This is a genomic window from Kitasatospora sp. NPDC001683 (assembly GCF_053596495.1).
Genome location: NZ_JBSFGK010000020.1, coordinates 1 through 53115, shown reverse-complemented (window position 1 = coordinate 53115; position 53115 = coordinate 1). Strand labels below are relative to the sequence as shown.

At 73.6% G+C, this 53115-nt stretch carries 60 protein-coding genes (1 of these 60 only partly in view); 25 read left to right on the top strand and 35 right to left on the bottom strand.

What is annotated here, in order from left to right:
- Both ACWCYO_RS13675 and ACWCYO_RS13670 read left to right on the top strand, forming a co-directional pair.
- Nucleotides 1-472 carry the end of a serine hydrolase domain-containing protein gene (locus tag ACWCYO_RS13675; protein ID WP_449784338.1) on the top strand. The gene continues 863 nt to the left of window position 1, outside the view, so the window shows 472 of its 1335 coding nt (coding positions 864-1335); its start codon lies beyond the left edge, outside the window; its stop codon occupies nucleotides 470-472.
- Nucleotides 473-528: 56 nt separating this feature from the next.
- Nucleotides 529-1047, top strand: a complete 519-nt coding sequence (locus ACWCYO_RS13670; RefSeq protein WP_449784337.1) for a gamma carbonic anhydrase family protein — start codon at nucleotides 529-531, stop codon at nucleotides 1045-1047.
- Nucleotides 1048-1073: 26 nt separating this feature from the next.
- Here ACWCYO_RS13670 and ACWCYO_RS13665 read toward each other — a convergent pair whose 3' ends face one another.
- Both ACWCYO_RS13665 and ACWCYO_RS13660 read right to left on the bottom strand, forming a co-directional pair.
- Nucleotides 1074-1289, bottom strand: a complete 216-nt coding sequence (locus tag ACWCYO_RS13665) for a hypothetical protein (RefSeq protein ID WP_449784372.1) — start codon at nucleotides 1287-1289, stop codon at nucleotides 1074-1076.
- Between the two features lie 77 nt (nucleotides 1290-1366).
- Nucleotides 1367-2593, bottom strand: coding sequence for an MFS transporter (locus ACWCYO_RS13660; protein WP_449784336.1), 1227 nt, complete (start codon nucleotides 2591-2593; stop codon nucleotides 1367-1369).
- Nucleotides 2594-2785: 192 nt separating this feature from the next.
- On the opposite strand from ACWCYO_RS13660, the gene ACWCYO_RS13655 reads away from it, so the two are divergent.
- From ACWCYO_RS13655 to ACWCYO_RS13645, 3 genes are all read left to right on the top strand, one after another.
- Nucleotides 2786-3022 (top strand): DUF2277 domain-containing protein, encoded by a 237-nt coding sequence (locus ACWCYO_RS13655; RefSeq protein ID WP_270149564.1) that lies wholly within the window; start codon nucleotides 2786-2788, stop codon nucleotides 3020-3022.
- A 90-nt stretch (nucleotides 3023-3112) separates the two neighbouring features.
- Nucleotides 3113-3349, top strand: a complete 237-nt coding sequence (locus ACWCYO_RS13650) for a DUF6296 family protein (RefSeq protein ID WP_270149565.1) — start codon at nucleotides 3113-3115, stop codon at nucleotides 3347-3349.
- 53 nt (nucleotides 3350-3402) lie between these two features.
- Nucleotides 3403-3687, top strand: a complete 285-nt coding sequence (locus ACWCYO_RS13645) for a DUF427 domain-containing protein (protein ID WP_270149566.1) — start codon at nucleotides 3403-3405, stop codon at nucleotides 3685-3687.
- Nucleotides 3688-3779: 92 nt separating this feature from the next.
- On the opposite strand, the gene ACWCYO_RS13640 is transcribed toward ACWCYO_RS13645, so the two are convergent.
- The 5 genes from ACWCYO_RS13640 to ACWCYO_RS13620 form a co-directional block, all read right to left on the bottom strand.
- The gene (locus tag ACWCYO_RS13640) at nucleotides 3780-4118 is read right to left on the bottom strand and encodes a hypothetical protein (protein WP_270149568.1); all 339 of its coding nucleotides are present in this window, start codon (nucleotides 4116-4118) and stop codon (nucleotides 3780-3782) included.
- 103 nt (nucleotides 4119-4221) lie between these two features.
- Nucleotides 4222-4386: a hypothetical protein gene (locus tag ACWCYO_RS13635; RefSeq protein WP_449784335.1), complete on the bottom strand. Its 165-nt coding sequence runs from the start codon at nucleotides 4384-4386 to the stop codon at nucleotides 4222-4224.
- A 177-nt stretch (nucleotides 4387-4563) separates the two neighbouring features.
- Complete coding sequence (locus tag ACWCYO_RS13630) at nucleotides 4564-5781, bottom strand: cytochrome P450 (RefSeq protein WP_449784334.1); 1218 nt, start codon at nucleotides 5779-5781, stop codon at nucleotides 4564-4566.
- Between the two features lie 109 nt (nucleotides 5782-5890).
- Complete coding sequence (locus ACWCYO_RS13625; RefSeq protein WP_270149575.1) at nucleotides 5891-6103, bottom strand: ferredoxin; 213 nt, start codon at nucleotides 6101-6103, stop codon at nucleotides 5891-5893.
- A 195-nt stretch (nucleotides 6104-6298) separates the two neighbouring features.
- Nucleotides 6299-7840: an ATP-dependent DNA ligase gene (locus ACWCYO_RS13620; protein WP_449784371.1), complete on the bottom strand. Its 1542-nt coding sequence runs from the start codon at nucleotides 7838-7840 to the stop codon at nucleotides 6299-6301.
- A gap of 149 nt (nucleotides 7841-7989) precedes the next feature.
- Here ACWCYO_RS13620 and ACWCYO_RS13615 point away from each other — a divergent pair, with 149 nt between their 5' ends.
- The gene (locus ACWCYO_RS13615) at nucleotides 7990-9264 is read left to right on the top strand and encodes a trypsin-like serine protease (protein ID WP_449784333.1); all 1275 of its coding nucleotides are present in this window, start codon (nucleotides 7990-7992) and stop codon (nucleotides 9262-9264) included.
- A 170-nt stretch (nucleotides 9265-9434) separates the two neighbouring features.
- Here ACWCYO_RS13615 and ACWCYO_RS13610 read toward each other — a convergent pair whose 3' ends face one another.
- A complete protein-coding gene (locus ACWCYO_RS13610; protein ID WP_270149581.1) occupies nucleotides 9435-10040 on the bottom strand; it encodes an SGNH/GDSL hydrolase family protein in 606 nt (201 codons plus the stop codon).
- 56 nt (nucleotides 10041-10096) lie between these two features.
- On the opposite strand from ACWCYO_RS13610, the gene ACWCYO_RS13605 reads away from it, so the two are divergent.
- The 3 genes from ACWCYO_RS13605 (at nucleotide 10097) to ACWCYO_RS13595 (ending at nucleotide 12562) form a co-directional block, all read left to right on the top strand.
- Nucleotides 10097-10279, top strand: a complete 183-nt coding sequence (locus ACWCYO_RS13605; protein WP_270149584.1) for a hypothetical protein — start codon at nucleotides 10097-10099, stop codon at nucleotides 10277-10279.
- Nucleotides 10280-10368: 89 nt separating this feature from the next.
- A complete protein-coding gene (locus tag ACWCYO_RS13600; RefSeq protein ID WP_270149585.1) occupies nucleotides 10369-11163 on the top strand; it encodes a glycerophosphodiester phosphodiesterase in 795 nt (264 codons plus the stop codon).
- A gap of 7 nt (nucleotides 11164-11170) precedes the next feature.
- Nucleotides 11171-12562 carry an MFS transporter gene (locus tag ACWCYO_RS13595; RefSeq protein WP_405000757.1) on the top strand — a complete coding sequence of 464 codons (1392 nt, stop codon included), beginning with the start codon at nucleotides 11171-11173 and terminating at the stop codon, nucleotides 12560-12562.
- A 65-nt stretch (nucleotides 12563-12627) separates the two neighbouring features.
- Here ACWCYO_RS13595 and ACWCYO_RS13590 read toward each other — a convergent pair whose 3' ends face one another.
- A complete protein-coding gene (locus ACWCYO_RS13590; RefSeq protein ID WP_449784332.1) occupies nucleotides 12628-13377 on the bottom strand; it encodes a hypothetical protein in 750 nt (249 codons plus the stop codon).
- 218 nt (nucleotides 13378-13595) lie between these two features.
- Between ACWCYO_RS13590 and ACWCYO_RS13585 the strand changes: the two genes are divergently transcribed.
- The 3 genes from ACWCYO_RS13585 to ACWCYO_RS13575 all read left to right on the top strand — a co-directional run bounded on the left by ACWCYO_RS13585 (nucleotide 13596) and on the right by ACWCYO_RS13575 (nucleotide 16977).
- Entirely contained in the window at nucleotides 13596-14075 is a 480-nt protein-coding gene (locus ACWCYO_RS13585; protein WP_270149589.1) for a GNAT family N-acetyltransferase, read from the top strand.
- Nucleotides 14076-14213: 138 nt separating this feature from the next.
- Nucleotides 14214-15212: a CAP domain-containing protein gene (locus tag ACWCYO_RS13580; RefSeq protein WP_449784331.1), complete on the top strand. Its 999-nt coding sequence runs from the start codon at nucleotides 14214-14216 to the stop codon at nucleotides 15210-15212.
- A gap of 145 nt (nucleotides 15213-15357) precedes the next feature.
- Nucleotides 15358-16977, top strand: coding sequence for a sigma-70 family RNA polymerase sigma factor (locus ACWCYO_RS13575; protein WP_449784330.1), 1620 nt, complete (start codon nucleotides 15358-15360; stop codon nucleotides 16975-16977).
- A gap of 276 nt (nucleotides 16978-17253) precedes the next feature.
- Here the strand turns inward: ACWCYO_RS13575 and ACWCYO_RS13570 are convergent, their stop codons facing one another.
- The 5 genes from ACWCYO_RS13570 to ACWCYO_RS13550 form a co-directional block, all read right to left on the bottom strand.
- Nucleotides 17254-17490: a hypothetical protein gene (locus tag ACWCYO_RS13570; RefSeq protein ID WP_449784329.1), complete on the bottom strand. Its 237-nt coding sequence runs from the start codon at nucleotides 17488-17490 to the stop codon at nucleotides 17254-17256.
- 57 nt (nucleotides 17491-17547) lie between these two features.
- Nucleotides 17548-18309, bottom strand: coding sequence for a L,D-transpeptidase family protein (locus ACWCYO_RS13565; protein ID WP_449784328.1), 762 nt, complete (start codon nucleotides 18307-18309; stop codon nucleotides 17548-17550).
- Between the two features lie 52 nt (nucleotides 18310-18361).
- A complete protein-coding gene (locus ACWCYO_RS13560) occupies nucleotides 18362-19120 on the bottom strand; it encodes a hypothetical protein (protein WP_449784327.1) in 759 nt (252 codons plus the stop codon).
- Nucleotides 19107-19631: a SigE family RNA polymerase sigma factor gene (locus ACWCYO_RS13555; RefSeq protein ID WP_449784326.1), complete on the bottom strand. Its 525-nt coding sequence runs from the start codon at nucleotides 19629-19631 to the stop codon at nucleotides 19107-19109. Before ACWCYO_RS13555 ends, ACWCYO_RS13560 begins: the two co-directional genes overlap by 14 nt.
- A gap of 358 nt (nucleotides 19632-19989) precedes the next feature.
- The gene (locus ACWCYO_RS13550) at nucleotides 19990-21510 is read right to left on the bottom strand and encodes a M1 family metallopeptidase (protein ID WP_449784325.1); all 1521 of its coding nucleotides are present in this window, start codon (nucleotides 21508-21510) and stop codon (nucleotides 19990-19992) included.
- A 341-nt stretch (nucleotides 21511-21851) separates the two neighbouring features.
- Here ACWCYO_RS13550 and ACWCYO_RS13545 point away from each other — a divergent pair, with 341 nt between their 5' ends.
- A complete protein-coding gene (locus ACWCYO_RS13545; RefSeq protein ID WP_270149602.1) occupies nucleotides 21852-22757 on the top strand; it encodes a carbohydrate kinase family protein in 906 nt (301 codons plus the stop codon).
- On the opposite strand, the gene ACWCYO_RS13540 is transcribed toward ACWCYO_RS13545, so the two are convergent.
- Both ACWCYO_RS13540 and ACWCYO_RS13535 read right to left on the bottom strand, forming a co-directional pair.
- Nucleotides 22733-22948, bottom strand: coding sequence for a hypothetical protein (locus tag ACWCYO_RS13540; RefSeq protein WP_449784324.1), 216 nt, complete (start codon nucleotides 22946-22948; stop codon nucleotides 22733-22735). The genes ACWCYO_RS13545 and ACWCYO_RS13540 overlap by 25 nt on opposite strands.
- Nucleotides 22935-23468 (bottom strand): GNAT family N-acetyltransferase, encoded by a 534-nt coding sequence (locus tag ACWCYO_RS13535; RefSeq protein ID WP_270149604.1) that lies wholly within the window; start codon nucleotides 23466-23468, stop codon nucleotides 22935-22937. The genes ACWCYO_RS13540 and ACWCYO_RS13535 overlap by 14 nt, the downstream gene beginning before the upstream one ends.
- A 233-nt stretch (nucleotides 23469-23701) precedes the next feature.
- On the opposite strand from ACWCYO_RS13535, the gene ACWCYO_RS13530 reads away from it, so the two are divergent.
- Nucleotides 23702-24706 (top strand): polysaccharide deacetylase family protein, encoded by a 1005-nt coding sequence (locus ACWCYO_RS13530; RefSeq protein WP_449784323.1) that lies wholly within the window; start codon nucleotides 23702-23704, stop codon nucleotides 24704-24706.
- 21 nt (nucleotides 24707-24727) lie between these two features.
- On the opposite strand, the gene ACWCYO_RS13525 is transcribed toward ACWCYO_RS13530, so the two are convergent.
- The 5 genes from ACWCYO_RS13525 to ACWCYO_RS13505 all read right to left on the bottom strand — a co-directional run bounded on the left by ACWCYO_RS13525 (nucleotide 24728) and on the right by ACWCYO_RS13505 (nucleotide 28692).
- A complete protein-coding gene (locus ACWCYO_RS13525; RefSeq protein WP_270149606.1) occupies nucleotides 24728-25159 on the bottom strand; it encodes a YchJ family protein in 432 nt (143 codons plus the stop codon).
- Nucleotides 25160-25237: 78 nt separating this feature from the next.
- Nucleotides 25238-25894, bottom strand: a complete 657-nt coding sequence (locus ACWCYO_RS13520; RefSeq protein ID WP_270149607.1) for an NADPH-dependent F420 reductase — start codon at nucleotides 25892-25894, stop codon at nucleotides 25238-25240.
- A 91-nt stretch (nucleotides 25895-25985) separates the two neighbouring features.
- Nucleotides 25986-26336, bottom strand: a complete 351-nt coding sequence (locus ACWCYO_RS13515) for a hypothetical protein (RefSeq protein WP_270149608.1) — start codon at nucleotides 26334-26336, stop codon at nucleotides 25986-25988.
- Between the two features lie 72 nt (nucleotides 26337-26408).
- Nucleotides 26409-28058, bottom strand: coding sequence for an FAD-dependent monooxygenase (locus ACWCYO_RS13510; protein WP_449784322.1), 1650 nt, complete (start codon nucleotides 28056-28058; stop codon nucleotides 26409-26411).
- A 1-nt stretch (nucleotide 28059) separates the two neighbouring features.
- A complete protein-coding gene (locus ACWCYO_RS13505) occupies nucleotides 28060-28692 on the bottom strand; it encodes an acyl-CoA-like ligand-binding transcription factor (protein ID WP_449784321.1) in 633 nt (210 codons plus the stop codon).
- A 198-nt stretch (nucleotides 28693-28890) separates the two neighbouring features.
- Between ACWCYO_RS13505 and ACWCYO_RS13500 the strand changes: the two genes are divergently transcribed.
- Nucleotides 28891-29289, top strand: a complete 399-nt coding sequence (locus tag ACWCYO_RS13500; RefSeq protein ID WP_270149611.1) for a hypothetical protein — start codon at nucleotides 28891-28893, stop codon at nucleotides 29287-29289.
- Nucleotides 29290-29355: 66 nt separating this feature from the next.
- On the opposite strand, the gene qcrB is transcribed toward ACWCYO_RS13500, so the two are convergent.
- The gene (gene qcrB, locus ACWCYO_RS13495; protein ID WP_270151434.1) at nucleotides 29356-30981 is read right to left on the bottom strand and encodes a cytochrome bc1 complex cytochrome b subunit; all 1626 of its coding nucleotides are present in this window, start codon (nucleotides 30979-30981) and stop codon (nucleotides 29356-29358) included.
- A gap of 407 nt (nucleotides 30982-31388) precedes the next feature.
- Here qcrB and ACWCYO_RS13490 point away from each other — a divergent pair, with 407 nt between their 5' ends.
- The 3 genes from ACWCYO_RS13490 (at nucleotide 31389) to efeB (ending at nucleotide 35360) form a co-directional block, all read left to right on the top strand.
- Complete coding sequence (locus ACWCYO_RS13490; RefSeq protein ID WP_449784320.1) at nucleotides 31389-31715, top strand: hypothetical protein; 327 nt, start codon at nucleotides 31389-31391, stop codon at nucleotides 31713-31715.
- A 238-nt stretch (nucleotides 31716-31953) separates the two neighbouring features.
- Nucleotides 31954-33996, top strand: a complete 2043-nt coding sequence (gene efeU, locus ACWCYO_RS13485; RefSeq protein ID WP_449784319.1) for an iron uptake transporter permease EfeU — start codon at nucleotides 31954-31956, stop codon at nucleotides 33994-33996.
- Nucleotides 33996-35360, top strand: a complete 1365-nt coding sequence (gene efeB, locus ACWCYO_RS13480; protein WP_449784318.1) for an iron uptake transporter deferrochelatase/peroxidase subunit — start codon at nucleotides 33996-33998, stop codon at nucleotides 35358-35360. The genes efeU and efeB overlap by 1 nt, the downstream gene beginning before the upstream one ends.
- Before the next feature lie 107 nt (nucleotides 35361-35467).
- On the opposite strand, the gene ACWCYO_RS13475 is transcribed toward efeB, so the two are convergent.
- Together ACWCYO_RS13475 and ACWCYO_RS13470 are read right to left on the bottom strand one after the other, a co-directional pair.
- Nucleotides 35468-36853: a HAMP domain-containing sensor histidine kinase gene (locus ACWCYO_RS13475; protein WP_449784317.1), complete on the bottom strand. Its 1386-nt coding sequence runs from the start codon at nucleotides 36851-36853 to the stop codon at nucleotides 35468-35470.
- On the bottom strand, nucleotides 36850-37533 hold the full coding sequence (locus tag ACWCYO_RS13470) for a response regulator transcription factor (RefSeq protein ID WP_449784316.1): 684 nt from the start codon (nucleotides 37531-37533) through the stop codon (nucleotides 36850-36852). Before ACWCYO_RS13470 ends, ACWCYO_RS13475 begins: the two co-directional genes overlap by 4 nt.
- A 162-nt stretch (nucleotides 37534-37695) precedes the next feature.
- Here ACWCYO_RS13470 and ACWCYO_RS13465 point away from each other — a divergent pair, with 162 nt between their 5' ends.
- Nucleotides 37696-39249 (top strand): glutamate synthase subunit beta, encoded by a 1554-nt coding sequence (locus ACWCYO_RS13465; protein WP_449784315.1) that lies wholly within the window; start codon nucleotides 37696-37698, stop codon nucleotides 39247-39249.
- Nucleotides 39250-39373: 124 nt separating this feature from the next.
- Here ACWCYO_RS13465 and ACWCYO_RS13460 read toward each other — a convergent pair whose 3' ends face one another.
- Nucleotides 39374-39943: a hypothetical protein gene (locus tag ACWCYO_RS13460; RefSeq protein WP_449784314.1), complete on the bottom strand. Its 570-nt coding sequence runs from the start codon at nucleotides 39941-39943 to the stop codon at nucleotides 39374-39376.
- Nucleotides 39944-40224: 281 nt separating this feature from the next.
- Nucleotides 40225-40554, bottom strand: coding sequence for a hypothetical protein (locus ACWCYO_RS13455; RefSeq protein WP_449784313.1), 330 nt, complete (start codon nucleotides 40552-40554; stop codon nucleotides 40225-40227).
- Between the two features lie 121 nt (nucleotides 40555-40675).
- Here ACWCYO_RS13455 and ACWCYO_RS13450 point away from each other — a divergent pair, with 121 nt between their 5' ends.
- A complete protein-coding gene (locus tag ACWCYO_RS13450) occupies nucleotides 40676-41179 on the top strand; it encodes a hypothetical protein (RefSeq protein WP_449784312.1) in 504 nt (167 codons plus the stop codon).
- Nucleotides 41180-41197: 18 nt separating this feature from the next.
- Here ACWCYO_RS13450 and ACWCYO_RS13445 read toward each other — a convergent pair whose 3' ends face one another.
- The gene (locus ACWCYO_RS13445) at nucleotides 41198-42490 is read right to left on the bottom strand and encodes an MFS transporter (protein WP_449784311.1); all 1293 of its coding nucleotides are present in this window, start codon (nucleotides 42488-42490) and stop codon (nucleotides 41198-41200) included.
- Between the two features lie 102 nt (nucleotides 42491-42592).
- Between ACWCYO_RS13445 and ACWCYO_RS13440 the strand changes: the two genes are divergently transcribed.
- On the top strand, nucleotides 42593-43246 hold the full coding sequence (locus ACWCYO_RS13440) for a TetR/AcrR family transcriptional regulator C-terminal domain-containing protein (protein ID WP_449784310.1): 654 nt from the start codon (nucleotides 42593-42595) through the stop codon (nucleotides 43244-43246).
- Between the two features lie 25 nt (nucleotides 43247-43271).
- Nucleotides 43272-43784 carry an isochorismatase family protein gene (locus ACWCYO_RS13435; RefSeq protein ID WP_449784309.1) on the top strand — a complete coding sequence of 171 codons (513 nt, stop codon included), beginning with the start codon at nucleotides 43272-43274 and terminating at the stop codon, nucleotides 43782-43784.
- 25 nt (nucleotides 43785-43809) lie between these two features.
- On the opposite strand, the gene murQ is transcribed toward ACWCYO_RS13435, so the two are convergent.
- From murQ to ACWCYO_RS13395, 8 genes are all read right to left on the bottom strand, one after another.
- Complete coding sequence (gene murQ, locus ACWCYO_RS13430; RefSeq protein ID WP_449784308.1) at nucleotides 43810-44715, bottom strand: N-acetylmuramic acid 6-phosphate etherase; 906 nt, start codon at nucleotides 44713-44715, stop codon at nucleotides 43810-43812.
- Between the two features lie 111 nt (nucleotides 44716-44826).
- The gene (locus tag ACWCYO_RS13425; RefSeq protein WP_270149629.1) at nucleotides 44827-45507 is read right to left on the bottom strand and encodes a DUF6445 family protein; all 681 of its coding nucleotides are present in this window, start codon (nucleotides 45505-45507) and stop codon (nucleotides 44827-44829) included.
- A 91-nt stretch (nucleotides 45508-45598) separates the two neighbouring features.
- Complete coding sequence (locus ACWCYO_RS13420; protein WP_270149630.1) at nucleotides 45599-46603, bottom strand: ABC transporter permease; 1005 nt, start codon at nucleotides 46601-46603, stop codon at nucleotides 45599-45601.
- Nucleotides 46600-47583, bottom strand: a complete 984-nt coding sequence (locus tag ACWCYO_RS13415) for an ABC transporter ATP-binding protein (protein ID WP_270149632.1) — start codon at nucleotides 47581-47583, stop codon at nucleotides 46600-46602. The genes ACWCYO_RS13420 and ACWCYO_RS13415 overlap by 4 nt, the downstream gene beginning before the upstream one ends.
- A 123-nt stretch (nucleotides 47584-47706) precedes the next feature.
- Nucleotides 47707-48114, bottom strand: coding sequence for a GntR family transcriptional regulator (locus ACWCYO_RS13410; protein ID WP_270149634.1), 408 nt, complete (start codon nucleotides 48112-48114; stop codon nucleotides 47707-47709).
- Nucleotides 48115-48291: 177 nt separating this feature from the next.
- Nucleotides 48292-48522: a hypothetical protein gene (locus ACWCYO_RS13405; protein WP_270149636.1), complete on the bottom strand. Its 231-nt coding sequence runs from the start codon at nucleotides 48520-48522 to the stop codon at nucleotides 48292-48294.
- Between the two features lie 83 nt (nucleotides 48523-48605).
- On the bottom strand, nucleotides 48606-48956 hold the full coding sequence (locus ACWCYO_RS13400; RefSeq protein ID WP_449784370.1) for a DUF2079 domain-containing protein: 351 nt from the start codon (nucleotides 48954-48956) through the stop codon (nucleotides 48606-48608).
- A gap of 219 nt (nucleotides 48957-49175) precedes the next feature.
- Nucleotides 49176-49838 carry a TetR/AcrR family transcriptional regulator gene (locus ACWCYO_RS13395; RefSeq protein WP_449784307.1) on the bottom strand — a complete coding sequence of 221 codons (663 nt, stop codon included), beginning with the start codon at nucleotides 49836-49838 and terminating at the stop codon, nucleotides 49176-49178.
- Nucleotides 49839-49971: 133 nt separating this feature from the next.
- On the opposite strand from ACWCYO_RS13395, the gene ACWCYO_RS13390 reads away from it, so the two are divergent.
- The 3 genes from ACWCYO_RS13390 (at nucleotide 49972) to ACWCYO_RS13380 (ending at nucleotide 52983) form a co-directional block, all read left to right on the top strand.
- Entirely contained in the window at nucleotides 49972-51414 is a 1443-nt protein-coding gene (locus ACWCYO_RS13390) for an MDR family MFS transporter (RefSeq protein WP_449784306.1), read from the top strand.
- A 104-nt stretch (nucleotides 51415-51518) separates the two neighbouring features.
- Nucleotides 51519-52391, top strand: a complete 873-nt coding sequence (gene mca / locus ACWCYO_RS13385; protein WP_449784369.1) for a mycothiol conjugate amidase Mca — start codon at nucleotides 51519-51521, stop codon at nucleotides 52389-52391.
- 43 nt (nucleotides 52392-52434) lie between these two features.
- Entirely contained in the window at nucleotides 52435-52983 is a 549-nt protein-coding gene (locus tag ACWCYO_RS13380; RefSeq protein ID WP_449784305.1) for a PaaI family thioesterase, read from the top strand.
- The last annotated feature ends 132 nt before the right edge of the window (nucleotides 52984-53115 follow it).

The following is a 53115-nucleotide window of genomic DNA, read 5'->3' as shown; positions in this document are numbered from 1 at the left end:
CGCCGGCCCGGCGGACGTCACCCTGCTCGACCCCTCGATGGCCGGCTCCGCCGGCGCCGGCATCTCCACCACCGCCGGCATCTCCACCACCGCCGACCTCACCACCTTCGTCGGCGCCCTGCTCGGTGGCCGCCTGCTGCCCCCGGCCGAACTCGCCGAGATGCAGCGGACCAGCCCGAACGGCGGGGGCCGGAGCTACGGCCTCGGCCTCCAGAGGGTGGACACCCCGTGCGGCACCTTCTGGGGCCACGCCGGCGGCATCCCCGGCTACAGCACCCTGATGCTCGGCTCGGCGGACGGCAAGCGCCAGTTCGCCGCCTCCCTCACCGTCTACGACGTCGGGGACGGGACCGCCGCCAACGCCGCCTGGAACAGGCTGACCGCCACCGCCCTGTGCGGCACCCAGGCTCCGGCGCTCGACCCCTCCGCCGTACCCGGGCCGGTACCCGACCTCGCCCGCCCCGGGTCCTGACCGGCCCCCTACGCTGACCGGCGACAGACCGTCGACCGTCACCAGGAGGACGAGCCATGGCCGAACCGCTGATCGCCACCGTCGGGGGCAGGGCGCCCGCCGTCGACCCGGGCGCCTTCCTCGCACCCAACGCCGTCGTCGTGGGTGACGTCACCGTCGCCGCCGGCGCGAGCATCTGGTACGGGGCGGTGCTGCGCGGCGACGCCGAGTCGATCACCGTCGGCGCGGGCAGCAACATCCAGGACAACTGCACCCTGCACGCCGACCCCGGCTTCCCGCTGGTGGTCGGCGAGCGCATCTCGGTCGGCCACAACGCGGTGCTGCACGGCTGCACCGTCGAGGACGACGCCCTGGTGGGCATGAACGCGACCGTCCTCAACGGCGCCCGGATCGGCGCCGGCTCCCTGGTCGCCGCGGGCGCGGTGGTGACCCAGGGCACGGACGTCCCGCCCGGCTCCCTGGTCGCGGGCGTCCCCGCGAAGGTCCGCCGCCCGCTGACGGAGGAGGAGAAGGCCGGCATCAAGGCCAACGGCGAGGGCTACCTGCTCCTCGCCGAGGCCCACCGGCAGATCTAGCACGGCATTTCGAACCCCCGCCGCCGCTACAGCCGGTGGTAGACGGCGGACAGCCGGTGCAGCACCTCGGCGGCCCGGTCGAGGGCGTCCTCGTCGCAGTCGGCGAGGTCGCCGTGCAGGGCCTCGGCCAGGGCCTGCCGGCGCTGCCGGTGGCGAGCGCGACCGGCGTCGGTGAGGCCGACCAGGACGGACCGCTTGTCCTCGGGCGGGCGGGTGCGGGTGACGTAGCCCGCGTTGACCAGGCCGTTGACCAGCTGGGTGGGGGGCGGCGCCGGTGGTCTCGGTGCCGGCGGCGGACTCCGCCGGGGCTAGCCAGGCCTTACGGCACTGGCGCCGAGGTCATGGCCGCGCCCGCCGGGTCCGCCGCCGGCTCCGTAGCCGGTTCCACCGGCGTGGGGGCGGGCGGGCGCCGGTCGGCGGCCCAGGCCAGCACCGCGACGACGGCGCCGGAGGCGGCCAGGACCGCGCCGACCAGGGTCGGCGAGGTCCAGCCGAAGCCGGCGTCCAGCGCCAGCCCGCCGAAGTACGCCCCCTGGGCGTTGGCCAGGTTGAAGGCGCCCTGCACCGTCGCCGAGGCCAGGGTGGGCGCGCTGCGCGCCTTCCGCATGACCAGGGTCTGCACCGCCGGGACGATCGCGAAGCCGAACAGCCCGATCAGCACCACCGTGACGGCCGCCGACCAGCGGGTGTGGGCGGTCACCGCGAACAACGCCAGGGTGGCCGAGAGCAGCCCGAAGGCCGCGCAGACGGTCGGGCGCAGCGCGCGGTCGGCGGCGAAGCCGCCGAGCACGTTGCCGATCGTCATCCCCACCCCGAACAGCGCCAGCACCAGGGTCACCGAACCGGCCGCGTAGCCGGAGACCTCGGTGAGCAGCGGCGCGATGTAGCTGTAGCAGGCGAACAGCCCGCCGCAGCCGAGCACCACGGTGGCCAGCGCCAGCCAGAGCTGCCCGCTGCGGAAGGCCCGCAGCTCGTGCCGGAGCCCGGACTGGGCGGGGGAGGGGAGGGTCGGCACCAGCCGGGCGATGGCGAGTGTCCCGGCGGCGGCGATCAGCACCACCACCAGCATGGTCGTCCGCCAGCCCAGGTGCTGGCCGAGCAAGGTGGCGGCCGGGACGCCGACGATGTTGGCGACGGTCAGCCCGGAGAACATCACCGCGACCGCCCGGGCCCGTCGGTCCGGCGTCACCAGCTCGGCGGCGGCCACCGCCCCGGCCCCGAAGAAGGCGCCGTGCGGCAGCCCGGTGATCAGCCGGGCGGCGGCCAGCGTCCAGAAGTCGGGCGCCAGCGCGCACAGCAGGTTGCCGGTCGCGAACAGCCCGGCGAGCGCCACCAGCACCGCCTTGCGGGGCCTGCCGGCGGCCAGCGCGGTGAGCAGCGGCGCGCCGACCACCACCCCCAGCGCGTACGCGGAGATCAGCCAGCCCGCCTGCGGGATGGAGACGTGCAGACCGTCGGCGACCTGGGGGAGCAGCCCCATGGCGGCGAACTCGGTGGTGCCGATGGCGAAAGCGGTGACGGCCAGCGCGAACAGCGCGAGAGGCAAGGGGGTGACTCCGGGGTGAGCCCGCGTCCGGAACGGTGCGCGGCGGGTGATTCGTTCACCGGGCATCCTAATCCGGCCGGATGACGCCCTCGTGAGGCCAGGGTGACGACCACGGGGCGGGGGACCGAAAGGGCCGGGGGTGCGCGGCCGGAGGAGGTCGCCGACGCGGCCGCGGCGCGGGAGACTGGGGGCATGTGCCGCAACATCAAGACGCTGCGACCGCCGGTGACGCCCGACGCCGGGGATGAGGACTTCCGCGCCGCCGCGCTGCAGTACGTCCGCAAGGTCTCCGGCTTCCGCGCCCCGGCCGCGCACAACCGCGAGGCCTTCGACCGGGCCGTGGACGCGGTCGCCGAGGCCACCGCCCGGCTGCTCACCGAGCTGGAGGTCCGCGGCTCGCACCCCCGGGCCGTCGAGGCCACCGCCTAGCGATCGGCCCGGCGCGTACGGGCCGCCAAGGCCACCGCCCAGCGACCGGCCCGATGCGCCCGGGACGCCGACAAGGAGCAGGAGCCCGTGATGAACCCCGCCGACCGTTACGCCCTCACCTTCCCCGGCACGCCCGGTACCCAGGCCCCGCAGGACGTGGTCGTGGTCACCCGGACCAGCGCCAACGGCCCGGGCGGGCACCCCGTGTACGAGGACGCCAGCGGGATCATCCGGGCCGAGATCAGCGACGCGGGCGAGGTCCGGATGCTCGCCAGTGGCGGCCACCAGACCCCGCACCTGCCGGTGCACGCCCATCCGCTGCCATAGGGCCCGTCGTCGAACTCCCGCCCGCGGGCCCGTCCGTCGGGCACAATCGCCGTATGACCACAGCGCGTTGGCAGGGGACCGTCGTCGCCGAGAGCGAGGACACCGTCGTCGTCGAGGGCAACCACTACTTTCCGGTCGAGTCGGTCCGGGTCGAGTTCCTACGGCCCTCCGACACGACCACGGTGTGCGGCTGGAAGGGCACCGCCAACTACTACTCGCTGGACGTGGCCGGGCACACCAACCCGGACGCCGTCTGGTACTACGCCGACCCGAAGCCCGAGGCCGAGCAGGTCCGGGGCCGGGTGGCGTTCTGGCACGGCGTGGAGATCACCGAGTAGCCCCCGCGCAGCGCGCCGGCTCGTGCCAGTCCGCGGCGGCCGACGGGTCCGCCGCGGACGGGTTCACCACCGGGAGCCGAGGACGGGCGGGGTCACGCGGCCGGGGGCGGCGGGGCGACCGCTCCGTGTCCGGCCTTGACGCCGTTCACCATCGCCTGGTGGACGGCCCGCGCGGTGATCTCGTCCGCCGCCGGCACCGGGCTGCCGGAGACCGTGTACCAGTCCAGCGCGCCGGTGTACTGGACGGTCAGCCGCGCCTCGCCGTCCACCCACGTGGTGTGCACTGTGAGGTCGCCGGAGATCGGTCCGACCTCGGCGGTGGTGACCCCGCCGGGGCCGCTGATGATCGACTGGGTGGTCCAGGTCGCCCACGAGGTGCGCGGGTCCGCGGGCGGTCGGGCCTGCCGGCCGCTTTGATCGTGTTCAGTCATGCGCCTATCCTCCCCCGCCGGTGAGCCGCCGTCCGGGCAGCGACACCTGCGGTCGCAGGGACCGCCCGGTTCCGCCGGGCGGTCGGATCGGTGTGGCGGACGGTCAGCTGTTCGCGCCGGGTTCGTCCAGCATGGGGGCGCCCTCCGCCTGGGAGGTGTCCTGCGCGTGCAGGTTCTGCATCGAGGTGATGCCCTCCTCGGGATCGGCGGCTCGGACGTCATCCTCGCGGTCGATGCTCACCTCGGAGCGTTCGCTCATGTCGGTCATCGCGGGCTCCGTCTTCTCGGCCGGTCCCGGCACGCCCGGGCCGGAGGCGTGGCTGGGCCGGGTCTGTCTGTCGCCCCTCCAGCCTGCCTCCGCCCCGGCGCCGGGGCCAGCCGGGTGAGCCGCCCCGCCGCGCGCCCGCCCGGCTCCCGGTGCCCTCCGGTCGGCGGACGGCCGCACTCACCACGTCACGGGCAGCGACCGCATCCCGTAGACGAACGACTGCGTACGGAACTCCCGCTCGCCCTCCGCGATGGCCAGCCGCAGGGCGGGCAGTCGTCGGAACAGCGTCTCCAGGGCGATCTGCAGTTCCGCGCGGGCCAGCGGCTGGCCCAGGCACTGGTGCACGCCGAAGCCGAACGCCATGTGCCGGCGGGCGTCCCGTTCCAGGTCCAGCTCGTCCGTCGGCCGCCGGCCGGCACCGCCGAACACCTCCTCGTCCCGGTTGGCGGTGGAGAGCATCGCGATCACGCCCTCCCCGGCCCGGACCGTGACGCCGCCCAGCTCCACGTCCTCCAGCGCCACCCGGGGCAGCCCGGTGTGCACGATGGTCAGCAGGCGCAGCAGTTCCTCCACCGCGCCGGGCAACGTGGCCGGGTCGGCGAGCTTGGCGATCTGCTCGGGGTGCTCCAGCAGCAGGGCGGTCGACAGCGAGATCATGTTCGCCGTCGTCTCGTGTCCGGCGATCAGCAGCAGGACCCCGGTGTTGGCGGCGTCGTCCACGGTCAGGTCGTCCCGTACGGCGAGCCGGCTGAGGATGTCGTCCTCCGGCTGCTCGCGCCTGCGGGCCGCCAGAGCACGCAGGTACTCCAGCACCCCGTGCTGGGCCGCCTTGAACTGCTCGACGGTGGCCTCCTGGCTGAGCAGGGTGCGGCTCAGCTCCTGGAAGTGATCGCGGTCCTGGTACGGCACGCCGAGCAGCAGGCAGATCACCAGCGACGGCACCGGGAGCGCGAAGTCGGCGACCAGGTCGGCCTCGGTGCGGCCCTCGGTCATCCGGTCCAGCGTCTCGTCCACGATCCGCTGGATGTCCGGGCGCAGCGCGGCCACCCGCTTGACCAGGAAGTCTCCGGTGACCATGCGGCGCAGCCGGGCGTGCTCGGGATCGTCGAGCCGCAGGAAGCTCGGCTTGCTGGTCACCAGCTCCTCGCGGCGGCCGGAGACCAGCAGCGGGAAGGTCGGATGGCGCACGTCCGCGCTGAACCGGCGGTCGGACAGGACGGTGCGGACCTCGGCGTGGCCGGTGGCCAGCCAGGCGGACTGGCCGTCGGGCAGTTCGGCGCGGGTCATCGGGGCGGTGGCGGCGGCCTCGGTGTACGCGGGTGGCGGTCCGAACGGGCAGCCGCTGGAGTGCGGGGCCGGCAGGGGGACGGCCTTTGCGGTGGGTGTGCTGGTCAAGGTGGGGGTCTCCTTGCGTCGCGGTGTCCTGGTGGGGTTCGTCGCGGACTCCGGGTTCTCCGGGTTCTCCGCTATCGGTGGGGTACGGCGGACCGTCGGCCGGTCAGGATCAGGCCTGGGCGGGCCCGTCCTCGGTGACGGTGATCGCACCGCCCGGGCAGAGCTCGGCGGCCAGCCTGAGGTCGTCGAACTGGTCCGGCCGGATGGAGGTCTGACGGAGCTTCACCAAAGCGTCCTGGTCGTCCTGCTCGAAGACCTCGGGGACGTTCGTGACGCACATCCCGGAGCTGCAGCAACGGTCCCGGTCGACGCTCACCTGCATGTCGGGCACCTCTCGCCAGTGCGCCGCCGACTGACCGGCGGGCGCGGTTCGTTGTCTTCGCCAACCTAGCCGCCGCCCGTCCGTCCCCAGAGGGCGCGGTGGCCGGAAAGCGGAGATTGGCCGATTCAGCGCTCGTCCCAACGAGCTTGCGGCACATCAGGTTTGAATCGGCGTTACGGTGCCGAAGGGCGTACGTCACAGCCCCTCCTCGGCGGCCAGTTCCCGTACGGTGGCGACGGTGTCGGCGTCGGGGGCGCCCTTGTCCGGCCGGTAGCGCACCACCCGGGCGAACCGCAGCGCCAGCCCGGCGGGGTAGCGGGGGCTGCGCTGGAGGCCGTCGAAGGCGATCTCGACGACCAGTTCCGGCCGGACCCACACCGTCCGGGCGTCCCGTCCGGTCTCCCGGGCGAGCAACTCGGCGGTCTGCCAGGTGAGCGTCGCATCGGTCAGCCCCTTGAAGGTCTTGCCCAGCATCACCCACGGGCCCAGGCCCGGCTCGCCCGCGGCCCGGGCCCCCAGGTGCAGGTTGCTCAGATAGCCCTGCCGCCGACCGCTGCCCCACTCCGCGGCCAGTACCACCAGGTCCAGGGTGTGCCGCGGCTTCACCTTGATCCAGCCCGCCCCGCGCCGCCCGGCCGCGTACCCGGCCGCCGGGTCCTTCACCAGCACGCCCTCGTGCCCGAGCGCCAGCGCCTCCCGGAAGAACTCCAGCGCCCGCTCCCGGTCCCCGGTCTCGGTACGGCCCACCCGCAGATCCTCCGGCACCGCCTCGGCCAGCGCCGCCCAGCGCTCCCGGCCGGGACGGTCCACCAGGTCCTCGCCATCCCGGTGCAACAGGTCGAAGAAGTAGACGCTGAGCGGGACCGCGGCCCGCAGCAGGTCCGGATCCCGCCGGGAGGCGGAGCGCGCGGCGGTCTCCTGGAACGGGCGCGGCCGCCCGTCCGGACCGAGCGCGATCGCCTCGCCGTCCAGCACCGCCGTCCGCAACGGCAACGCCAGCGCAGCCTCCGCCACCTCGGGCACGCGCGCGGTGATGTCGTCCAGACTCCGGGTGAACACCGCCACCTCCCCGCCGTCCCGGTGCACCTGCACCCGGATGCCGTCCAGCTTCCACTCCAGCCCCGCCGGACCGGTCCGCTCCAGCGCCGAGACCACGTCCGGCGCCGAAGCCGCCAGCATCGGGCGCACCGCCCGCCCCACCTCCAGCCCGAACCCCGCCAGCGCCGCCGCCCCACCGCTCAGCGCCGCCTCCGCCACCGCCCGCGCCGACCCCCGGAACATCAACGCCCGCCGCACCGCCGCCACCGGCACCCCGGCCGCCTGCGCGACCGCCTCCCCGACCAGCGCGTCCAAGGCGCCCTGCCGCAGATCCCCGACCAGCACCGCCCGCAGGAACCCCTGCTCCACCTCCGTCGCCCGCCCGAACAGCCCCACCAGCAACCGCCGCCGCTCCGCCTGCGCCCCCGCCCCGTGCACCCCGGCGATCCGCTCCAACTCCCGCTCCACCTCCCGCACCCCCAACGAGGCCTCCGCCGCCGGCGCCGGCAGGTCCCGCAGACTCGCCCACCCGACCCCCGTCCGCAGCCGCTGCGCCTCACCCGACAGCAGCACCACCGCCGCCGCCCCCTCCTCCGCTCCCAACTCCCGCAGGCACCCCGCCAACAACCCCACCTTCGCCCGCCGTCCCGGCTCCGCCGCCACCTCCCGGGACACCATCGCCAACCGCCACAGGCCCATCCGCCCACACCTCCACCCACCCAGCATCGACGGACGGGCCCGCCCCTGCACCCGGGCGCCGCGGGTGTGCGGGCCGGGGGCGTGGCGTTGCAGCACGCATACAAACTGATAACTCCGCGTCTGAGTGCCGGTCACCCTATGGTGTCTCCATGCGCGGATCGAAACTCCTGTACGCGGCCGCGGTCCTGGTCCTGGGCGCCGCGTCGGTCGCCGTCGCAAGGGTCCAGGAGACCGCCGACGAGGCACGCATGGCTCCGGCGATCCTGCTGAGCCGCGAGTACCACGAGAAGCACCTGCAGCCGATCGCCGAGGAGATCCACCGGCTGATCGACACCGAGCAGGTCGACGGCAGCGACTTCACCTCGATCGTGTTCCACGGCGACGAGCACTACCTCGACCTCTTCTGGAAGGGCGCCGTTCCCGCCGGGATCACCGAGGCCGTGGACGCCTGGCGCACCCGCACCCGCGAGGCGATGCGCCACGACCCCGCCGGTCCGGTGAGCCCCGACTACGACGTCCACTACCGGACGGCCGCCTACTCGCGCTCCGAGATGGACCGGGCCATCAGCAGGTTCGTCGACGTCGTCGGCAACGACGAGGCGGAGTGGTCGTCGATCTCCCCGGCCAACGACGGCAGCGGCCTCGTGCTCTCGTACCAGCCGAAGGCCACCAAGCGCATCGCGCCGGCCAACGCACCGATGCGCGACTACGCGACCCGGGCCGAGCGGATCGCCGGCATCCCCGTCCACCCGCAGGTCGGCTCCGTCGAAACTCCCACGCGGGGCAGCCGCACCAGCGACGCCCCGCCCTGGTACGCAGGGGCCGATCTCAGGCTGAGTGACAACAGCCGTTGCTCCACCGGCATCCCCGGCTGGGTCGACAAGAGGCGCGTCCTGCTCACCGCCGCCCACTGTCAGACCAGTGGGAACGTCTACAACGGGCAGCGCGTCGTCGGCGAGGTCACCGCCTACGACAGCGGTCTCGACGTCGCCGTCATCACCAGCGGCGACAACACCGCGGCCCGCTTCTACAGCAGCGCCTGGGACAGCGGCGACTCCCGCCCGTTGTACGGCCCGGCACGCCTGGACCCGGGCCAGTCGGCCTGCTTCAGCGGTGCCACGTCCGGGTTCCACTGCGAGCTGGAGGTCACCCGCGTCGGCGTCCACTCCCCGTCCGGCCGCACCAACGCGACCGAGGTGAAGTCCCGCAGCGGAGGCATCGCCGTCGCCCAAGGGGACAGCGGAGGGCCGGCCGTGGCCAAGCCACAGGGCGACTCCATGGCGCCGGTCGGCGTCATCATCGCCGGGAACACCGACACGAAGACCCCGTGCAGCGGCACCTCGTCCGCAACGACCTGCTTCTCGACCGGTTACTACACGCCGCTCGACCCGGTGGTGTCCAAGCTCGGCTTCTCGGCGTTGTGAACCGTGACGCGGGGCCGTCGGACAGGATGAAGCCGAGCTCCGGCGCAGCGGCCGAGGTCGGCAGGTCGTACCTCTACGACCTGTGCCGCACCGGTGGGTGAGGGCAGCCCCGCCTCCATCCGCCCGGTGCCCGGCGGCGCAGACGGCCGCGCCGCCGGGCATCCGCCGCCTCAGAGTTCGGTGAGCTCGCCCAGGCCCAGGGCGCGCAGGGTGTGGTTGGCCAGCTGGAGGTGGCCGGTGGCGTTGGGGTGGGCGGGGTCGTCCAGCCACGGGATGGCCTCGCCGTCGGGGAAGGCGGCGAGCCAGTGGGCCTCGTGGTCGACGAGCAGTGCGCCGGTCTCGCCGGCGAGTTCGCGGACGGCCTGGCAGTACGCGGGCATCTCGGCGCGGGGCGCGCGCCCGGCGTGGCTGACCACGAGGGGCGTGTGCAGCACGATCTGCGCTCCTGCGGACCGGTCGATGATCTCGCGCATGGCGTCGCGGAACTCCGCGAGCCCGTCCAGCCCGGCGCGGGCGTCGTTGGTGCCGAGCGACAGCGACAGCACGTCCGGCGCGAAGCGGCCGATGACGAAGTCGTACGCCTCGAGCACGTCCGTGGCCCGCCAGGCGGACACGCCGCTGTTGACCACGATGTCCGTCAGCCGGTCCAGCTGCCAGCAGACCCGCTCCTGCACGTGCTCGACCCAGCCGCGGGCGCCGTGGGTGTGGTAGACGGCCTGGGTGATGCTGTCCCCGGCCATCACCCAGGTCATCGGGTTGTCGGAAAGCTGGACCATGTGACTCTCGCCCCTCGAAGTTCACGTCGCAGCCCCCTGCCGCGACGTTCGGGAAGATGATCTTAGGGGCCCTGGTGTACCTGTACGCGGCCGTCGGTGACAACCGCGTCGTGATCTCCGTGGTCGACGACGCCGCGAACGCCCCCGCCCTGCGCGCCGACCTGGTGGCCGCGCAGATCCATCGGCTCGTCACCGCCAGGGCCTCGCCGGGGCAGGTGCCGACCCGCGTTACGGCTTGACAGGGTGCGTAATACTGTAACGCCTGCGGTCCGAGGCGCAGTCGGCGCGGGCCGCAGCCGTGTCCTCTCCCAGCAGCTCGGAGCACCACATGCACCCCTTCCTCGACCACCCGGGGCCGCTGGCCTTCGCGCACCGGGGCGGTGAGCTCGGGCACCCGGAGAACTCGCTCGCCGCGTTCGAGGCCGCCGTGGCGCTCGGGTACCGGTACCTGGAGACGGACGTGCACGCCACCGCGGACGGCGTGCTGGTGGCCTTTCACGACTCCCGGCTGGACCGGGTGACCGACCGCGGCGGCGCGGTGGCCGAGCTGCCGTGGGAGGAAGTCCGGCGGGCCCGGATCGGGGGCACCGAGCCGGTGCCGCTGCTGGAGGACCTGCTCGGCGCGTTCCCCGAAGTCCGTTTCAACGTGGACGTGAAGGCGGCGCCGGCCGTCGGTCCGCTGGTCGAGGCGATCCGCCGGACCGACGCCTGGGACCGGGTGTGCGTCGGTGGCTTCTCCGACAGCCGCCTCGCCGCCGTCCGCGCCGCCGCCGGGCCCCGGCTGGCCACCTCGCTCGGACCGCGCGAGGTGGCCCGGCTGCGGCTGCGCTCACTGGCCGGGCCGCTGCTGGCCGGGGGCGGGGCGCCGTTCGCCGGGGTGTGCGCCCAGGTGCCGGAGCGGCACCGGGGAGTGCGGGTGGTCGACCGGGCCTTCGTCCGGGCCGCGCACCGGCTCGGACTGCAGGTCCACGTGTGGACTGTGGACGATCCCACACGGATCAGGGCTCTCCTCGACCTGGGTGTGGATGGCATCATGGCGGATCGCATCGACGTCCTGCGGGACGTCCTCGGCGAGCGCGGCTGCTGGACGGACGGCAGCACCGGCTCCAGCACGGTGAAATAGGAGCCCCATGAGCACCACGGACCACTTGCCGGACGACGTCTCGTCGCCGCCGGCGGCCGCCGGCGACGGCCGGGACCTGCGCCGGATGCAGTTCGGCTGGTACATCAACGACTGGGCCAACGCCGCCTTCTCGGCCACCGTCCTGACGGTGTTCCTCGGGCCGTACCTGACCGAGGTGGCGAAGAACGCCGCCGACGCGTCCGGCGACGTGCACCCGCTGGGCCTGACGATCCGTGCCGGATCGTTCTTCCCGTACACGGTCTCCTTCTCGGTGCTGATCTCGGTCGCGGTGATGCTGCTGACCGGCACGGTCGCCGACCGCACCGGGCGGCACAAGGAGCTGATGTGCGGCTTCGCCTACGTCGGCGCGCTCGCCACCATGGGGATGTTCCTCCTGCACGGCGACCGCTACCTGCTCGGCGGCGCGCTGCTGGTGGTCGCCAACATCGCCTACGCGGTGTCCGTGGCGCTCTCCTACGCCTACCTCCCGGGCCTGGCCGCCCCCGACGAGCGCGACGCGGTCTCCTCCAAGGGCTGGGCCTACGGCTACGCGGGCGGCGGACTGCTGCTGATCGCCAACCTGGCGCTGTTCCAGGGCCACGACGCGCTCGGCCTGTCCTCCGGCACCGCCGTGCGGATCTGCCTGGCCTCGGCGGGCCTGTGGTGGGCGCTGTTCACCGTCGTCCCGATGCTGCGGCTGCCCTCCCGGGCCGGCGTGGTCCGCGAGCGCGGTGCGGCCGCGCCCGACCAGCCCGCCGCCGGCAGCCTGCGCGAACTCGGCCGGACCCTCAAGGGCATGCGCAAGCACCCGCTGACGCTGCTCTACCTGGCCGCCTTCCTCTGCTACAACGACGGCATCCAGACCGTCGTCTCGCAGGCCTCGCTGTACGGCAGCGAGGAACTGGGCATGGAGCAGACCTCGCTGGTCATCGCCGTCCTGATGGTCCAGATCGTGGCGATCGGCGGCGCGCTGCTGCTCGGCCGGATCGCCCGGCGCTACGGCGCCAAGAAGACCATCCTCGGCTCGCTGGTCGGCTGGGTGGTCACCCTGGCCCTCGGCTACTTCATGCCCGCCCACCAGCCCGCCTGGTTCTACGCCCTGGCCTGCATGATCGGCCTGGTGCTCGGAGGTAGCCAGGCGCTCTCCCGCTCGCTGTTCTCCCACCTCATCCCGGCGGGCCGGGAGGCCGAGTACTTCAGCGTCTACAAGGTCAGCGACCGCGGCACCAGCTGGATGGGACCGCTGGTCTTCGGCCTCGCCTACCAGATCACCGGCAGCTACCGTTCGGCGATCATCTCGCTGCTGATCTTCTTCGTGATCGGCTTCGCCGTGCTGGTGAAGGTCCCGGTGCGCCGCGCCATCGAGGCGGTCGGCAACCCGGTGCCCGAGCGGCTCTGACCCCCACTGCCGGCGGCCGGGCGATGGCAGAGCCCGGCCGCCGGGGATGGGTTCAGGGGATGGGATCAGAGGCCGGCGATCAGCCGGCCGATGCCGTCGAGGAACTCCTCCAGGGTGCCGGCGACGAGCTCGAAGTCGCCGTCGAAGGAGGCCGTGGTCGACTTCCAGACCCGTCCGGTGTGTCCGGTCGCGAACAGGTGGCCCCCGCCGTCACTGCCGAAGACCAGCCCCAGCCGCTCGCCCTCGATGGCGGGGGTGCCGTGCTCGCGGATGTGCCCCGTGACCGCCCCCGGTGAGTGGATGAAGTAGCCGTTGTCGACGTCGGGCAGGGACGCCTGGTCGATCACCCCGTACAGCGTGGCCAGATCGGGGGGAACCGGCAGCAGTTCGCCGAGTGCGTCCGCCGCCCGTCGGCTGTCGTCCGTCGCGGGGGCCAACGCGTTCTCGCCGGGCGGGAATCCGTACCTCGCCTCGAAGGACCGGGTGAACCCGGTGAGGGCCGCGCCCGTCCGCTCGCACCAGGTCCGGAGCCACTCCGGATCGAGCTGCGGACCGGGCAGCGGCGTGGGGTTGTCGAGGTCGATGGTGATGGACCGGCGCCGCCCGCGTCCGGCGCGGGCGGCGCCCGGTGCCGCCCCTGCCGCCCGCTCCTCCTGCTCGGCCCGGAGCGCCGCCAGCTCCCGGGCGCCCATGGCGCGCAGCCGCGCCTTGCCCTCTTCGTCGGTCTCCTCGTCGCCCGGGTAGAGGACGATGTACTGGCCCCCGTCCTCGTCCTGCCAGCTGTAGCTCTGGTACTGCGTCGTCGGCTCGTCCACCGCAGGAACCTCCGCTCCGTGTCATCGGGGTGACCTACCGTAGGCGATGGGCGCCGGTAAGGGAAAAAGTTTCACCCTCCCGGGTAGACCCGAAGCGGCGGGTAGTCGCCGGAGTGGAGTGCGGGGCGGGCGGTGTTGGCCGGGGTGGAGATCGGCCGGGGGCCGACGGGGCGTCATGCTGAACCGGCCCGTCCGACCTACCGATCGAGGAGACCGCGTTGAGCAGCGCTGCCGCGAACCGTTGGAGCATCGGCGCGCCGGAGCCCGGCGACTATCCGGCCTGGCGTGAACTCTTCCGCGGGTACTGCGAGTTCTACCGGGTGCCGATGCCGGACGCGAAGGCCGAGCTGGTGTGGTCCTGGCTCAACGATCCGGCGCACGAGCTGGAGGGGCTGCTGGCCCGGGACGGCGACGGGAGGCCGGTCGGGCTCGCGCACTTCCGGCCGTTCTCCCGGCCGTTGCACGGCGCGGTCGGCGGGTTCCTGGACGACCTGTTCGTCGCGCCCGAGGTGCGGGGCGGCGGCGCGGTGGACCAACTGCTGGCCCGGTTGCGGGAGATCGCCGCCGAGCGCGGCTGGACCACGGTGCGGTGGATCACGGCGGACGACAACCACCGGGCGCGCAGCAAGTACGACCAGGTCGCGACCCGGACGATGTTCGTCACCTACGACATGGCCCCGGAGAGCACGGCCCGCTGAGCCGACCGAGGCGGGTGACCGGTTCGCGTGACCAGGTCGCCGGACATTCCTTCGGACTTTCTGTTATCGGCCCTCCGCCGTGGGGTCTCCCAGGTGTCGGCACCCGACCAGCCGACCTGGACAGAAAGCAGTGGCCACGTGAGCAGCGACGACAGGACGACCATCAGCCCGGTGAGCGGCGGCGGGAACGGCGGTCAGGGCCGCCCGGGTGGCCGGGCCGCCCGGCGGGCCGCCGAGCGGCACCAGGGCCGCGGCCGCCGGGGGCGCAGGCGTGGCGGGTTCGTGCCGGTGACGGCGGTGGTCGCCGCCGTGGCCGGGACGGGTCTGCTCGCCGCGCTGGCCGGAGCCGGGTACGCGGCGTACGACGGCAAGCAGACGGACCGTGACCTCGCCGGGCAGGCGGCCGCGGCCGACTCGCTGGTCGCCGCCGAGCTCGGGACGCACGAGGGCATACAGGTGCCGGGCGCCGGGGGAACGAATCCCTCGGGCGCAGCGCTGCCGTCGGGCAGCCCGACGGCGTCCGGCCCGGCGGCCACCCCGAGCGCCACCGCCGGCGCGACCGCCTCGGCCTCCCCGACGGCCCTGCCCACCGCGACGGCCACCGCGACCGCCCAGTCCACCGCCACCGCCAAGGCGAGCCCGCCGGCCACCCGTGCGGGCACCGGCGGCGGCAGCGGTGCCAACGGTGCCGCGGTCGCCGCCCAGCGCGCCGCCGCGGCTCCGGCCGCCGCCCCGGCCGGCGGCGGTGCGAACGCCTCGTACGCGCAGCAGGTCGTCGACCTGGTCAACGTGGAGCGCGCCAAGGCCGGTTGCGGCCCGGTCAGCGCCGAGCCCCGGCTGGCGAGCGCGGCCCAGTCGCACAGCGACGACATGGCCGACCGCAACTACTTCGACCACGCCAGCCCCGAGGGCTACCACGCCGACCATCGGATCGAGGCCACCGGCTACCGCTGGAACAGCTGGGGCGAGAACATCGCCCGCGGCCAGAAGGACCCGGCGGCGGTGATGGACGCCTGGATGAACAGCCCGGGCCACCGCGCCAACATCCTGAACTGCGACTTCAAGCAGCTCGGGGTGGGCGTGCGGACCGGCGCGAACGGCCCGTGGTGGACCCAGGTGTTCGCCGCCCCGGCCTGATCGGTTCCCAGCCCCGGCCCTCGCCCCGGCCCTCACGAGCAGTCCGATTTTCCGATTCCGCGCACATTGTTGTTATCTGATCATTCCCCACGGGTCTCCGAGGAGGCAGCGGCGGACGGAAACACGGCAAGACGGAGTGCGGACCATGAACGCTGATGTGCAGAACAGGACCGGGACGACCCTGGTACGCGCGGCGCAGGCAGGTGACCGGCAGGCCCAGGAGGCCCTGGTCGCCGCCTGGCTGCCGCTCGTCTACAACGTGGCCGGCCGCGCCCTCGGCGGCCACGCCGACGTGGACGACGTCGCCCAGGAGACCATGATCCGCGCCCTGGACGGCCTGGACGGGCTGCGCGAGCCGGAGTCCTTCCGGTCCTGGCTGGTCGCCATCACCATGAACCAGGTCCGCCGCCGCCATGCCGCCGGCCAGCAGCAGCCCACCGTCGGCGGCTTGGATGAGACCTGGGAAGTCCCCGACCCCCGGGCCGACTTCACCGACTTGACCATCCTGCGGCTCGGCCTGTCCGGCCAGCGGCGCGAAGTGGCCGAGGCCACCCGCTGGCTGGACCCGGACGACCGCGAACTGCTCGCCCTGTGGTGGCTGGAGGCGAGCGGCGAACTCACCCGCGCCGAACTCGCCGAGTCCCTGGACCTGACCCCGCAGCACGCCGCCGTCCGCGTCCAGCGGATGAAGAAGCAGCTGGAAGCCGGCCGGGTCGTGGTCCGCGCCCTCGGCGCCTACCCGCGCTGCCCCGAACTCGCCGAGGTCACCGCCGGGTTCGACGGCACCCCGAACTCGGTCTGGCGCAAGCGTATCGCCCGGCACATCCGCGGCTGCGCCGACTGCGACGGCCTCGGCCGCGACCTCTTCCCCGCTGAAGGCCTGCTGGCCGGCCTCGCCCTGGTGCCGATCCCGTCGGCCTCGCACGCCCTGCTGCACCTCCAGCACACGGCGGCCACCGCCGCGACGGCCGCGCACTCGGCCACCGCGGCCGGGGCGGGTGCGGGCGCGGCGGGTTCGGGAGCGGGCACAGCGGGCGCGGGCGGAGCGGGTGCCTCGGGCGCCGGTGCGGCCACCGGCTCCGGCGCGCACGGCGGTTGGGCCGGCACCGTCGCCCGCAAGGCCGTCCTGGCGAGCGGCGCGGCCGCGGCGGTGGCCGTCACCACCCTCGCCCTGGTCTGGCCGAGCCACAGCGAGCCGCCGAGCGCGGCGGCTCCCGAACCCAGCACCCCGGCGGCCGCGATGGACACCCCTGCGGTCCTGCTCACGACCCCGTCGGCGACTCCCACTCCCACTCCCACTCCGACCCCGACGCCGACCGAAACCCCGACGCCCACGCCGACGCCGACCGCCACCCGGCCGACCACCGCCGCGCCCTCGCCCAACCCGGAACGGCAGCTGGTGGACCTGGTCAACGCCGAACGCGCCAAGGCGGGTTGCGCCCCGCTGCGGATCGACCCCCGGCTGCACAGCGCCGCCCAGAAGCACGCCGACGACATGGCCGCCCGCGGCTTCTTCGACCACGTCAACCCCGACGGCGTCCGCGCGGACGCCCGGATCACCGCGGCCGGCTACCGCTGGTCCCAGTGGGGCGAGAACCTCGACCGGGGCCCGACCACGCCCGCGAGTGTCTTCGCCCGCTGGATGGACGGCGGCATCCACCAGTCCAACATGCTCGACTGCGCCTTCAAGGACATCGGCGTCGGCGTCGCCACCAGCCCCGCGGGCACCCTGTGGACCCAGGACCTCGGCGCCCCGATGTCCTGACGAGCCCCGCCCGTTCCGACCGCCGAGGCCCGTGCGCCTCGGCGGAATGCGGCATGTCCGTTTCCGGCCAAGTTCTTGATGTGGCCATGCCGCGTCTATTGGATCGTTCCAATGCTGGCTAAGGTCATGACAACACCGGCTGCAGCGGCCTGGGCGGCTGGCTCCTGGTCCGCAGCTGATCCCGACGGCGGCTCGGGGAGGGGAACCGCTCGACGGCTGCACCCATCCCCTCCCCGAGTCCCGACCCCGGCCCCGTCGGCGGCCGGACCGGCCGACCTACGCGGGCGTGACCGGGGTGAGGCCGTTCGCCGCGCCCGTGACGAACCCGGTGGGCTGGCCGATCACGCCACCCGCGTCCCCGACCCGCCCGGGCACCGAGTCCGGCGCGCCGGTCAGCGCACCGGGCAGCCCCTCCTGGCCGCCGATCGCACTGGCGTGCGCACTCGGTGCGGTGAGGGAGGCCACGAAACCGACCGCGATCGAGGCGACGGCGAGCATGCTGCGCTTCTTCATGACCGGTCCAACGACGCTACGCCGCAAGGGTTACGGGTGGTTCCGGATCCCTCCGGCTCAGTGGGCCAGCGTCCCGGCGTCGCCCATCACCACCACCGGGTCCAAAGCCGGATCCAGCGCGAGCAGCAGCTCCCGCATCCGGTCCGTGCTCATGCTCACGCAGCCGTGGGTCGGCCCGCCGTGGTCGACGTGCAGCCAGATCCCGCCGCCGTACCGGCCGCCGCGCGGGCGGCGCGGGTCGAGCGGGGTCGAGCCGGGGACGCGGTTGTAGTCGATGGCGACCACGTAGTCGAAAGACCCGGCCAGCGGCTCGCCCGCGAAGCCGGTGCCCGAGACGGTGAAGTCGTCGGAGCGGCGGTACGGCAGCCGGCTGCCCGGGTCGGGCAGGCGGCCGCCCGCGTCGCTGAGGGTGAACACCCCGATCGGGGAGCGCAGGTCGTTCTCGCGGTGGTCGGCGGTCCAGCCGCGCAGGGCGTTGCGGGTCGGCCAGCTCGGCCCGGCGAGCCAGCCGTCGCCGTCGTTGCGGTAGAGGACGGCGTGGCCGGTCGAGGCGTCGGGCCCGTCCCCGGTGACCACCAGTACCTGCCGCGTACCGGCCGGGACGGCGCTGCGCCACCGTGGCCCGACGCCCGGCAGTTGGCGCGGCAGTTCGGGCGGAGCGGGCCGTGCGGCGGTGACGGCGAGCGGCTGGCCGGAAGGGGCGGCCGGACCGGTGACGGCCGGCCCGGCGGCGGGCGCGGACGGCCCGGAACCCTCGGGTGCGCAGCCCACCAGGAGCAGCAGCGTCAGCCCCATGAGGGCATGGCGGGGTAGGGACATGGCGTTTCCGTTTCGTCTTCGTCGATGAATGGTTCAGGGGACGGGCAGGAGCTCAGCGGCCCGCCATCCGGAGCGAGTCGAGCACCTGCTGCACCTGCCGCAGCGTCTGGTCCGACGGCTCCCGCGCACAGGCCGTCAGTTCGACCGTCATGGTCTTCTCGAGGACGATGCTCCGGTGACCGACCAGCTCCCGGTTGCCGCCGTAGCCGGAGCAGTCCTTGTCGACCACGATGTCCGTCATGCTCGTGGTCTCCCCGTCGGTCTGCCCGGCCGCGTCCGGCAGGTCGATCAGCCGCAGGGTGAGCAGGACCCGGTCCGTGGTCAGCGGCGCGATCGGCACGCAGGGGCCGACCGAGGCGGGGCAGGGGGCCTTCGCGTTGAACTGCCGGTTGGCCAGGTAGCCGATGGTCCTGCGCGGATCGCTGGAGACGGGCTGGAAGTACCAGCCCGGCGGCCGGGTCGCGGTGAGGCCGTCGGCTCCGGGGAAGTGGACCAGCTCGACCGGCTCCGCGGGCGTGCCGGACGGCGTTCCGGTGGTCGGGGCCGAGGCCGTCGGTTGCCCCGCCGGCCCCCGCTCCGGGCCCGGAGCGGTCGCCGGTGCGGCGGCCAGCGCGGCGGCGACCAGTCCGCCGGCGAGGCCGAGCCCGAGCCCGGCGGCTCGCCGTCGTCGCCGGTTCCGGTCGGCCCGGGCGAGCACCCGTTCCAGCCGGTCCTGCGGCGCGGCCAGCGCCGGGACGGCCCGGCGCAGCAGGACGCGCAGCTCCTCCTCCTCGGCGCCGCCGGCCCCCTCGGGGCGTTCAGCCCTGCTCACGGCTTCCTCCGTCCAGCAGCAGCTCCCGGTCCGGGAGCCGTCCGCGCAGGGCGGCGAGCGCGCGGTGCGTCTGGCTCTTGACCGTGCCGGTGCTGCAGCGCAGCACCTCGGCGGTCTCCTCCACGCTGAGGTCCTCGAAGAAGCGCAGCACCACGACGGCCCGCTGGCGCGGCGCCAGCGCCCGGACCGCCTCGGCGACCACGTGGGTGAGCACCACGTCGTCGTAGGGGTCGGGCCGGGCCGGCACCGGCTCCGGCAGTTCGCCGTGCGGCAGTTCTCCGGTCCAGCGCCGCCGCCACCAGGAGAGGTGGCAGTTCACCAGCGCCTTGCGCAGGTAGGCCTCGGGCCGTTCGTGGGCGATCCGATCCCAGCGGGGCCAGACCCTGGCGAGCGCGGTCTGCAGCAGGTCCTCGGCCTGGTGCGGGTCCCCGGTCAGCAGCCAGGCCGTGCGCAGCAGCTTGGGGGCGCAGGCGGCGACGAACTCCGCGAAGTCCGGTGTCGCGTCCCTCATCGTGCCGCTGCCCCCGCCATGGTGTCCGCACCGTTCCCGTCAGCCGTGGCGGCCGGACGGGCCGCGTTGTCGTGGGTGTCGTTCTCACGGCTGCTGAACGCGATGGGCGGCGCGGTGGGTTGCCTGTCCGGGCGGGGGAAATTCACCCCACCTCGCGCCGGGCCCGCCGGAGGCGTTGGACGGCCCGCGTGCCGGCCGGGGCTGGGCCGGGCGGCAGGCGGGCCGTGGGGACCACCATGGCCCGCCGGAGCCGGGACGGCCAGGGGCGCACGGGGGCGCCCGGGGTCGCAGCGCGGCGCGACCGGGCGGGCGAATCGCGGCAGAGCCTCCGAAAGGCGATCAGGGGCCGCGAAACGCCTCAGATCGTCCCCGATCCCTCCGCCGCGCCGGGAACGGCCGCCCGCGCGCCGGCGGCCGGGGCGTCGGACACCGGCGCCACGGTCCAGTCCGGGTGCCCCGGCATCGGTGGGGTGCGCCGTCCGTACAGCCAGTCGTCCAGGAAGCCGCTGAGGTCCTGCCCCGAGACCTCGGAGGCGGTGCGCACGTAGTCCCGGGTGGTCGCGGTGCCGTAGCGGTGCTCGCGCAGGAAGGTGCGCTCGATCCGGTCGAAGGTCGCTGCCCCGACCTTCTCCCGCAGCGCGAACAGCACCAGCGCCCCGCCGGTGTACCGCTGGCTGTCGAAGAGGTTGTCGGCGGTGGGGGAGGCGACCGGCCCGGCGTCGTGCCGCCACTGGTCGCCGAGGCCGTACAGCATGCGCATCCGGTCGACCAGGGTGGTGTGGCCCCAGGCATCGGGCCAGCCGCGCTCGTAGCGGTAGAGGAGGCCGTAGTAGTCGGCGTGGCCCTCGTTGAGCCAGAGGTCGGCCCAGGTGGCGGGGGAGACGCTGTCGCCGAACCAGGAGTGCACCAGCTCGTGCATCATGTGCGAGCCGATCGCCGGCTCGGCCTGGCGCAGGAAGCCGGGCTTGTAGAGGGTGAGGGTCTGGGTCTCCAGCCCGGTGAAGGCGAAGGCCGCCGGGTCGTCGGTGTTGGCCGGCAGGATGCCGTAGGACTCGAACGGGAACGACCCCAAGTGCTGTTCGGCCCACCGGAGTTGGTCGGCGGTGAGGTCGAGCGCGGGGGCCAGCTCGGCGACCCGGGCGGTCGGGACGACGTCGCGCAGCGGCAGTCCGTGCGGGCCGGGGCGCTCGCGGACGGCGTAGTCGCCGACCGACACCTGGACGAGTTCGGTGGCCATCGGCTCGCGCGAGACGTACCGCCGGGTGGTGCGACCGTCGTCGAGCCGTTCGGTCTGCGCCAACTCCCCGTTGGCGATGCCGAGGAGCGCGTCCGGCGCGGTCACCGCGATGGTGAAGCGGGCCTTGTCGCTCGGGTGGTCGTTGCAGGGGAAGACGGTGTGCGCGCTGGCCGGTTGGCCGGCCACCGCGAAGCCGTCGGGGGTCGGCACCCAGCCGGTGTGGGGGAGCGCGGCGCGCGGGTCGGCGGAGTACTCGACGGTCAGCCGCGCGGTGCCGCCGTGGTGCAGCGGCCGCGCCGGGGTGACGGTCAGCTTCTCGTCGTGGGCGGTGAACCGGGCCGGGCGCCCGTCGACCCGGACGGTGCGCACGTTCAGCCCGAGCGAGTCCAGCGACAGGCTGGGGAGCGTACGGGAGAGCCGGGCGGTGATCACCGCGGTGGCGTCCACGGTCCGGGTGTCGGCCCGGTACTCGAAGGACAGGTCGTAGGCGAGCGCGCGGTACCCGGTGTTGCCGAGCGTGGGGAAGACCGGATCGCCCAGCCCGTCCACGGCGGTGGCCGACGGGACGCTCGCGGACAGCAGCGCCGCACTGAGCACCAGCGACAGGGCGAGGCCGACACGGGACCTGAGCAGGGCGATCACCACACTTCGGAGACGGAGGGCCGGGGTCGGTGCGGCGGTGCGCGCGACGCTCCGGGCACGGATGCTAGTGGACCGTCAGACCCGACCGGGCGGGTTCGATCCGAACCGTGCCGACAGACGCACATCCCCCGGACGGACCACGCTGCTGGCGGCGCCCGCGAGCCGGGGCTAACGTTCGAAGTGCTTCGCCCCCTGACGGACGGAGCCACGGCCGTCGGAGAACCTGGCCAGGTCCGGCGGCCGTACTCATGCGCTCTGACGGCACCCCGGACGCACCCCGTAGGACACGCCGTAGGCTGGCGCCCGAGACGACGCCCGCGAACCGGATGCCAGGAGCCGCCGTGACCAGCCCCGCTTCACCCGTTCTGGTGATCGGCGAGTGCGTCGCCGACATCGTGCGCACCGACGGCGCCCCCGACCGGGTGCACCCCGGCGGCAGCCCGGCCAACCTCGCGTACGGCCTGGCCCGGCTGGGCCGCCCGGCCGTGCTGCTCACCGAACTGGGGCCGGACGCCAACGGGCGGCTGATCCGCGCGCACCTGGAGTCGGCCGGGGTGGAGGTCCGGGCCGCCGAGGTGGCTCGGACGCCCTCGGCGGTGGTGCGGCTGGACGGGCAGGGTCGGGCGCAGTACGCCTTCGACATCGGTTGGACCCTCCCGCCGACCGAGCCGGCCGCCGCCCCCGCCGCGATCCACCTCGGCTCGATCGGCGCGGTCACCGAACCGGGCGCGGCGGCGGTGCTGGCCCTGGTGGAGCGCTGGCGCGGCCGGGCGCAGGTCAGCTACGACCCGAACGTGCGCCCGGCACTGATGGGCGAGCGGGCGGAGGCCGTCCGCCGGGTCGAGCGCTGCGTGGCGCTCAGCGACCTGGTCAAGGCGAGCGACGAGGACCTCGCCTGGCTCTACCCGGGCGAACCCGCCGAGGCGGTGGCCGAGCGCTGGCTCACCCTCGGCCCCGCCGTGGTCGCCGTGACCCTCGGCGCGGACGGCGCCTTCGCGCTGACCGCCGAGGGCGGCCGCGAGCATGCGGCGGCCGTCCCGGTGCCGGTCGCGGACACCGTCGGCGCCGGTGACTCCTTCATGGCCGCCTTCCTGCACGCCCGTGCCTGCGGCGCCGACCTCACCGACTGCCTCACCCAGGCCGTCACCGCCGCCGCCGTGACCGTCTCCCGGCCCGGCGCCAACCCGCCCTCGGCCGCCGAGTTGGCGCACGCCCTGGCCCGCTATGCGGACGCCGAGGTGGTGTAGACCGCGATCAGGGCCTGCGGCCGGCTGGGTTCGGCGTGGAGCGCCACGTCCAGGGAGTCCTCGGTCCGGCCGGCCGTGAGCGAGATCCGTTCGATGAAGTGCCCGACGTAGGGATCCAGCGCCCGGCCCGCGGCCGCGCAGCGCCGGGCGAAGTCGGTGTCCACCGGCTCAACTCCCTCACCGATCGGCATCGGTGAGGTCCTTGCCGTACCAGATCTCGGCGTAGGGCCCGGGGTCGCCGTAGGCCGGTATCTCCCGGTAGCCGTGGCGCAGGTACAGCGCGCGGGCCTCGACCAGGTCGAGGCGGGTGTCGAGGACGATCCGCTCGGCGCCCATTGTGCGTGCGGCCTCGTCGACGGCGGCGAGCAGCCGGGCGCCGCCGCCGGTGCCGCGCAGGCCGGGGCGGACGAAGACGCGGGTGAGCTCGACCGTCGTGGCGTCGTGGCGCCGCAGGCCGGCGCAGGACTGGGCGGCGCCGTCATAGCGGCCGAGTAGGAAGAGGCCGGTGGGGGCTGCCAGGTCGCGGCTGGGCGAGTCGGCGAGGCCGGCCGCCAGCTGCTCCGGGGTGCCCTCCCGGCCCAGGTGGAGGCGGTAGTAGCGGTTGGCCACCTCGTAGTAGTACTCGCGCAGCAGCGCCTCGGCCTCTGGGGAGGTCACGTCGGCCGTGGTGATGGTCCAGAGGCCGGAGGGGCTGGGCGCGGTGTCGGTCATGCGCGCATGATCCGCTCCCGCAGGCGGTGACCGCAAAGGGTTTTTCGTGCCGGTTCCGGAGGATTCGGCAAAGGAACGGCAAGGCGATCGGCGTGCCGTTGCCCCGGGTGGGTGATGGGGGGATTGGCGGGGCTGCACGGCGGGGGAGCAGTGCAGCCATGAACGGACCATCAGTTTGTCGCATTAGTGCAGGCCTGAGGGGAAGTCAGAAGCGGAGCGGCGCACGGACCGGCGTGCTCGCCGCCGTCTGCCTCGCCGCCGTGGTCGCCGGCTGCGCCGGACCCGCCGCCCAGCCGGAGCCCGACCCCTCCGCCGAAGCCCCCGCGGTGGGAGCCGCCGTCGGAGCCGCCGCCGAGGAAGCCGCCGCCGAGGGAGCCGTTACGGGGGCGGCCGCCGAAGACCCGGCAGCGTCCGAGGCCGACGACCGCGGCGCGGCCCGCCCGCCCGCCGTGCCGCCGGTGCTCCCCGGGCTGGCCCGGCAGGAGGAGGAGAGCAGCCGCGAGGCGGTCGCCCGCCAGGCGGACGCGGCCCGCGCCGCCCTGGAGGCCGCGCAGCACTGGGGCCTGGACCGCCCACCGCTGAAGGCCCCGTCCCGCCCGGCGACCAGGACCGTGCTCACCCCGGTGCAGGGCGTCAAACTGAAGGACGGCCGCCCGCCCGTGGTGTTCCGGGTGCCGACGGAGGACAAGGTGGTCTTCCTGACCGTCGACGACGGCGACGAGAAGGACCCGGAGTTCTCCCGGATGGCCCGGGAACTGGGCATCCCGTTCAGCGCCTTCCTCTCCGACTACCTCGTCCGCGACAACTACGGCTACTTCCGGGACCTGCACAAGCAGGGCGTGGAGATCAATAACCACACGATCAACCACCGCGACCTCAAGGTCCTCGACTACGAGACCCAGCGCCAGGAGATCTGCGACCAGCAGGACCAGCTGGAGAAGCAGATCGGCGTCCGCCCCCGGCTGTTCCGGCCCCCGTACGGCGAGTACAACGACGACACCCTGCGCGCGGCCGCCTCCTGCGGGGTGCAGGCGGTGCCGCTGTGGAACGAGGAGGCCTTCCCGGACCACATGGAGTGGCGCTACGACGACCGCAAGCTCCACCCGGGCGACATCATCCTCACCCACTTCCGCGGCGTCTCCGACTGGAAGGCCACCATGCCGGACCTGCTGCGCAAGGTGGTCAACGAGGTCACCGCGGCCGGCTTCTCGCTGGGCCGCCTGGACGACTACCTCTGACGACCACCCGCGAGGACGGCCTCAGCCGAGCGAGAGCGCGTCGAGGTACACCCAGGCGCCCTCGTACCGGACGAACCGGCTGTGTTCGGTGAGCACGCCCTCCTCGCCGCCCTCGGTCCAGTGCGCCCGGAAGGCGACGGTGCCCTCGGCGTGGAAGGCGCCGCCCTCGCTGGTGGAGACCACCTCCAGCCGGGTCCAGCGCAGCGCCGGGTCGAAGTCGACCTCGGCGGGCCGGGTGTCCGGGTGCCAGGTGCGCAGCAGGTAGGCCTCGTCCTGGGCGGCGAAGGCGCTGAACCGGGAGCGCATCAGCGACTCGGCGGTGGTGGCCTTGGCCTGGCCTCGGTGCAGCCGGCCGCAGCAGTCGCCGTAGGCGGCGGGCAGGCCGCACGGGCACGGGGAGGACGGCAGGAGCCGGGGAGCGGCGGGGCGGGGCGCGGAACGACGTCGGGACATGCCGTCCATTCTCCCCCACGGTCGGCGGCCGCACGCGGCCCGTCCCCGCCCGAGCGGGAGGGACGGGCCCGAAGCGTCCTACCGGGGGCGCTTGAAGGAGTAGTTGAACTCGGCGTTGCCGAAGTGGCCCATCATCCGCAGCCAGAACGGCATCATCATCTCGGTCGCCCGGGCGCCGGTGATGTCGCCGAGGTCGACGATCCACCCGGCCGGCCAACCGAACTCGCCCAGCAGTGCGACGGTCTCGGCCTTGGCGCCGGCGTCGTTCCCGGCGATGAACAGGTTGTGCTCGCCGGCCAGCTTGCCCGGCTCGACCATCAGCGCGCAGTTCAGCGTGTTGAGCGCCTTCACCACCCTGGCCTCGGGGAACTCGCGCTGGATCTGCTCGCCGACGCTGTCGGTGTTCACCGGGGCGAGGGTGACGCCGCCGTCGGGGCCGAAGACCAGCGGGTTGGAGACGTCGATCAGCAGCTTCCCGGCGAGGTGCTCGGCCCCGGCCGCGCGCAGCGCCTCCAGCGAGACCGTCCCACCGGTGGCGTTCAGCACCACCTCGCCGAAGGCCGCCGCCTCGGCGAAGGTCCCGGTGCTCCCGCCGGGGCCGGCCTGCCGGGTCCAGGCCAGCCCCTTCTCGTTGTCCTTGGTGCGGGAGCCCAGCATCACCTGGTGGCCGAGGGAGACCAGCTTCGTTCCCAGGGTCTGCCCGACCACGCCGGTGCCGATGATTCCGATGCGCACTTCTTCCCCGTCGTCTCGAAGTCGTCCGTCCCTCGTGGGGCGGTCGCGACGACGATAGTTGACGCACTGCCACGAGGGGCGGAACCCGTGTTCAGCGGGCGCTCCCCGCGCTCGTGATCGCGATCATCTCCACCGCCAGGGCTGCCACCGGTGCGAGCGAGACCGCCACCCGGGCCCTGCGGAACAGCCAGGCCGCTGGCCATTGGAGCACCGTCGCGATCTGTGCCGCGATCAGGGCGGAGGAGGCGGCGGCCAGGTAGGGCACGGCGGGGCACGGGTCCGTGGACGTGCAGGGATCCGTGGTCATCTCGGCGAGTCCCCGGAACACGATCGCCGGGGGCAGGAGCATCAGGGTGACCGCTGTCGAGATCAACGGGGCTCGCCACCAGCGGTCGTGGACGGGCCGGTTGGGGGCGGCTGCGGTGTGGGCGGACTCGCTCATGCCGTCCATCGTCCGGCCCCGGCCACGACCACCGGCAGGGGCGGGATACTCAGGTCGACCGGGTACGGCTACTCAGCCACGCGGTTCACCGAACCAGCGGCGCAGCGCCCGGTCCAGCCCCTCCGGGTCGGCGTCCCCGGGGGCGCAGGCCCAGGCGACGTACCCGTCCGGGCGCAGCAGCAGCGCGTCGGCCGGTGGTTGCGAACAGTCGGCGGTCACCAGGTCGACCCGGTCCTTCCAGGCCGCCGCCCGGTCGGCGAGGCCGAGCCCGCCGCCGCTCAGGTCGAGTAGCAACGGCCGCCCGCCGCGGGCGAGTTCGGCGAGGCGGACGCCGCCGTCCGCCCGCTCGCCTCCGGGCCCTCCTGACCCGGTGCCGACGGTCGGCGCTCCGTCGCTCCTTCGTCGCTCCCTCGCTTCTCCCTTTCGGCACCGGCGGGCCCTTCGGGGGGTGCCGAGGGTGAGCTCCGGGGTGAAGCCCCCGGCCAGCGGGTGCGGGCAGTCGGTGTCGTAGTGGACGTCGCTGCCCGCCATCAGCGCGGCTATCCGGGCGAGGTTGTCGTCGTGGGAGAGCAGTTCGCCGACCAGGGCGCGCAGTGCGGTGACCGCCGGGCCGGGGGACATCAGGGCCGTCTGCGCCTGGGAATGCATGAACACCCGCTCGCCGACCGGGCGGCGTTCGTGCTGGTAGCTGTCCAGCAGACCGGGCGGGGCCCAGCCCTGGAGGTCGGCGGCCAGCTTCCAGCCGAGGTTGGCGGCGTCCTGCAGACCGAGGTTGAGGCCGGGACCGCCGGTCGCCGCGTGCACGTGGGCGGCGTCGCCGACCAGCAGGACCCGGCCGTCGCGGTAACGCTCGGCGAGCCGGGTGTTGTGGCCGACGGTGCGCCGCGGGGTGAACGGGCCGGCGGTACGGGCGGGCGCGAGTTCGAGGTCGGCGCCGGTGACCCGGCGGATGCTGGCGCGCAGCTCGTCCAGGGTGAGCGGGGCCTCCTGGTCCACCGGCGGGCCGCCCCACTCCTGGGTGGCGATCATGACGGCGTCCGGGTTGAAGGGGGAGATGACGAACACGCCGTGCTCGGTGCGGGTGTGGGTGTACGGGCGGAACGGGGTCGGGCAACCGGGCAGCAGGACCTCGCCGCCGTCGGTCATGCGGAGACCTTCGGGCGGCAGCACGTGGGCGACGCGGGAGACCGGGTCGGGCGAGGTGACGCCGGGGAAGTCGATCCCGGCCAGCTTGCGGACGGTGCTGCGGCCGCCGTCCGCGCCGATCAGGTAGCGGGCCCGCAACTGCCCGGCGCCGTCGGGGCCGTGGAGGTCGACGCTGACCCCGGTCGCGTCCTGGGCGAAGCCGGTGACCTCGTGGTCGCGGTGCACGGTGACGCCCAGGGCGAGGGCGCGCTCCTCCAGCACCTCCTCGACCCGGTGCTGCGGGACGGGCACGGCGTGCAGCGGGTTCGGGTCGAGCCGGTGCAGGTCCAGCGGGAAGGCGCCGAACACGAAGCGCGGTACGGGCTGTGGCGCGCCCGGGACCCCGCTGAGCGGCTGGTGGAGACCGCGGTGGTCGAGCAGGCGGAGCACCTGCCCGACCAGCCCGTTGGCCTTCTGCTCGCCGGAGCGCGCGGGCAGCCGGTCCAGCACCACCGGTTGGACTCCGGCCAGCGCCAGTTCGCAGGCCAGGAACAGCCCGACCGGGCCGGCGCCGACGATGATGACGTCGTTGGTCATCTCAGATCCCCCTCTGTTCGGTTGACCGGGACGGTTCGGGCAGCCCGGCCGCCAGCTGCCGCAGTGCCTCGGCGAGCACCGGCAGGAACGGCACCGCCGGTTCGGCGGTCAGGTACTGCTCGTAGGCGACCTGCATCGCGGAGAGCGCGGCCGAGGCGACCAGCTTCGGGTAGAGGTCCCGGGCGGCGTCGGTTCCGGTCCGGGCGGCGATCGCCGCCACGAGCCCGGTCCGCGTCTCCGCGCCGCCACGGCTCAACTCGGCCTGCAGGGCCGGCTCGCTGAGCAGCAGTCGGACGGCGGCGGTCCACTCCGGGGCCGGCTCCTCGGTCGCGTCCTCGAAGGGCACGACGAAGGAGTTGGTCAGCGCCTCCCACAGCGGTTCCTCCGCGGGGCGGGCCCGTAGGGCCTCGGCGGTCCGCAGGATCCGGTTGCGGTGCCGGAAGACGATCGCCTCGGCCTTGCTGGAGAAGTAGTTGTTGTAGGTGCGCGGGGACACTCCGGCCGCGGCCGCGATGTCCTCCACCCGGACGTTCTCCAGCCCCCGTTCCACCGCCAGGCACAGTGCCGCCCAGCTCAGTGCCTCCCGCGTCGCGGCCTTCTTCCGTTCCCGCAGACCGGGCTGCCCGTTCGTCATGGCACTACTCTCCCCAGAAAGTGCGTGTCACGCAATAGTGCGCATGGCGCAAGTTTTTCCGGCCTTCCGGGACCGTGGCGAGCCGCCCGCGACCTGCGGTTCGTCGCTGGTAGTAGTTGCCTGATTGCGGAGCGATCCCGGATGGGAGCCCATCCCCGCAGGAATTCCGGACGACTCGACAGGACTTGAGGAGCGGTCATGGGTGGCAGACAGCGTCCACCGCGAGCGCGGGCGCCGCGCCAGGGCGGGCCGGCCGGTGGCGGCCGGGTGAACTCCGGAGTGGGGATCGCCCGGATCGAGGGCTTCCTGGCCTGGGAGGCCGAGGTCGCGGCGGCCGAACGGGACGCCCGGGCCTTCGCCGCGCAGTTCCCCTGGCTGCCGGACGCGGAGCGGGAGAGCCTCGAACAGGCCTACGCCGCCGACCGGTTGCGCTACGCCGAGGAGGTCGTGGAGCGCGCCGTCCAGCGCTGCCGCCGACTGGCCGCCCGCTACCGTGCCGAGTGCCGCCGGATCTGCGCCCGCTGGGCGGCACTCTGTCTGTCCGTCACCGTCGCGGCGGCGCTGTTCGCCGTCGTCCCGGCGGCCCTGCGGCTCTGAGCGCCCCGGCACGACGAGGGCCCGCTGCGCCGGCAACGGCACAGCGGGCCCTCGTCGTACGGGGGATCAGTGGTGGCCGTGGCCGCTGGTGATCTCCTCGTGCTCCTCGACGGTGGGCTTGGCGATCTGGCTGCCCTCGCCGTAGAAGCCGCGGGACAGCTTGGCCCGGGTGCGGGTCCACAGGCCGGCCCGGCGGACCACGCCGTTCTCGTCCACCTCGGGCTCCAGCACGACCGGCTCGGGCTGCTCGTGCGCGGTGAGGGTGTACAGCCGGCCCTGCGGCAGCGGCGCGTGCACCTCGATGTACTCGCCGTGCTGCAGCCGGTTGATGACGCCGGTCTCCCGGCCGTGCAGCACCTTCTCCTTGTCGCGGCGCTGCAGGCCCAGGCACCAGCGCTTGGTGATCACGAAGAGGACCACCGGCAGGGCGAAGAAGCCGGCCCGCACCGCGTAGGTGATCACGTTGATGGACAGGCGGAAGTGGGTCGCCAGCAGGTCGTTGCCGCCGCCGGCCAGCAGGAGCAGGTAGAGGCCCATCCAGGCCACGCCGAAGGCGGTGCGGACCGGGTGGTTGCGCGGACGGTCGGCAATGTGGTGCTCGCCGCGGTCCCCGGTGACCCAGGCCTCCAGGAACGGCCAGCACCAGATGACCAGCAGCAGGGTCGGGAAGACCAGCAGCGGGATGAACACCCCAAGGTTCAGGGTGTGGCCGCCCCAGACGCTGATCTCCCAGCCGGGCATCACCCGGATCAGGCCCTCGGAGAAGCCCATGTACCAGTCGGGCTGGGCGTCCGTGGACACCTGGTCGGGCCGGTACGGGCCGTACGCCCAGATCGGGTTGATCGTGGCGATCGCCGACATGACCGCGATCACGCCGAAGACCAGGAAGAAGAAGCCGCCCGCCTTGGCCATGTAGACCGGCATCAGCGGCATGCCGACCACGTTCTCGTTGGTGCGGCCGGGCCCGGCGAACTGGGTGTGCTTGTGGTAGAAGACCAGGATCAGGTGCGCCGCGAGCAGGCCCACCATGATGCCCGGGATCAGCAGGACGTGGACGGTGAACAGCCGGGGGATGATGATGAAGCCGGGGAACTGCCCGCCGAAGATGAAGAACTGCAGGTAGCTGCCGACGATGGGGACGGCCAGGATCGCGCCCTCCATGAAGCGGATGCCGGTGCCGGAGAGCAGGTCGTCGGGCAGCGAGTAGCCCATGAAGCCGTCGAACATGCCGAGGATCAGCAGCAGGGCACCGAAGACCCAGTTGATCTCGCGGGGCTTGCGGAAGGCCCCGGTGAAGAAGACGCGCAGCATGTGGGTCAGCATCGAGGCGATGAAGACGACGGCGGACCAGTGGTGGATCTGGCGCATCAGCAGGCCGCCGCGGATGTCGAAGCTGATGTCGACGGTGGAGGCGTAGGCCAGCGACATCTGGACGCCCTTGAGCGGCACGTACTTCCCGTCGTAGACGACCTCGGCCATGCTCGGCTGGAAGAACATGGTCAGCCAGACGCCGGTCAGGATGATGATGACGAAGGTGTAGAGCGCGATCTCGCCCAGCATGAAGGACCAGTGGTCCGGGAAGATCTTGCGCAGGTTGGACTTGGCGAGGGAGTAGATGCCGAGCCGGCCGTCGGTCCAGTCGGCGAGGGCTTCGGCCTTGTTGGCCGGCTTGGTGCGCGTGCTGCTGGTCACCCGTCCCGGCTGCGACTGCAGTTCGGTGCTCACGACGGGCTCCCCGGCGTTCCCGGCGTGCCGTGGTGGAGGCCCGCCGGCGGGAACGCCGGCCGACGAAGTGTTGTGATCATGGGACCTCTCGATACGGGCCCGCCGGGCGGACCGGCGCGCGGACCTGGGCGGTTCGCTGGACCCGTTGCTCAGGGTGATGGAGCGCTTACTCTGTCATGCTGTCGGCAGGGGGCCGACTGTGCACGTCCATCGGGCCGTCCGGCCGCGCGTGTCGGGCCGGACGGGGGTTCCTGACGCCCGATCGGTCGGCCCCGGTCGGCGCAACGGGGGCGATGCTGCGCTCGGGTGCAGCTGGAGCGTGTCGGTGCGTGCCGCGTCCGGGCGTCGTGCGGGGGTGGGCCTACGCTGCGCCAATGGTGGATCACCGTGAACTCTTCGAGGACGTCACCGAGGCCCTGGCCCGCGCCGGGTTCGACACCACGCCGGGTGCCTCGCCCCTGTCGATCGGCCGACACCCCGAGGGGGTGGTGGTCGGCTGGTCCCCGGACCTGGAAGCGGACGGGCCGCCGTCCGGCCTGGCGCGGGCGGCGGTGGTCGGGGCGGCCGCGCTCGTCCTGCGGGAACGGGGCCTTCTGGTCACCGAGACGGGGGAGGGGGGCCTACTGGTGCGCTGGGCCGAACCGGTGACGGTCCCTCCGGAGTCGGAGCCCGAGGCGGCGCCCGAGCAGTGGTGGGGGTGACGAAGATCCCTCCCGGTGGCGGTGGCGCGCCGAGTTGACCGGCGCATGGGTGTTCCCATACCGAACCCTTACCTGAATGCGGGGTGCAGTTGACCGCAGCGGCTCTAAGGTTTGCCTAAGCTAAGCGAAGCGCCCTGGACCTTCCGTCCGGGGCGTTCGCCATGCCCGTTCCGCCGTCAGCGGCGGTGCGCTCGAGGACAGGTACAACCCGGGGCGGCCCGGGGGAGGAGCCCGCTGCATGTGGGATGAGGCGTTTCCCAGCTTTCTGATCGGGCTGCGCGAAGGGCTCGAAGCCGGCCTGATCGTGTCGATCCTGGTCGCCACGCTGGTCCGGGCCGGCCAGAAGGGCAGATCGCCCCAGGTCTGGACGGGCGTCGCGGCGGCCATGGCGCTCAGCCTCAGCTTCGGCGCGGTGCTCACCTTCACCGCCGCCAACCTCTCCGGCCACGCCCAGGAGGCGTTCGGCGGGGTGCTGAGCCTGATCGCGGTCGGCTTCGTCACCGCGATGGTGTTCTGGATGCGCCGCTCCGCGCGCACCCTCTCCGCCGACCTGAAGGAGAAGGTCCAGGCCTCGCTGACGATGGGCGCGGGCGCGCTGGTGTTCACCAGCTTCCTCGCGGTCGCCCGCGAGGGACTCGAGACCTCGCTCTTCCTGTGGACCAACGCCCGCACCGCCGGGGAGTCCACCGGCCCGCTGATCGGTGCCGCCGTCGGCCTGCTGCTCTCGGTGGGCCTGTGCTGGGGCCTGTACCGGCGGGCCCTGAAGATGAACCTCACCAGGTTCTTCACCATCACCGGCGCCGGCCTGATCCTGGTCGCCGCGGGCGTGCTCGGTTACGGCCTGCGCGACCTCCAGGAGTCCGGGCTGGTCGGCGGCGGCAGCACGTACGCCTTCGACCTGAGCGGGCACCTGGACGCCTCCTCCTGGTACGCCACGCTGGTCCAGGGCACCCTCAACCTGACCGTCACCATGACGGTCCTCCAGGTCGTCGGCTACATCGCCTACCTGAGCATCGTGATGACCCTCTTCATCGAGGGTGTGCGCGGCAGCAAAGCGGCTCCGGCGGCGGCTCCTGCTGAGTCGGGGTCCGACGCGGAGCAGGTCGAGCAGCCGGTGCGCACCGGCCGGCCGCGCTGGGTGCTGCCGACCGCGGCGATCGCCGTCCCGGTCGTGGTGGCCGGCGCCGTGATCGCGGTCAGCGACGGCAAGCAGGACAGCTCCGCCACCGTCTCGGTCTCCGAGAAGGAGTGCGGCAAGGGCTTCGGCAGCCCCCAGCCCGGCCAGCAGGTGTTCCAGATGCACAACACCGGCGACAAGGTCTCCGAGGTGTACCTGGTCAACCCGGGCAGCGGCGCCGTCTACGGGGAGATCGAGGGCCTCGCCCCCGGCACCACCCGCGCGCTCACCGCCACCATCGGCAACGGCGACTACGCCTGGCGCTGCGTGCCCACCGGCGGAACGTCCGTCACCTCCGCCCCCGTGCACGTCACCGGCGGCGCCGAGGTCAAGGCCGTCAAGCCGGTCTCCGAGGACGACCTCAAGGCCCCGCTGGACAGCTACAAGGACTACGTCAACAAGGGCCTCGCGACCCTGATGACGCAGACCCAGAAGATCCAGGCCGACGTGCGGGCGGGCGACCTCGCCACCGCCAAGGCCGACTGGCTCACCGCCCACCTGCAGTACGCCTCGCTCGGCGCCGCCTACGGCACCTTCGCCGACCTCGACAAGAAGATCGACGGCCGCCCCGACGGCTACGCGGACAAGGCCCAGGACCCGGGCTTCACCGGCTTCCTGCGGCTGGAGTACGGCCTCTGGCACGGCCAGTCCGCCGCCGATCTGACGCCCGTCGCCGACGAGCTCGCCCAGAACGTCGCCAAGCTGGTGCACGACTTCCCCGGCCAGGACTTCGACCCGGGCGACCTGCCGCTGCGCGCCCACGAGATCCTGGAGAACACCCTCCAGTTCGAGCTGACCGGCGACACCGACATGGGCAGCGGCACCAACCTGGCCACCACCCAGGCCAACCTGGCCGGTACCCAGGAGCTGCTGACCCTGCTGCAGCCGCTGCTCGACGAGCGCGACCCGCAGGTGCTGATCAAGGTCAACGCCGGGATGAAGCGGGTCGGGGACCTGGTCGCCGCCGCCCACACCGCCGACGGCTGGACCCCGCTCGACAAGCTGCCCGCCGACGCCCGGCGCCAGCTGAACGGCGCCACCGGCCAGCTGCTCGAAGACCTCTCGCCCATCCCCGCCCTGCTCGAGATCCGGAAGGCCGCCTGATGACCGACCACACCGCAGCCGCCGGCTCCTGCCCGTTCCCGCACGCCGTTGCCGCCCCCATCTCCGTCTCCGCCGCCTCCGCTGCTGCCGCTGCCGAGCCGGTCGTCGAGCAGGGCGGCTGCCCGGCCGGTCCGGCCCGGCGCAGCTTCGTCCGGGCCGCGCTCGGCGCGGGCGCCGGGGCCGCCGTCCTGGCCGGCGGGGCGTTCAGCCTCGGGGCCGAGCCGGCCGCCGCCGGGGACACCCACCAGAGCAGGACCGGGGCCGTCCCGTTCCACGGCGCCCACCAGGCCGGCATCACCACCCCGGCCCCCGGCTACGCGGCCTTCGTCTCGTGCCAGGTGATCGCCCAGGACCGCAAGGGCCTGGAGGACCTGTTCCGGACCCTGACCGAGCGGATCCGCTTCCTCACCGCCGGCGGCACCCCGCCCGACCTCGGCGTCGGCGCCCCGCCGTCCGACAGCGGCATCCTCGGCCCCGTCGTGCCCACCGACAACCTCACCGTCACCGTCGGCGTCGGCGCCTCGCTGTTCGACGACCGCTACGGGCTGGCCAAGGCCAAGCCGGTCAAGCTGACGCCGATGAAGACCTTCCCCAACGACAACCTCCAGCCCGGCGAACTGCACGGCGACCTCTCGCTGCAGATCTGCGCCGACCGGCAGGACACCGTGCTGCACGCGCTGCGCGACATCACCCGGCACACCCGCGGCGGGTTGCAGATCCTCTGGCGGATCGACGGCTTCCAGAACCAGTCCCGCCCGGACGGCGCCCAGCGCAACCTGCTCGGCTTCAAGGACGGCATAGTCAACCCGGACACCACCTCCGCCCGGGAGATGGACCGGCTGATCTGGGTCAACGACGGCATGGGCGAGCCCGCCTGGGCGACCGGCGGCAGCTACCAGGTGATCCGGATCATCCGGATGCTGATCGAGTTCTGGGACCGGGTCAAGCTCAGCGAGCAGGAGAAGATGTTCGGCCGCCGCCGCGACACCGGCGCGCCGCTGGACGGCCACCAGGAGAACGACGCGCCGGACTACGGCAAGGACCCGGACGGCAAGGCGATCCCGCTCAACGCGCACATCCGCCTGGCCAACCCGCGCACCGCCGACACCGACACCTCGCGCATCCTGCGCCGCGGTTTCAACTACGACCGGGGCATCGACAAGGCGGGCGACCTGGACATGGGTCTGGTGTTCTGCTGCTACCAGCAGGACGTGGTGCGGCAGTTCGAGGCCACCCAGACCCGGCTGATCGACGAGCCGCTGGTGGACTACATCTCGCCGACCGGTGGCGGGTACTTCTTCGTCCTGCCGGGCGTGAAGGACGAGGCCGACTGGCTCGGGCGGGGGCTGCTGGCCGCCGTCTGAGGGTGACACCGCGAACGGGCCCGGTGCTGCTGCGCACCGGGCCCGTTCGTGTCGGCTGTCTTCCGGCCGGTTCAGGATTTCCGGCCGGTTCAGGTTTTCCGGCCGGTTCAGCTGCCGAGGGTGAAGCCGATCACCGCGCCGCCGCCCTCCCGGTTGGCGGCGAAGGCGGTGCCGCCGTGCGAGCGGGCCACCTCGGCCACGATGGCCAGGCCCAGACCCGAACCGGGCAGGCTGCGGGCGGCGGTGGCCCGGTAGAAGCGGTCGAAGACCCGGTCGAGGTCGGCCTCGTCGATGCCCGGGCCCCGGTCGCGGACCTCGACCCGTGAGCCGCGCGCCACCACCTCGATCGGGGACGTCCCGGCCGGGTCGAACTTGGCCGCGTTGTCCAGCAGGTTGCTCACCGCGCGGGCCAGCGCGTCCGGGTGGGCGAGAACGACGGTGTCGTCCGCGTGCACGGTGATCTCCCGGTCGCTGTGCCGGCGGGCCCGGGCGGCGGCCGCGTGCACCACCTCCGCCAGCACCACCTCGACCGGGTCCTCGTCCGCCTTGCGGTCCGCCGCGAGCGCCACCAGCTCCTCCACCAGCTGGGTCAGCCCCCGGGCCTCCTCCTCCAGGTCGGCGAGCAGCGCGGTGCGTTCGGCGGGCGGCAGCCGGTCGATGCTGGGCAGCACCGAGAGGTTGGTGCGCAGGCTGGTCAGCGGGGTGCGCAGTTCGTGCCCGGCGTCCTGGACGAGCCGGCGCTGGTTCTCCTTGGCGGTGGCGAGGCGGCCCAGCATCCGGTCGAAGGCGCGGCCGAGCCGGCCCACCTCGTCCGTTCCGGCGGCGGGCACCGGGACGTCCAACCGGCCGCTGGAGGCGACCAGTTCGGCGGCGTCGGTGAGCCTGACCAGCCGGCCGGTGATCCGCCCGGCGACCAGCCGGCCGGCCCCGCCCGCCACCAGCACGACAGCGGCCACCACGGCCACCATCTGGATGCGCAGCCGCGCCAGCAACTGCTCGAAGTCGTCGAGTCGCTGCACGACCTGGACCGCGCCGCGGCCGCCGCCGAGCGAGACCACGCCCACCCGCCAGGTGGCGCCGGGGAGGTGGCGCACGTCGGTCACCGTCCGTCCGGCAGCGTCGGTACGGGCGAGCTCGCGGTCGTCCGGGGTGATCGGCAGGTCGACGTGGGCGGTGCCCGGCAGGACGGCCCCGTTGGGGTCGAGCGCCTGCGCGGTGACCCGGATCGGGTGCAGCAACTGCTCGCTCAGCCCGCTCGGGCCGTTGAAGTCCCCCGGGAACAGCTTCTCGCGGTCGACCTGGCCGCTCACCGCGTGGACGGCGGAGTTGAAGTCGTCCGCCTCGTCGTCCCGGATCAGGGCGGCCGCGGCGCGGTAGCCGAGCGTGCCGATCAGGACCGCGACCAGCGCCGCCATCGCGGCGAAGGCGAGCGAGAGGGTGGTGCGCAGGCCGGGGCGGGGCAGCCGGGCGCGGTCGCCCGCGCGGACGGTCACGGCTCGCGCAGCGTGTAGCCGACGCCGCGGACGGTGTGGATCAGCGGGGCGAGGCCGGGACGGTCGAGCTTGCGCCGCAGGTAGCCGATGAACACCGCGAGGTTCTTCGAGCCGGGACCGAAGTCGTAGCCCCAGATCCGCTCGTACAGGGTGGTCTGGTCGAGGACGGCGCCGGCGTTGCGGGTGAGCAGCTCCAGCAGGTCGAACTCGGTGCGGGACAGCTCCAGTTCCCGTCCGCCGCGCCAGGCCCGCCGGGCGGGCGGTTCGACCCGCAGGTCGGCGACGGTCAGCACGTCCTCGGTGCTCTCGGGCGGGGGGTTGCGGCGCAGCAGGGCGCGCAGCCGGGCGAACAGCTCCTCCACGTCGAAGGGCTTGACCAGGTAGTCGTCGGCCCCGGCGTCCAGCCCGGCGATCCGGTCCGGGACCTCGACCCGGGCGGTGAGCATCAGCACCGGGGTCCGGTCGCCGGCGGCGCGCAGCCGGCGGCAGACCTCCAGGCCGTCCGGCGCGGGCATCATCACGTCGAGGACCAGGACGTCCGGGCGCTGCTCGGCGAGGACGGCGAGGGTCTGGGTGCCGTCGGCGGCTATCCGCACCCGGTAGCCCTCCAGCGTCAGGGCGCGGGTGAGCGAGTCGCGGATGGCGCGGTCGTCCTCGGCGATCAGCACGGTGTGGGTCATGGGGGAGATTCTCCCTGGCGTGCTCACGGCAGTGGAGAGCGGGGCGCGGTTCCCGGCCGCCGCGGGTTTCGCGCGCTGCTTCGCAGGCGTACGGTGGCCACACGGTGGCGCGCCGCCGGGCGGGCCGCCGGTACGTGTCGGCACGCCCCGCCGGAGGCCGAGATGGCAGAGCGGATGGCCTTCCTCACCACCCCGCGCGCGGAGCGGGCGCGGCGGGACGCGCGGGAGCGGCTGGGGGACTGGCGGGAGGTGTACCGGCCCGGGGAACTGCTGCCGGTGGTGGGCGGGCAGGCGGCGCGGTGCATGGACTGCGGACTGCCGTTCTGCCACGCGGCCTGCCCGCTGGGGAACCTGGTGCCGGAGTGGAACCGGCTGGCGGCGGACGGGGACTGGCGGGCCGCGGCCGCCAGGCTGCTGGCGACCAACAACTTCCCGGAGTTCACCGGGCGGCTCTGCCCGGCGCCCTGCGAGAGCGCCTGTGTGCTGGCGATCGACGGCGCGGCGGTGACGATCAAGAACGTGGAGCTGGCGATCGCCGACCGGGCCTGGGAGGAGGGCTGGGACGCGCCGCTGCCACCCTCCCCGCTGGGCGGGGGAAGGCGGGTGGCGGTGATCGGCTCGGGCCCCGCCGGGCTGGCCGCCGCCCAGCAGCTGACCCGGGCCGGGCACGCGACCACGGTCTACGAGCGGGCCGACCGGGCGGGCGGGCTGCTGCGCTACGGGATCCCGCCGTTCCGGCTGGAGAAGCACCGGCTGGACCGGCGGCTCGACCAACTGCGGGCCGAGGGAACGGAGTTCCGTACCGGGGTGTGGGCGGGGCGGGACGTCACGGGCGAGCGGTTGCGGACCGACTACGACGCGGTGGTGGTCGCGGTGGGGGCCACCGCCCACCGGGAACCGGCCGTACCCGGGGGCGGACTGGCCGGGGTGCATCCGGCGATGGAGTACCTGACCTGGGCGAACCGGGTGGACGAGGGGGACCGCGCGACCTCGCCGCTGTCCGCCGAGGGGCGACGGGTGGTGATCGTCGGCGGCGGGGACACCGCGGCCGACTGCCTGGGTACGGCGCTGCGCCAGGGCGCGGCCTCGGTCACCCAGCTGGACATCAACCCCTGCCCGCCGCAGCGCCGGGCGCCGGGGCAGCCCTGGCCGGTCCACCCCAAGGTGTACCGGGAGACCACCTCGCACGAGGAGTCGGGGGCGGTGGCGGACGGGGCGGTGGCGGGCGGGGCGGATCGGTCGCAGGCCGGGCTGGGGTCGTCGGTGGCCGGACCGGGCTCCGCGGTGGCGGGTGGTGGCCGGGTGTTCGAGGCGGTGACGGTCGGGTTCGAGCCGGGGCCGGACGGGCGGCTGGCGGCCGTCCGCTTCGCCGAGGCCGCGCCCGGCGACCGTAGCGCCCGGGCGGGCACCGAGCGGGTGCTCCCGGCGCAGCTGGCGCTGCTCGCGCTGGGCTTCACCGGGCCGGAGCCGGACCAGCCGCTGTTCGCCCAACTCGGCCTGGGCCTCGGGCCGGAGGGCACGCTGGAGCGGGACGACGGCTTCGGCACCGCCGTCGACGGGGTGTTCGTCGCCGGGGACGCCGGGCGGGGCCAGTCGCTGATCGTCTGGGCGATCGCCGAGGGCCGGGCGGTGGCCGCGGCGGTGGACGCCTACCTTCGCGGACGGACCGAACTCCCGGCGCCGGTACGGGCGTCGGCGCGGGCGCTCACGCTGTGAAGGCGTGGGCGTCCGCGCCGGACGGTCCGGGGCTCGCGATCAGCCGGGGTTGGTGATCGGCTTGGGCTCGCGATCGGTCGAGGTCGGTGATCGGTGGGGGCTCGCGATCAGCCGAGGTTGGTGATCAGCCGAGGCCGAGGACCGAGAGCGCGGTGGTCCAGTCGTTGACGATGGCCTGCTGGGCGGGCACCAGGCCGACCTGGTGGTTGCAGACGGCGCGGTAGAGCTTGTACTCCACGGTGTCCTTGTCGGTGGAGGACAGGCCGCTCGCGCCGGTGGCGTAACGCGGCTGGGGCCAGAGGTTGTTCGGGTCGGTGGGGTTGCCGCCGAGCGACAGCGGGATGAAGTGGTCCTCCTCGTAGTCCGCCGTGCTGGTGTCGTCGTAGCCGTACTGGGCGATCTGCTGGACCTTCAGGCGGTTGGTGTAGGTGCTGGACGGGCGGATCGAGGTGCTGTAGCCCGAGACGCAGATGGTGGAGTCGATGGTGTCCTGGGTGACGTCCGGGTTGGTGGCGCCGGGGGTGCAGGCCGGGTCGGGCAGCGGCAGGTAGGCCTGCGAGCAGGTCGCGTCGAGGGCGGTGCGGGTGTGCGCGGCGGTGGTGGGGGCGGCGTGCGCGGCGCCGGCGGTCGCGAGGGCGGCCGCGGCGAGCACCACGGTGGCGACGGCGGGGGCGATGCGGTGGGCACGAAGCATGTGGGGAGCTCCCTGTCACGGGCCCGGCACGGGACGCCGGGCGGTGTGTGTCCATGCCATCACCGGCGGGTCTATGCGGGTAGACCGGGAATGGTGAATATTTGACAAAACGTCAGTCAACGTGGCCGCGGCAAGATTTCGCTTGACGCGGACCCGGCGGACCCGGCGGACCCGGCGGACCCGGCGGACCCGGCGGACCCGGCGGACCCGGCGGACCCGGCGGACCCGGCGGACCCGGCGGACCCGGCCGACCCGGCGGGCCGGGCGTCAGGGCGTTGAGGTCAGCGAGGGAGTCGTCGGGCGAGGACGTCGGCGGCCTTGTCGGTGTCGCCCGGGACGAGGGTGCCGTCCTCGGAGGTGAACACCACGGTGGTGCCGCGGGCGTCGGGGTGCGGGTCGTACGAGGCGCCGGCGGTCTGCGAGCCGTCGAACGGCCACGCTGACCCGCTCGGTGCGGCCGGTCCACACCGCCGGGCCGCGTCGACGGTGGCGCCTGGTGGCGTCGCGGGCTGGTGACGTCGAACTGCCAGGCGCCGGCTCGTGGGTGAGCCGATCGTCGGGTGGGGCGGGTGGTCAACGGTGGTTCGTGTAGAACGGTGGATCCACGTCACGGGGCGGACGTGCGGGCGGGTGTCCCGTCGGATCGGCCGGAGCGGAACCTTGCTAGCATCCCGCGACAACATGCCTGATGAGAGGTCGTGCGGGATGGATTCGGGCGGGCGGACGGAGCCGTTGGAGCTCCGCTTCACACCCACGGCCGGGGACTTCCGGGCGGCCTTCGCGGCCCGTGCCCGGGGGACGGTGGCGGGGCGCGGTGCCCGGAGGTGGACGAATCTGCTCGCCGGGTGTGCCACGTTCACCGGGGCAGGTGGGGCGCTGACCGCGGCGGCCAACGGCGTGGCCCGGCCGCCGGCCGTGCTGATGTTCTTCTTCGCGCTGCTGGTGCTGGCGTGGCCCTGGCTACGGGCGTGGCAGGCGCGGCGGCTCGCGGCGGACAAGGGTGAGTTCCGGGTCCTGGTGGACGAGGCGGGGGTGACCGTCACCAATGCGGTGTCCAGTACCGTGCTCGACTGGCGGGAGCTGCCGTACTACCTGGAGACGCCCGAGCAGTTCGTGCTGCTCGGCGGGAACGAGCAGACGCACACGTTGACCGTGCTGCCCAAGCGCGGCACGGACGAGCCGGGTCGGCTCGGTGAGCTGATCGCCTGGCGCTCCTCGGCGCTTCCGCAGGGCTGAGCGGCGGTCACCGGGCGGTCACGGGGTGGGTTCCGGGGTCGCCTCCGCGGCCGTTCCCGGCTGCTGCGCGCGCTGGTCGTAGCGCCAGAGCGCTGGGAGGGCGGCGGCCAGGACGGCGCTGCCGCCCAGGCAGAGCAGACCGCCGGTGCGCAGCGCGGCCCGGATGCCCTGGCGGGCGGCGAGGCCGCCGGCCCGCAGGTCGCCGAGGGCCGGTCCGGCGGAGCCGATCAGCAGCTCCAGGCCGGCGGCGCGGCCGCGGAGTTCGTCCGGAATGGACTGGTTCCAGATGGCGCTGCGGAAGGTGTCGCCGATCCAGTGGGCGCCGCCGGCGATGCCCAGGCAGAGCAGCACCGCCCACAGGCCCGGGGCGAAGGCGGCCGCGGTGGTGGCCGCGCCGACCAGGGCGGCGGAGAGCAGCACCAGCCGCCCGTGCCGGTGCACCCGCTCCGTCCAGCCGCCGGTGGCGGCCGCGATCAGGCTGCCGGCGGCGGACGCCGAGTAGAGCAGGCCGAGGGCCCAGGACGCCGCCAACTCCTCGGCCAGGAACGGGAACAGCGCGGTGGGCAGGGCGAAGGCGGTGGCGGCGAGGTCGGCCAGGTAGGTGCCCAGTAGGTCGGGCCGCCGCGCCGCGTACCGGGCGCCCTCGGCGAACTCGCGCAGCGGCGGTGCTGCGGCGTCCCGCTCCGAGGGGACGGGCCGGACCCGGGCGAGCAGGGCGATCGACAGCAGGAAGGTGCCGAGGTCGACCAGGTACGCGGCCGGGACGCCGGCGGTCGCGATCAGCAGTCCGGCGGCGGCGGGCGCGGCGACGCCGCCGATGCTCCAGCGCAGGGAGAGCAGCGCTCCGGCCGCGACCAGCTGATCCGGCGGCACCAGGCGCGGGACCATCGCCTCGAGCGAGGGCTGCTGGAGGCCCTGGACCGCCGCGGCCAGGCCGGCGGCGAGGTAGAGCGGCCAGACGGCGGGGGTGCCGAGCAGGGCGTTGGCCAGCAGCAGGGCGCTGAGCACGGTGAGCGCCAGCTCGGTGGCCAGGGCGACGGCACGGCGGTCGGCGCGGTCGGCGAGCACGCCGCCGTAGAGGCCGAACAGGACGGTGGGCACGAGTTCGACCGCGCCGACGGCGCCCACGGCGAGCGGCGAGCCGGTGAGGTCGGCGATCTGCAGCGGGATCGCCGTCATGGTGAAGATCGAGCCGAGCAGGGTGACCGTGCCGGAGGCCCAGGTGAGCCGGAAGTCCCGGGAGGAGCGCCAGGGCGCGGTGTCGGGCAGCAGGCGGGAGCGGGAGCGGGGGCGGTCCGTGCCAGAGGTCATGAGGGTCCTTGATCGACGGTTCCTTATCACTGATAAAGTACAGGTCGGAACTTAGCGGCGATAAGGTGGGCCCCGCAAGCGGATTATCGGGAGGCCGATCGGATGGCGCTGCAACGCGACGAGGTGGTGCGCACCGCGCTGCGCGTGCTCAACGAGGAGGGCATCGACGGGCTCAGCACCCGGCGGCTCGCCCGGGAGCTCGGCGTGCAGTCACCGGCGCTCTACTGGCACTTCAAGAACAAGCGGGAACTGCTCGACCTGATGGCCGAGGCGATGCTCGCCGACGCCCTCCCGTCCGACCGCGAGCCCGACCCGGAGCACTGGCCCGAGTGGATCGCCGCCGACGCCCGCGCCAAGCGCAACGCCCTGCTCGCCTACCGCGACGGTGCCCGGGTGCACGCCGGCACCCTGCCCACCGAAGACGAACTCCCGGCCGTCGAAGCCCAGTTGAGCGCACTGTGCCGGGCCGGACTGCGTCCGCGCACCGCGCTGCGGCTGCTGCTGACCGTCGACCGGTACATCATGGGCTGGGTCACCGAGGAGCAGGCCTGGCGACAGGACGCCGCGGAGCGCACCCGTCCACCGTTCCCGGACGAGGCCCTGCGCGACCTGCCGCTGCTGAGCGAGGCGGCCGACGTGCTGCGGATGACCGACCACGACGCCGACTTCGACTACGGGCTGCGGGTGCTGATCGAGGGCTTCCGGGCGGAGATCGCGCGGGAGGCGGGCGAGCGCCCGGCCCGAAGCTCGGTTTGAACGGGGATGGGCTAGCGTGAGCGCCATGGTCACCCTTGATCCCCGCAGCACGGCCCTGGTCCTGATCGACCTGATGGACCGGATCGTCGCCAACCAGCTCGCGCCGCACACCGGTCCGGAGGTCGTGACGGCCTCGCTGAAGCTCGCCGAGGCCTTCCGCGCCGCCGGCGCCCCCGTCATCGCGGTGCGGGTCGAGCGGCCGGGCGTCGCCGAGCAGCCGCCCGGCAGCGAGCTGGTGGCGGAGGTCGAGGCGGTGGCCGACGAGGTCGTGGTGAAGCGCACCATCGGCGCCTTCCAGGGCACCGGTCTGCACGAACTGCTCCAAGGCCGGGGCGTGGAGACGCTGGTGTTCACCGGGATCGCCACCAATCTGGGCGTGGAGTCGAGCGCCCGTGCGGCCGCCGATCGCGGCTACCGGCTGGTGTTCGTCGAGGACGCGATGACCGGGCTGACCGAGGCGGAGCACCGGGCGTCGGTGGAACTGGACTTCCCGCGGCTGGGGGACGTCGCGGCGGCGGCGCAGCTGCGGTTGGGCTAGCGGCTCGGCCCGTCCGCCTCCCGGTTCAGTTCCTCGGCAGTTCCAGGGCGTCGCGCAGCCGTCCGGCCGAGGCGCTGAGGAGTCGGGCGGCGGTGGGCGCGTCCACGTTCGCGAGCAGGACCAGGATGGCGTCCTTCGTCCGGCCGTCGGTGGCGGTGAGGGCGCGGCGGACCGCGTCCTCGTCGGCGCCGGTGGCCTCGGCGACGATCCGGCGGGCGCGGTCGCGGAGCTTGGTGTTGGTGGCTCGCAGATCGACCATCAGATTTCCGTACGTCCGGCCGAGACGGACCATCACGGCCGTGGACAGCAGGTTGAGCACCAGCTTCTGCGCGGTGCCCGCCTTCAGCCGGGTGGAGCCGGCCAGCACCTCCGGGCCGACCTCCACCTCGATCCCCAGTTCGGCCGCCGCCACCAGGGCCGAACCCCGGTTGCACGCCAGCCCGACCGTCAGCGCCCCGGCCGCCCGCGCGGCGCGGACGGCGGCCAGCGGGTACGGGGTGCGGCCGGAGGCGGAGACGCCCACCAGGGTGTCGGCCGGGGTGAGGCCGAGCGCGGCGACGTCCGCCTCGGCGAGGTCGGTGCGGTCCTCGGCGCCCTCGACGGCCTCCGTCACGGCCGTCCGGCCGCCCGCGACCAGGCCGACCACCAGGGCTGGATCGGTGCCGAAGGTCGGCGGGCACTCGGCGGCGTCCAGCACCCCGAGCCGTCCGGCCGTGCCCGCTCCGGCGTAGACCAGCCGCCCGCCGCGCGCCATCCGGGCGGCCACGGCGTCGACCACGGCGGCGATCCGCGCCAACTCGCCGGCGACGGCAGCGGGGACGGTGCGGTCCTCGGCGTTCATCAGGCGGAGCAGGTCGACGGTGGGCAGCCGGTCGATCCCGGCCCAGTCGGCGCGGACCGTCTCGGTGGGGGGTACGGCGTCCTGGGTCATCTCGGCCTCGGGTGGTCCGGGGGTGCCAACGGCTGGTCCCCGTGATCCTAGGGCTGGTCCCCATCCTACGGGCGCTGCCCGTCGTCTTTGAGACGATCCGTCAGGCCATCGTCAGGCCATCCAGAAGAAGACGGCCGTCATCCGGCGCTCCGCCAGGTCGGTGCCGTAGTAGTTCGTGGCGCTGTGGATCAGGTTGGCGTGGTAGAGGAGCAGCTGGTTGTAGCGGTTCGGGACGCGGACGTCCTCGGTGAAGTGGTCGGCGGGGACGTGGCGGGTGCCGAGCGCCTCGACCAGGTTGTTGTGCGGGGCGTTGACCAGGTTGCCGCCGAGGCGGCCGCCGGGGAACTGCTGGCGGTAGAAGCTGGTGCCGGCGTCCTTGGGGGCGCCCGGGCTGAGGTAGAGCACGGCGGCGTAGCGGCAGAGCGCGCGGGAGTCGGTGTGGGGGCGGGACTCCGACTCCCCGGCGCCGACGACCTGGACGCAGTTGTGGTTGAGCGTGCCGCCGCCCGGAGTGCTCTGCACCCAGAGCCGGGAGGCGCCGGTGGCCTTGCGGACCTGGGCCTCGACCCGCGCCAGCTCGTCCGGTTCCAGGCCGGGCATGGTGCGAAGACCGGGCCAGGTCTCGGGGCGGTACGGGTAGCCCTCGGTCCAGTCGCCGCGGGCCAGGACGCGTTCGCGGACCGCGTCCGGGTCGGGCAGGACGTTGTCGAGGACCCAGTAGTCCCGGCCGCGGGTGGGCTTGCGGTAGGGCAGGACCGGCAGGGCGGTGGGCCTGATGGGCTGTGAGGGCATGGGCCGACCATAGGGGCGTCCCGCGTCAACGATCTGCCGTGAACAGGTCAACCTTTCGTCAAGTGCCGCGTAGCGGGGGCAGCTCCGGGCGCTATCGGCGGATGCGGCGGAAGACGGTCGTGAGGATGAGGACGGTGAGCGCCAACAGGATCCCGGCCTCGACGAGTTGGATCGGCACGAGGTGGGCGGAGGGGTGGTACTGGAGCCAGCTTCCGGTGGCCGCGTCGCACCGGTGCGTGCCGATGCAGGCGTAGGAACTGATGTGGCTGCCGTCGGGCATGATGGCTTCGCGGTTGGTCAACCAGGCGTTGGTGGGTTGCGCGGCGTCCGACGGGGCCGCCTCGTCGACAGTGGGGTAGAAGGACGGGCGGGCCCAGCGGATCAGCCCGTGGGTGATCGCGACCAGTGCGCCGGTGAGGAACATCGCCGGCAGGGTCCGGCGGGTCAACTGGCCGACGAGGACGCCCAGGGCCAGCGCGAACAGGGACCAGGCGACCGGCGCCACCCCGAGGGCCGGGTAGGTGAAGGACTGGAACGGCGGATCGAAGGCGACCGGCCCGTGCACGATGTCCGTCCACCACACCCAGCTCATCAGCGCGGCGAGCACCCCGGTGGCGGCCAGAACGGCGAGCCCGGGCACGGCGAGGCGGGCGGCCAGCCAGCGCACGGGGCTGACGGACTGCGCGCGGATCAGGCGGATCGTGCCGCGCTCGTGCTCCTGGGCCAGCAGCGGCGCGCCGATGAACACGCCGATCAGCAGCGGGACCGCGGTGACCGCGGGTTGGAGTACGGAGACGTACCAGAAGTTGGGCCGGTTGATCGGGGCGAGGAGCGTCCAGCACTGGGGGCTGTCCCAGCTCGCGGGGCTGTAGCAGCCCGTCCGGCGCAGCACGCCCACGGTGTGGTGGCAGACGGCGTGGATCCAGATCAGGTCGGCCGCCACCAGGATCAGCAGCGCGGCCAGCGTTCGGAGCAGCGCCCGGTTCTGGCGGAGCGACAGCCAGAGCAGCCCGCGCAGCCGGGGGGTGGCGGAGCGTTCCGGGCTCATCGGCCTGGGGGCGGGCTTCGCCTGGTCGGTCAGGACGTTGGTGCTCATGCCGCCTTCTCGTCGTTGGCCGGGGTGGTGCTCGGGCGGGTGCTGCTCGCTCGGGTGGTGTCCTGCTGGGTGTCGTCCGGTTGGGGATCGGTCGGTCGGGTGGCGTTCGGTCGGGGATCGTCTGGTGTGCGGAGGTAGCAGAGCAACAGTTCGTCCAGGCTGGGCCGTTCGCTCTCCCAGGGGCCGTCCAGCGGATCCCCGGTGCGGACCAGGGTGGTCGCCCGGCGCCCGCCGATCCGCTGTTCGACCACCAGGTCGGCCGGGAGCGGGGCGCCCTCGGCGGGTCCGGTGAGCAGCTGGTGTCCGTCCAGGATGTCGTCCAGGCCGCCGGCCAGCCGGATCCGTCCGCCCTGGACGAGCAGCAGGTGGTCGATGACGCCGTCCAGTTCGGGCAGGATGTGCGAGGACACCACGATGGACGTGCCCCGCTCGGCGGCGGCCGACATCAGGGTGCCCATGAGCTGGTGCCGGGCGAGCGGGTCGAGGTCGGCCATCGGCTCGTCGAGCAGCAGCAGGTCGGGGAGCTTGCCCAGGGCGAGTGCCAGGGAGACCCGGGTGCGCTGGCCGCCGGAGAGCGAGCCGATCCGAGACTTGGGTCGCAACTCGCCCTGGTCGACGATCTGTTGGGCCATCTCCTGGTCCCAGGTCGGATTGAGCTCGCGGCCCATCCGCAGCGTCTCGGCGACGGTGAGGCCCGGGTAGAGCGGCTTGTCCTGTGCCACGTAGGCAACCCGGGCGCGCTGGTCCGGTGTGGCCGCCGGTTCGCCGAACACCCGCAACTCTCCCTCGGTGGCATCGAGTTGGCGGGCGGCGAGGGAGAGTAGGGTGCTCTTGCCCGCGCCGTTGGGACCCACCACGCCGCAGATCCGTCCCGCCGGGACGGTGAAGTCGCAGCCGCGCAGCGCCCAGCCGCCCCGGTACTGCCTGCCGAGCCCGGCGGCCTCCAGCGCCGGAGCCATGCTCGTCGGGTCGTCGTTCACCCGGTTCCCCCCACTGTTCTCGGTTCGGTGTCGTCGTCGGTGTCGTCGGTGTCGTCGGTGTTGACCGGAGGACGCCCCCGCTGTCCGTCGGTTCGGTGCCGCCGGGGAGACCCCCGGCGCCCGTCAGTTCGGTGCTGCCGGGGGGACTCCGGTGTCGAAGCGCTGCTCCAATACGGAGGTCATCAGCGCGGCGATGTCTTCGCGTTCCAGCCCGGCCTCCCGGGCCCGGTCCACCCAGCCGACCAGGTCCGCACGCAGCGGCCCGTCGGCCGCCGCCTCCGGCCGGGCGAGCGAGCGCCGGACGAAGGTGCCCAGCCCCGGGCGGGGCTCGACCAGTCCCTCGCGTTCCAGTTCGCGGTACGCCTTCAGCACGGTGTTGGGGTTGATCGCGGTCAGCTCGACCACCTCACGGGCGGTCGGCAGCTTGTCCCCGGGCTGCAGCATCCCGAGCCGCAGCGCCTGCTTGGTCTGCTGCACGATCTGCTGGTACGTGGAGACGCCGCTGCGCCGATCGATGCGGTACTCGATCACACCCGTTGCGGCCTTTCACTAGTTCAACAGTGGAATGGTGACCCACTGCGACGCGCGGGTCAAGCCGGACGGGGGCTGGAGGGGCGGTGGGTTTCCTGGCCAGGGCGCCTGGTCGGAGCTTTGGTGAGAGTGCTTTGGTCGGAGCGCTTGGTCAGGGCGCATGGTCAGGGCGCATGGTCAGGGACGTTTGAGCAGGAGCAGTCCGTCGTGGTCGACCAGCCGCTGGTAGCCGTGGTTCTGGTAGGCCGCCAGCATGCGGGCGGTGGCGGTGGTGGCAAGGCCACCTGCGGGGGCGGCGCGGCGCACGGCATCGACCAGGGTGGCGAAGACGATCGGCATCAGCACCGCGCTGTAGTCGTAACTGGCGCCCCAGTGCTGCAGGTTGGTCGAGAGCAGTCGCCAGGTCATGGTGGGCGCGCAGAGCAGGATGAGTGGTGAGCGCAGGCCGAGGAAGCCGGTGGTGGTGGCGAGTAGGGGCAGCAGCAGCCACTTCAGCGGCGGCCAGCCGAGCCGCAGGGGTAGGGCCCAGAGCGGGGAGTGCCCGCTGCCGCCGTCGAGCTGCTGCCAGTAGTCGAATCCGCCGCTGGGGTTGAACCCGGCAGCACGACGAGCAGGGTGAGCGTGGTCGCGGCCACGCCGACGGCGGCGAGGGCGAGTCCGGGCAGGGGAGTGCGCTGGTCCTGCCGGGCCTGCCAGGCGATCAGCAGTCCGACGGCGGCCACCGTCAGCCCCAGGTACTCCTTGACCAGGAGCAGGGGCAGGGACCAGAGTGCGGCGGCGAGTGGTCGGCGGCGGCCGAGCACGGTGGCGGCGAAGGCGAGCAGTGGTACGGCGAACGCGATCTCGTGGAAGTCGTCGGCCGCGGCCCGGACGATCCCCCAGGAGGCCTCGGTGGCGCAGCCGACGTTCGAGCGGGCGTCAAAGCCGGTCCGGCGGTGCCGACCGGGCCTTTGGCGTGCTCGTTTCGGGCCGTGGGGCGGGCGGTTTCGGGGGTATGGGGCGGGGGCGGGGTGTGGTGCCCGTTCGCGGCTTGTGGGGCACCCGCCGGCTCGGGCGGTGGCTTAGCTCTCGCGGACGGCGTAGGAGCCGAGGGCACCCTCCAATCGGTCGAAGGCCTGGGCGGCGGAGGGGCGTACCGCGGCGGCGATGGCGGCCTGCTCCTCGCCGGCCAGGGTGCGGCGGAAGACTTCGGCGAACACCGCCCGGTCGACGGCGGCGAGCAGGGCGGCGGCGACCCGGCTCTCGAAGTCGACGCCCTGGGAATCGTCCGGAGCGGCGCGCACGGCCTCGGACAGCGCTTCGGCGAGTGCGGTCTCGCTCTGCTCGTGCAGCTCGCGCAGCCGGGCGCCGAGGGCGGGGCTCTCGGCGACGGTGCGGGCGAAGTCCGGGCCGGAGAAGCCGAGTCGCGGATCGTGCCGGTCCAGTCCGGTCAGGCAGTCGCGGCGCAGCGCGGTGAGGGCGGACTCCCCGGGGGCGCGCTCGGCGACGGCGCGCGGGAGTCGGGCGACGAGCTCCTCGTGCAGGTCGAAGAAGAGGTCCTCCTTGCGTGGGAAGTGGTTGGTGACGGTCATCTTGGCGACCCCGGCGGCGGCCGCCACCTCGGCGATCGTCGTCCGGTCGAAGCCGCGCTCGATGAAGAGCCTGGTCGCGGCGTGCGAGATCGCCTCGCGGGTGCGGCGCTTGTTGAGCTCGCGCAGGTTCGGAGTGGTGCCGGTGTCGGTCATGGTGCGAGCCTAGCGCAGTTCGCTGGGTCGAGCACAGAAATTATGCTTGACCTAATCACTGGGTCGGTCCTAAGTTCTTTCCGGGTGGTCGGAACGGCCGCCGGAGGGACGACTCAGGGGAGGGCGCACGACCATGTCGGTCACCACGAAGAGCAGGTCGGGAGCGGCGCGAGCGGCGCGGCCGGAGCCCTTGCCACCGGGCCTGCTGAAGATGGGCGTGGTGCTCGCGCTGGGCCCGATTCTGGCCCTGCTGGACACCACGATCGTCAACGTCGGCATCGACTCCGTCGCCCGCGATCTGCACAGCTCGATGGCGGCGGTGCAGTGGGTGGCCACGGGGTACCTGCTGGCGATTTCGCTGACCATGCCGCTCTCGGGCTGGGCCGCCGGCCGGTTCGGGGCCCGGCGGGCGTGGCTCGGCTCGGTCGTGCTGTTCGTGCTCGGATCCGCACTGTGCGGACTGGCCTGGTCGACGGGCAGTCTGATCGTCTTCCGGGTGCTGCAGGGCATCGGCGGCGGCCTGATCCAGCCGCTCGGGCAGACGATCATGGTGCAGGCGGCCGGGCCGTCCCGGATCGGCCGGGTGATGGGCACCCTGCTGCTCCCGATCAGCCTGGCCCCGGTCCTGGGGCCGATCCTCGGCGGGCTGGTGCTGGAGCACCTGAACTGGCGCTGGATGTTCCTGCTGAACGTGCCGGTGGGGCTCCTGACGGTGCTGTTGGCGGCCCGCTGGCTCCTGGCCGAGGCCCGGTCCGAACTCCCGAGGCCCCGGCTGGACGTGACCGGCCTGGTGCTGCTGTCGCCCGGCCTGACCGCACTGGTCTACGGGCTCTCCACGGTCGGTGAGGGCGGTGCGGCCGGCCCGGTGGCGGTCGGGGCGGGGGCGGTGCTGCTGGCGGCCTATGGGTGGCACGCGCTGCGGGTGGGGCGCCGCGGGGGCCGGGTTCCGCTGATCGACCTGCGGCTGTTCGCCCGGCGGGGCTTCGCGGTGGCGACGGCGAACAGCTTCCTGCAGGGAGCCGTGCTGTACAGCTCGATGTTCCTGGTGCCGCTCTACTACCAGCAGGTGGAGCGCACCGGAGCGGTGGCGGCCGGGCTGCTGCTCGCGCCCCAGGCGCTCGGCACGGCGGTCACCTCGCTGCTGTCCAGCCGAATAGCCGACCGCTTCGCGCCGCGCCCGCTGATCCTGGTCGGCATCGGCTGCTCGCTGCTCGGCACCTTCGCCTTCACCCAGCTGGGTCGCGGTTCCGGCCCGGCCGACTGGCTGGTCGTCGGCTCGCTGGTGCTGCGCGGGGCGGGCATGGGGAGCATCGTGATCCCCGGGATGGCGGCGGTGTACGGGAGCGTCGAGAAGGGCCAGGTGCAGGCGGCCGCCGGTGCGGTCAACGTCCTCAATCGGCTGGGCGGTGCGCTCGGTACGGCGGTGCTGACGCTGATCCTCCGGCAGGCCCAGGCGGGGCACCCGGGCCATCCCGGCGCGGCCTTCGGCGCGACCTTCTGGTGGGTGCTGGCCCTGTCGGCGCTCTCGATCGCACCGGCCCTGCTCTACCCGGGCTCCGCCCGTACCGCGGACTGACCGGCCGCCGGTCCGTGATCATCCATCAGCTCTCCGCCCGGCCGTCCCCCGCCCTGATCCGTTTCGACCTGGAGGTACCCGTGTTCACCAAGCACTCCGGCGGCCTGCGGCTGCTCACCGTCCACGCCCACCCCGACGACGAATCCAGCAAGGGCGCGGCCACCCTCGCCCGGTACGCGGCCGAGGGAGTGGACGTCCTGGTCGCGACCTGTACCGGTGGCGAACGCGGTTCGGTGCTCAACCCGGCGCTGGACCGGCCCGAGGTCCGCGCCGGCCTCGCCCGGATCCGGCGGGAGGAGATGGCCGCCGCGCGTGAAATCCTCGGTGTGCGGCAGCAGTTCCTCGGCTTCGTCGACTCCGGGATGCCGGGCCCGGACGAACCGCTGCCGGAGGGCTGCTTCGCCGCCCAGCCGGTGGAGGTCGCGGCGGCACCGCTGGTCGCGCTGATCCGGGAGTTCCGTCCGCACGTCGTGATCACCTACGACGAGACGGGCGGGTATCCGCACCCGGACCACGTGATGACCCATAAGGTCGCCGTCGAGGCCTTCGAGGCCGCCGCCGACCCGAAGCGTCATCCCGAGGCGGGCGAGCCCTGGCAGGCGGCGAAGCTCTACTACCACCTGGCGCTCTCCCGGGCCTGGTTCCAGACGCTGCACGACGCCATGACGGAGCGCGGAGTCCCCTCGGCGATGGGGGACCTGCTCGCCGACTGGCCCGACACCCCGCCCGCTCTCGCGACCACCACCCGGATCGCCTGCGCCGAGCAGTTCGCCGTTCGGGACGCGGCGATGCTGGCCCACGCCACTCAGGTCCAGCCCGGCGTCGCGTTCATGGCCCACCCGCGGGACATCGAGCGCGAGGTCTGGCCGACGGAGGAGTACCACCTGGCGCAGAGCTTCGTGCCCGGCCCCGGCCCCGGTCCCGGCAGCCCGGCCGGTGTGGTCGAGAACGACCTGTTCACGGGGGTGTGGGTGTAGGAAGGGACTTGAGCCGGGCGTTCGAACCGGGCAGGTTGATCCCATGACGAACCCTCAGACTGCCCCCGACGAGCAGGAGCCCCCGACCGGTCAGGAGCCGCGCCTCCGTACCCACAGCTGGACGTCAGGTCCGCCGATCTCCGAGTTCCCGCACCTCACCGGAGAGGAGATCCTGCTGGAATGGATCGCCGGGCGGATCCCCGAGCCCTCGATCTGCAGCACCATGGGCTTCCACCTCACCGAGGTGAAGGCCGGAACGGCGGTGTTCGAGGGGGAGGTGGGGGACCACCTCTTCAACCCGATGAACACCGTGCACGGCGGGTACCTGGCCACCCTGCTCGACTCGGCGCTCGGCTGTGCCGTGCTGAGCAGGTTGCCGGCCGGGGTCGGGTACACCACCACCCAACTGAACGTCCACATGCTGCGCCCGCTCTTCGCCGACTCGGAGCTGCTGCGCTGTGAGGGCGTGGTGCTGCACGTGGGGCGGACGATGGCGACGGCGGAGGCCAGGGTGGTCGGCGCGGAGAGCGGCAAGCTCTACGCGCACGCCACCACCACCTGCGCGATCCTGAGGCCCCGCCCGGCGGCCTGACCGTACCGCTTTGAGGCTCGGACAGCCGCTGCCGCTGCCGCTGCCCCTGCTTCGGCAAGTGCGCAAGAGCTGCTGGTGCCGCTGGCAGGCAGAAGGCAGCACGTCAGCCAGCCCGAACCGATTGACACCTCC

Excerpts from the sequence above, each read along its gene's own strand:
- ACWCYO_RS13555 (WP_449784326.1), bottom strand. The coding sequence starts at position 19,631 with ATGAGGGACGCGACACCGGACTTCGCGGAGTTCGTCGCCGCCTGCGCC.
- ACWCYO_RS13670 (WP_449784337.1), top strand. The coding sequence starts at position 529 with ATGGCCGAACCGCTGATCGCCACCGTCGGGGGCAGGGCGCCCGCCGTC.
- ACWCYO_RS13535 (WP_270149604.1), bottom strand. The coding sequence starts at position 23,468 with ATGACCGACACCGCGCCCAGCCCCTCCGGCCTCTGGACCATCACCACG.
- ACWCYO_RS13655 (WP_270149564.1), top strand. The coding sequence starts at position 2,786 with ATGTGCCGCAACATCAAGACGCTGCGACCGCCGGTGACGCCCGACGCC.
- ACWCYO_RS13515 (WP_270149608.1), bottom strand. The coding sequence starts at position 26,336 with ATGAGCGAGTCCGCCCACACCGCAGCCGCCCCCAACCGGCCCGTCCAC.
- ACWCYO_RS13600 (WP_270149585.1), top strand. The coding sequence starts at position 10,369 with ATGCACCCCTTCCTCGACCACCCGGGGCCGCTGGCCTTCGCGCACCGG.
- ACWCYO_RS13390 (WP_449784306.1), top strand. The coding sequence starts at position 49,972 with ATGTCGGTCACCACGAAGAGCAGGTCGGGAGCGGCGCGAGCGGCGCGG.
- ACWCYO_RS13460 (WP_449784314.1), bottom strand. The coding sequence starts at position 39,943 with ATGCTTCGTGCCCACCGCATCGCCCCCGCCGTCGCCACCGTGGTGCTC.
- efeB (WP_449784318.1), top strand. The coding sequence starts at position 33,996 with ATGACCGACCACACCGCAGCCGCCGGCTCCTGCCCGTTCCCGCACGCC.
- ACWCYO_RS13380 (WP_449784305.1), top strand. The coding sequence starts at position 52,435 with ATGACGAACCCTCAGACTGCCCCCGACGAGCAGGAGCCCCCGACCGGT.
- ACWCYO_RS13435 (WP_449784309.1), top strand. The coding sequence starts at position 43,272 with ATGGTCACCCTTGATCCCCGCAGCACGGCCCTGGTCCTGATCGACCTG.
- ACWCYO_RS13470 (WP_449784316.1), bottom strand. The coding sequence starts at position 37,533 with ATGACCCACACCGTGCTGATCGCCGAGGACGACCGCGCCATCCGCGAC.
- ACWCYO_RS13510 (WP_449784322.1), bottom strand. The coding sequence starts at position 28,058 with ATGACCAACGACGTCATCATCGTCGGCGCCGGCCCGGTCGGGCTGTTC.
- ACWCYO_RS13540 (WP_449784324.1), bottom strand. The coding sequence starts at position 22,948 with ATGCCGATCGGTGAGGGAGTTGAGCCGGTGGACACCGACTTCGCCCGG.
- ACWCYO_RS13465 (WP_449784315.1), top strand. The coding sequence starts at position 37,696 with ATGGCAGAGCGGATGGCCTTCCTCACCACCCCGCGCGCGGAGCGGGCG.
- ACWCYO_RS13575 (WP_449784330.1), top strand. The coding sequence starts at position 15,358 with ATGAACGCTGATGTGCAGAACAGGACCGGGACGACCCTGGTACGCGCG.
- ACWCYO_RS13565 (WP_449784328.1), bottom strand. The coding sequence starts at position 18,309 with ATGTCCCTACCCCGCCATGCCCTCATGGGGCTGACGCTGCTGCTCCTG.
- ACWCYO_RS13615 (WP_449784333.1), top strand. The coding sequence starts at position 7,990 with ATGCGCGGATCGAAACTCCTGTACGCGGCCGCGGTCCTGGTCCTGGGC.
- ACWCYO_RS13440 (WP_449784310.1), top strand. The coding sequence starts at position 42,593 with ATGGCGCTGCAACGCGACGAGGTGGTGCGCACCGCGCTGCGCGTGCTC.
- ACWCYO_RS13525 (WP_270149606.1), bottom strand. The coding sequence starts at position 25,159 with ATGTCCCGACGTCGTTCCGCGCCCCGCCCCGCCGCTCCCCGGCTCCTG.
- ACWCYO_RS13620 (WP_449784371.1), bottom strand. The coding sequence starts at position 7,840 with ATGGGCCTGTGGCGGTTGGCGATGGTGTCCCGGGAGGTGGCGGCGGAG.
- ACWCYO_RS13610 (WP_270149581.1), bottom strand. The coding sequence starts at position 10,040 with ATGGTCCAGCTTTCCGACAACCCGATGACCTGGGTGATGGCCGGGGAC.
- ACWCYO_RS13570 (WP_449784329.1), bottom strand. The coding sequence starts at position 17,490 with ATGAAGAAGCGCAGCATGCTCGCCGTCGCCTCGATCGCGGTCGGTTTC.
- ACWCYO_RS13425 (WP_270149629.1), bottom strand. The coding sequence starts at position 45,507 with ATGCCCTCACAGCCCATCAGGCCCACCGCCCTGCCGGTCCTGCCCTAC.
- ACWCYO_RS13625 (WP_270149575.1), bottom strand. The coding sequence starts at position 6,103 with ATGCAGGTGAGCGTCGACCGGGACCGTTGCTGCAGCTCCGGGATGTGC.
- ACWCYO_RS13500 (WP_270149611.1), top strand. The coding sequence starts at position 28,891 with ATGGGTGGCAGACAGCGTCCACCGCGAGCGCGGGCGCCGCGCCAGGGC.
- ACWCYO_RS13645 (WP_270149566.1), top strand. The coding sequence starts at position 3,403 with ATGACCACAGCGCGTTGGCAGGGGACCGTCGTCGCCGAGAGCGAGGAC.
- ACWCYO_RS13635 (WP_449784335.1), bottom strand. The coding sequence starts at position 4,386 with ATGACCGACATGAGCGAACGCTCCGAGGTGAGCATCGACCGCGAGGAT.
- ACWCYO_RS13605 (WP_270149584.1), top strand. The coding sequence starts at position 10,097 with ATGATCTTAGGGGCCCTGGTGTACCTGTACGCGGCCGTCGGTGACAAC.
- ACWCYO_RS13595 (WP_405000757.1), top strand. The coding sequence starts at position 11,171 with ATGAGCACCACGGACCACTTGCCGGACGACGTCTCGTCGCCGCCGGCG.
- ACWCYO_RS13405 (WP_270149636.1), bottom strand. The coding sequence starts at position 48,522 with ATGACCTGGCGACTGCTCTCGACCAACCTGCAGCACTGGGGCGCCAGT.
- ACWCYO_RS13420 (WP_270149630.1), bottom strand. The coding sequence starts at position 46,603 with ATGAGCACCAACGTCCTGACCGACCAGGCGAAGCCCGCCCCCAGGCCG.
- ACWCYO_RS13395 (WP_449784307.1), bottom strand. The coding sequence starts at position 49,838 with ATGACCGACACCGGCACCACTCCGAACCTGCGCGAGCTCAACAAGCGC.
- ACWCYO_RS13505 (WP_449784321.1), bottom strand. The coding sequence starts at position 28,692 with ATGACGAACGGGCAGCCCGGTCTGCGGGAACGGAAGAAGGCCGCGACG.
- murQ (WP_449784308.1), bottom strand. The coding sequence starts at position 44,715 with ATGACCCAGGACGCCGTACCCCCCACCGAGACGGTCCGCGCCGACTGG.
- ACWCYO_RS13640 (WP_270149568.1), bottom strand. The coding sequence starts at position 4,118 with ATGACTGAACACGATCAAAGCGGCCGGCAGGCCCGACCGCCCGCGGAC.
- ACWCYO_RS13650 (WP_270149565.1), top strand. The coding sequence starts at position 3,113 with ATGAACCCCGCCGACCGTTACGCCCTCACCTTCCCCGGCACGCCCGGT.
- efeU (WP_449784319.1), top strand. The coding sequence starts at position 31,954 with ATGTGGGATGAGGCGTTTCCCAGCTTTCTGATCGGGCTGCGCGAAGGG.
- ACWCYO_RS13445 (WP_449784311.1), bottom strand. The coding sequence starts at position 42,490 with ATGACCTCTGGCACGGACCGCCCCCGCTCCCGCTCCCGCCTGCTGCCC.
- ACWCYO_RS13490 (WP_449784320.1), top strand. The coding sequence starts at position 31,389 with ATGGTGGATCACCGTGAACTCTTCGAGGACGTCACCGAGGCCCTGGCC.